The organism is Prevotella sp. MA2016, from assembly GCF_000619825.1.
Taxonomy (GTDB): Bacteria; Bacteroidota; Bacteroidia; order Bacteroidales; family Bacteroidaceae; genus Prevotella.
In genome coordinates, this window is sequence record NZ_JHUW01000008.1 from 1 (window position 1) to 57671 (window position 57671).

49 protein-coding genes and 2 tRNA genes (1 of these 51 running past the window's edge) are annotated in these 57671 nt (G+C 49.9%); 22 read left to right on the forward strand and 29 right to left on the reverse strand.

The window, feature by feature from the left end; genetic code table 11:
* On the forward strand, positions 1-288 hold a 288-nt coding region (locus T360_RS0104300; RefSeq protein WP_028911395.1), incomplete at its 5' end, for an IS3 family transposase.
* 83 nt (positions 289-371) lie between these two features.
* On the opposite strand, the gene T360_RS0104305 is transcribed toward T360_RS0104300, so the two are convergent.
* From T360_RS0104305 to T360_RS0104320, 4 genes are read right to left on the reverse strand one after another with little or no spacing between them, the layout of a single operon-like run.
* Positions 372-1523 carry an SGNH/GDSL hydrolase family protein gene (locus T360_RS0104305; protein WP_028911686.1) on the reverse strand — a complete coding sequence of 384 codons (1152 nt, stop codon included), beginning with the start codon at positions 1521-1523 and terminating at the stop codon, positions 372-374.
* Entirely contained in the window at positions 1516-3174 is a 1659-nt protein-coding gene (locus tag T360_RS14640) for a Na+/H+ antiporter NhaC family protein (RefSeq protein ID WP_081772689.1), read from the reverse strand. Before T360_RS14640 ends, T360_RS0104305 begins: the two co-directional genes overlap by 8 nt.
* Positions 3175-3210: 36 nt before the next feature.
* Positions 3211-4941: a hypothetical protein gene (locus T360_RS0104315; protein WP_155949379.1), complete on the reverse strand. Its 1731-nt coding sequence runs from the start codon at positions 4939-4941 to the stop codon at positions 3211-3213.
* Positions 4942-4959: 18 nt separating this feature from the next.
* Positions 4960-5331: a thioesterase family protein gene (locus tag T360_RS0104320; protein WP_028911688.1), complete on the reverse strand. Its 372-nt coding sequence runs from the start codon at positions 5329-5331 to the stop codon at positions 4960-4962.
* A 71-nt stretch (positions 5332-5402) separates the two neighbouring features.
* On the opposite strand from T360_RS0104320, the gene T360_RS0104325 reads away from it, so the two are divergent.
* Positions 5403-6245, forward strand: a complete 843-nt coding sequence (locus T360_RS0104325) for a hypothetical protein (RefSeq protein WP_155949380.1) — start codon at positions 5403-5405, stop codon at positions 6243-6245.
* A complete protein-coding gene (locus T360_RS0104330) occupies positions 6242-6910 on the forward strand; it encodes an ATP-binding cassette domain-containing protein (protein ID WP_051523361.1) in 669 nt (222 codons plus the stop codon). The genes T360_RS0104325 and T360_RS0104330 overlap by 4 nt, the downstream gene beginning before the upstream one ends.
* On the opposite strand, the gene T360_RS0104335 is transcribed toward T360_RS0104330, so the two are convergent.
* Positions 6893-7819: a response regulator transcription factor gene (locus T360_RS0104335; protein WP_028911691.1), complete on the reverse strand. Its 927-nt coding sequence runs from the start codon at positions 7817-7819 to the stop codon at positions 6893-6895. The genes T360_RS0104330 and T360_RS0104335 overlap by 18 nt on opposite strands.
* 157 nt (positions 7820-7976) lie before the next feature.
* On the opposite strand from T360_RS0104335, the gene T360_RS0104340 reads away from it, so the two are divergent.
* From T360_RS0104340 to T360_RS0104360, 5 genes are all read left to right on the forward strand, one after another.
* Entirely contained in the window at positions 7977-9143 is a 1167-nt protein-coding gene (locus T360_RS0104340) for an iron-containing alcohol dehydrogenase (protein ID WP_028911692.1), read from the forward strand.
* Positions 9144-9150: 7 nt separating this feature from the next.
* A complete protein-coding gene (locus T360_RS0104345; protein ID WP_028911693.1) occupies positions 9151-10086 on the forward strand; it encodes an EFR1 family ferrodoxin in 936 nt (311 codons plus the stop codon).
* A gap of 137 nt (positions 10087-10223) precedes the next feature.
* A complete protein-coding gene (locus T360_RS15690; protein WP_155949381.1) occupies positions 10224-10718 on the forward strand; it encodes a cyclophilin-like fold protein in 495 nt (164 codons plus the stop codon).
* On the forward strand, positions 10715-11251 hold the full coding sequence (locus T360_RS0104355; protein WP_028911694.1) for a flavodoxin family protein: 537 nt from the start codon (positions 10715-10717) through the stop codon (positions 11249-11251). Before T360_RS15690 ends, T360_RS0104355 begins: the two co-directional genes overlap by 4 nt.
* A gap of 18 nt (positions 11252-11269) precedes the next feature.
* Entirely contained in the window at positions 11270-12394 is a 1125-nt protein-coding gene (locus T360_RS0104360; RefSeq protein ID WP_197019266.1) for an alpha/beta hydrolase, read from the forward strand.
* A 117-nt stretch (positions 12395-12511) separates the two neighbouring features.
* Here the strand turns inward: T360_RS0104360 and ppdK are convergent, their stop codons facing one another.
* The gene (gene ppdK, locus T360_RS0104365; RefSeq protein WP_028911696.1) at positions 12512-15232 is read right to left on the reverse strand and encodes a pyruvate, phosphate dikinase; all 2721 of its coding nucleotides are present in this window, start codon (positions 15230-15232) and stop codon (positions 12512-12514) included.
* A gap of 201 nt (positions 15233-15433) precedes the next feature.
* Here ppdK and rlmD point away from each other — a divergent pair, with 201 nt between their 5' ends.
* Together rlmD and T360_RS0104375 are read left to right on the forward strand one after the other, a co-directional pair.
* On the forward strand, positions 15434-16885 hold the full coding sequence (rlmD, locus tag T360_RS0104370; RefSeq protein ID WP_028911697.1) for a 23S rRNA (uracil(1939)-C(5))-methyltransferase RlmD: 1452 nt from the start codon (positions 15434-15436) through the stop codon (positions 16883-16885).
* A gap of 25 nt (positions 16886-16910) precedes the next feature.
* Entirely contained in the window at positions 16911-18041 is a 1131-nt protein-coding gene (locus tag T360_RS0104375; protein WP_028911698.1) for a porin, read from the forward strand.
* Here T360_RS0104375 and T360_RS0104380 read toward each other — a convergent pair.
* Positions 18002-19459, reverse strand: coding sequence for an oligosaccharide flippase family protein (locus tag T360_RS0104380; protein ID WP_028911699.1), 1458 nt, complete (start codon positions 19457-19459; stop codon positions 18002-18004). The two genes, T360_RS0104375 and T360_RS0104380, sit on opposite strands and share 40 nt — an antisense overlap.
* A 72-nt stretch (positions 19460-19531) precedes the next feature.
* Between T360_RS0104380 and T360_RS0104385 the strand changes: the two genes are divergently transcribed.
* From T360_RS0104385 to T360_RS0104395, 3 genes are read left to right on the forward strand one after another with little or no spacing between them, the layout of a single operon-like run.
* Positions 19532-20407 (forward strand): glycosyltransferase family 2 protein, encoded by an 876-nt coding sequence (locus tag T360_RS0104385; protein WP_028907984.1) that lies wholly within the window; start codon positions 19532-19534, stop codon positions 20405-20407.
* Positions 20356-21357, forward strand: a complete 1002-nt coding sequence (locus tag T360_RS0104390; RefSeq protein WP_051523363.1) for a glycosyltransferase family 2 protein — start codon at positions 20356-20358, stop codon at positions 21355-21357. Before T360_RS0104385 ends, T360_RS0104390 begins: the two co-directional genes overlap by 52 nt.
* A complete protein-coding gene (locus T360_RS0104395; protein WP_028911701.1) occupies positions 21354-22445 on the forward strand; it encodes a glycosyl transferase in 1092 nt (363 codons plus the stop codon). Before T360_RS0104390 ends, T360_RS0104395 begins: the two co-directional genes overlap by 4 nt.
* Positions 22446-22498: 53 nt before the next feature.
* On the opposite strand, the gene T360_RS0104400 is transcribed toward T360_RS0104395, so the two are convergent.
* Complete coding sequence (locus tag T360_RS0104400; RefSeq protein ID WP_028911702.1) at positions 22499-23047, reverse strand: 30S ribosomal protein S16; 549 nt, start codon at positions 23045-23047, stop codon at positions 22499-22501.
* Positions 23048-23234: 187 nt separating this feature from the next.
* Between T360_RS0104400 and T360_RS0104405 the strand changes: the two genes are divergently transcribed.
* Positions 23235-24131: a glycosyltransferase family 2 protein gene (locus tag T360_RS0104405; RefSeq protein WP_028911703.1), complete on the forward strand. Its 897-nt coding sequence runs from the start codon at positions 23235-23237 to the stop codon at positions 24129-24131.
* Here T360_RS0104405 and T360_RS0104410 read toward each other — a convergent pair.
* The 4 genes from T360_RS0104410 to rsmA all read right to left on the reverse strand — a co-directional run bounded on the left by T360_RS0104410 (position 24117) and on the right by rsmA (position 29481).
* Entirely contained in the window at positions 24117-24575 is a 459-nt protein-coding gene (locus T360_RS0104410; RefSeq protein WP_155949382.1) for a hypothetical protein, read from the reverse strand. The two genes, T360_RS0104405 and T360_RS0104410, sit on opposite strands and share 15 nt — an antisense overlap.
* 172 nt (positions 24576-24747) lie before the next feature.
* Positions 24748-27846 (reverse strand): glycoside hydrolase family 2 TIM barrel-domain containing protein, encoded by a 3099-nt coding sequence (locus tag T360_RS0104415; RefSeq protein WP_028911705.1) that lies wholly within the window; start codon positions 27844-27846, stop codon positions 24748-24750.
* A 98-nt stretch (positions 27847-27944) separates the two neighbouring features.
* Positions 27945-28139, reverse strand: a complete 195-nt coding sequence (locus T360_RS0104420) for a hypothetical protein (RefSeq protein WP_036928866.1) — start codon at positions 28137-28139, stop codon at positions 27945-27947.
* A gap of 550 nt (positions 28140-28689) precedes the next feature.
* Positions 28690-29481 carry a 16S rRNA (adenine(1518)-N(6)/adenine(1519)-N(6))-dimethyltransferase RsmA gene (rsmA, locus tag T360_RS0104425; protein WP_028911707.1) on the reverse strand — a complete coding sequence of 264 codons (792 nt, stop codon included), beginning with the start codon at positions 29479-29481 and terminating at the stop codon, positions 28690-28692.
* A gap of 330 nt (positions 29482-29811) precedes the next feature.
* Here rsmA and T360_RS0104430 point away from each other — a divergent pair, with 330 nt between their 5' ends.
* From T360_RS0104430 to T360_RS0104455, 6 genes are all read left to right on the forward strand, one after another.
* Positions 29812-30852, forward strand: coding sequence for a lysylphosphatidylglycerol synthase transmembrane domain-containing protein (locus tag T360_RS0104430; RefSeq protein ID WP_028911708.1), 1041 nt, complete (start codon positions 29812-29814; stop codon positions 30850-30852).
* Positions 30849-32306: an aminoacyl-histidine dipeptidase gene (locus tag T360_RS0104435; RefSeq protein WP_028911709.1), complete on the forward strand. Its 1458-nt coding sequence runs from the start codon at positions 30849-30851 to the stop codon at positions 32304-32306. The genes T360_RS0104430 and T360_RS0104435 overlap by 4 nt, the downstream gene beginning before the upstream one ends.
* A 285-nt stretch (positions 32307-32591) precedes the next feature.
* Positions 32592-33518, forward strand: coding sequence for a magnesium transporter CorA family protein (locus T360_RS0104440; RefSeq protein WP_028911710.1), 927 nt, complete (start codon positions 32592-32594; stop codon positions 33516-33518).
* A gap of 118 nt (positions 33519-33636) precedes the next feature.
* Positions 33637-35469 (forward strand): DUF349 domain-containing protein, encoded by a 1833-nt coding sequence (locus T360_RS0104445; RefSeq protein ID WP_369793496.1) that lies wholly within the window; start codon positions 33637-33639, stop codon positions 35467-35469.
* Between the two features lie 6 nt (positions 35470-35475).
* Positions 35476-35952, forward strand: coding sequence for a nucleoside deaminase (locus tag T360_RS0104450; protein ID WP_028911712.1), 477 nt, complete (start codon positions 35476-35478; stop codon positions 35950-35952).
* Positions 35953-36024: 72 nt separating this feature from the next.
* Positions 36025-36107: transfer RNA gene (locus T360_RS0104455), tRNA-Tyr, on the forward strand.
* Between the two features lie 65 nt (positions 36108-36172).
* On the opposite strand, the gene secG is transcribed toward T360_RS0104455, so the two are convergent.
* The 7 genes from secG to rlmN all read right to left on the reverse strand — a co-directional run bounded on the left by secG (position 36173) and on the right by rlmN (position 42306).
* Positions 36173-36556: a preprotein translocase subunit SecG gene (gene secG, locus T360_RS0104460; protein ID WP_028911713.1), complete on the reverse strand. Its 384-nt coding sequence runs from the start codon at positions 36554-36556 to the stop codon at positions 36173-36175.
* Positions 36557-36560: 4 nt separating this feature from the next.
* The gene (locus T360_RS0104465; protein ID WP_028911714.1) at positions 36561-37334 is read right to left on the reverse strand and encodes a tetratricopeptide repeat protein; all 774 of its coding nucleotides are present in this window, start codon (positions 37332-37334) and stop codon (positions 36561-36563) included.
* Positions 37335-37351: 17 nt separating this feature from the next.
* Positions 37352-37873, reverse strand: coding sequence for an LptE family protein (gene lptE / locus T360_RS0104470; RefSeq protein WP_028911715.1), 522 nt, complete (start codon positions 37871-37873; stop codon positions 37352-37354).
* Entirely contained in the window at positions 37857-39107 is a 1251-nt protein-coding gene (locus tag T360_RS0104475) for a sigma-54 dependent transcriptional regulator (protein WP_028911716.1), read from the reverse strand. Before T360_RS0104475 ends, lptE begins: the two co-directional genes overlap by 17 nt.
* 64 nt (positions 39108-39171) lie before the next feature.
* Positions 39172-40176, reverse strand: coding sequence for a lysylphosphatidylglycerol synthase transmembrane domain-containing protein (locus T360_RS0104480; RefSeq protein ID WP_028911717.1), 1005 nt, complete (start codon positions 40174-40176; stop codon positions 39172-39174).
* A gap of 9 nt (positions 40177-40185) precedes the next feature.
* Positions 40186-41223: a PdxA family protein gene (locus T360_RS0104485; protein WP_028911718.1), complete on the reverse strand. Its 1038-nt coding sequence runs from the start codon at positions 41221-41223 to the stop codon at positions 40186-40188.
* Between the two features lie 27 nt (positions 41224-41250).
* Positions 41251-42306 (reverse strand): 23S rRNA (adenine(2503)-C(2))-methyltransferase RlmN, encoded by a 1056-nt coding sequence (gene rlmN / locus T360_RS0104490; RefSeq protein ID WP_028911719.1) that lies wholly within the window; start codon positions 42304-42306, stop codon positions 41251-41253.
* A gap of 103 nt (positions 42307-42409) precedes the next feature.
* Here rlmN and T360_RS15945 point away from each other — a divergent pair, with 103 nt between their 5' ends.
* Both T360_RS15945 and T360_RS0104500 read left to right on the forward strand, forming a co-directional pair.
* A complete protein-coding gene (locus tag T360_RS15945; protein WP_081772690.1) occupies positions 42410-46087 on the forward strand; it encodes a DUF4922 domain-containing protein in 3678 nt (1225 codons plus the stop codon).
* Positions 46088-46120: 33 nt separating this feature from the next.
* Positions 46121-47398: an MFS transporter gene (locus T360_RS0104500; RefSeq protein WP_028911720.1), complete on the forward strand. Its 1278-nt coding sequence runs from the start codon at positions 46121-46123 to the stop codon at positions 47396-47398.
* A 128-nt stretch (positions 47399-47526) separates the two neighbouring features.
* Here the strand turns inward: T360_RS0104500 and T360_RS0104505 are convergent, their stop codons facing one another.
* From T360_RS0104505 to glmM, 10 genes are all read right to left on the reverse strand, one after another.
* Positions 47527-48447, reverse strand: a complete 921-nt coding sequence (locus T360_RS0104505; protein ID WP_028911721.1) for a serine O-acetyltransferase — start codon at positions 48445-48447, stop codon at positions 47527-47529.
* Positions 48448-48871: 424 nt separating this feature from the next.
* Positions 48872-49702, reverse strand: coding sequence for a type II pantothenate kinase (gene coaW, locus T360_RS0104510; RefSeq protein WP_028911722.1), 831 nt, complete (start codon positions 49700-49702; stop codon positions 48872-48874).
* 107 nt (positions 49703-49809) lie between these two features.
* Positions 49810-49882, reverse strand: a tRNA-Phe gene (locus T360_RS0104515).
* Positions 49883-49992: 110 nt separating this feature from the next.
* The gene (gene thiL / locus T360_RS0104520; RefSeq protein WP_028911723.1) at positions 49993-51093 is read right to left on the reverse strand and encodes a thiamine-phosphate kinase; all 1101 of its coding nucleotides are present in this window, start codon (positions 51091-51093) and stop codon (positions 49993-49995) included.
* A complete protein-coding gene (locus tag T360_RS14655) occupies positions 51084-51956 on the reverse strand; it encodes a purine-nucleoside phosphorylase (RefSeq protein ID WP_051523365.1) in 873 nt (290 codons plus the stop codon). Before T360_RS14655 ends, thiL begins: the two co-directional genes overlap by 10 nt.
* Positions 51841-53025, reverse strand: a complete 1185-nt coding sequence (gene lpxK, locus T360_RS15950) for a tetraacyldisaccharide 4'-kinase (protein WP_028911724.1) — start codon at positions 53023-53025, stop codon at positions 51841-51843. The genes T360_RS14655 and lpxK overlap by 116 nt, the downstream gene beginning before the upstream one ends.
* Positions 53026-53049: 24 nt before the next feature.
* Positions 53050-54846, reverse strand: coding sequence for a signal peptide peptidase SppA (gene sppA, locus T360_RS0104535; RefSeq protein WP_028911725.1), 1797 nt, complete (start codon positions 54844-54846; stop codon positions 53050-53052).
* A 312-nt stretch (positions 54847-55158) separates the two neighbouring features.
* Positions 55159-56790: a chaperonin GroEL gene (gene groL, locus T360_RS0104540; protein WP_028911726.1), complete on the reverse strand. Its 1632-nt coding sequence runs from the start codon at positions 56788-56790 to the stop codon at positions 55159-55161.
* Between the two features lie 37 nt (positions 56791-56827).
* The gene (locus tag T360_RS0104545; RefSeq protein WP_028911727.1) at positions 56828-57100 is read right to left on the reverse strand and encodes a co-chaperone GroES; all 273 of its coding nucleotides are present in this window, start codon (positions 57098-57100) and stop codon (positions 56828-56830) included.
* A 168-nt stretch (positions 57101-57268) separates the two neighbouring features.
* Positions 57269-57671: the end of a phosphoglucosamine mutase gene (gene glmM / locus T360_RS0104555; RefSeq protein WP_028911728.1), read on the reverse strand. The gene runs 992 nt beyond the window's last position; only the last 403 of its 1395 coding nucleotides appear in the window; its start codon lies beyond the right edge, outside the window — the gene reads right to left on this strand; the stop codon is at positions 57269-57271.

Below are 57671 nucleotides of genomic sequence, written 5' to 3' on the forward strand. Positions count from 1 at the left end.
GGTTGGCATTATCAGCATATGATGTATCAGAAGATACTCAAAGACCATGGAATCGTACAAAGCATGTCAAGGAAAGGCAACTGTCTGGACAATGCCATGATGGAAAACTTCTTCGGACTTATGAAGAACGAATTACTATACGTGAATCATTTTGAATCTGTCGAAGAGTTTGAACGAGAACTGAAGAAATATATCTGGTGGTATAACAATAAAAGAATAAAACTGAGATTAAAAGGAATGAGCCCGGCTATATACCGAGCTCACTACTATAGAGAGATAAATAATTAACGTTTAATTTAATGTCCAACTTTTCGGGGTCACATCATTTTACTGAAGCGGGGTGCTTTTTTTATCACTCATGCTTAAACAAATCAGTACTGCTCTTCGTGATCGTAGTTAGATGGGATGTGGCGGATGAGCTTGTGGGCGGCAGCCTGGGCCATGGCCTCGTAGGCACGCTCGCTGGGGTGCAGATGGTCGCCACTGTCGAAACCATCGGCAAAGGCCTTTGGATTGGTGGCGCTACGCACGGCGGCATCGAAATCGATACATCCATCGAAGATGGGTGAGGTGCGCAACCACTCATTAAAGCCTTGGCGCATCGCATCGCGCTTCTCATTGTAGGTGCGCCAACCATAGATGGGCAGCAGGGTGCCACTCCACACCTTCAGTCCCATGGCCTTAGCGGGCTTCACGTAGATATCCTCTACCCCACGCTCCATCTCCTCTACAGTGGGCAGATCGCTCCACGGGCGGAAGGGGTTTACATCCTCACCCACTGGGTGGATGATATCATTGATGCCGTGCTGGATAATCACATCGCTGGCTCCGGCCACACGCATCTCGATGGGGAAACGGGTGGCGCCTTTTAAACCATAAGCCTGATAGGTAATACAATCGTACTGGCGCAGGATACGGGTTCCGCTAACGGCGCGGCGGATGATCGACACATTGGTGCCAAAGGCCAACTGAGCCAGATAATCGGGCCACGACTGGGCGGTGATAGAATCGCCATAGCACACCACGGCATGATTATCAGCCGAAGTGAGCACATCGATGGTGTTGAGGAAGTAAAACCAGTTGGTGTGGCGCGTCAGGTCGAGGGGCAGCTCGTCGGCCTCGGCAAAGTCGCCATAGGCATAGAAACCCTTCGACAGCGGACCGGTAATCAGCGTACCGCTGTTCATCTGGGTGTAATCGGCCAGATACATGCTCACGTTGATGGTATCGCCACGATGCACCGTATAGCTGATGGCATCACTCTCGGTCTCTGTGCCAGGCTGCAGCACCACCTTCTGCTTGCCTCCAAAAGTAATGGGCGTATGATCCACAAACACCTTGGTGAGCTCTACAGGCTCAGTGCCTGTAAGATTGGAGAAACGGAAACGCAGCATGGTGCCAGCAAAGCACATACGAACGGGATAGCGCAGCGTGAGATTCTTGGAATACACAGCCTCGCGCCTATCGGTGATAGAGGTGGCATTGCCCCAGCAGGCCACCCATTTCGAATCGGTATTATTCATTGTTACTATTATTTTCTGTATAATTATCTTTATTTATGAAGGACATTCGATGACGAATCAGCAGAAGCAAGAAGAACAGGGCCACGATGCCGAATACGAGGGATATCCAGGCACTCTTTGTGAAGCCTGCCACAAGGAATGTGAAGAACGCCACAAGAGCCACTAGCAGCGCATAAGGCATCTGGGTGGTAACGTGGTTCAGATGGTTGCACTGTGCACCTGCCGACGACATGATGGTGGTGTCGGAGATAGGCGAGCAATGGTCGCCACACACAGCTCCAGCCATACAGGCTGAGATAGAGATAATCATGAGTTGCATGTCGATATCCTGCAAACTCGACACTACGATGGGTATCAGGATGCCGAATGTACCCCACGACGTGCCCGAGGCAAAAGCCAACCCAATGGCAACGACAAAAATGATGGCAGGCAGGAATGCCATGAGCCCACCGGCAGAACCAGCCATCAGACTGCCCACATAAGTGGACGCACCAAGACTATCGGTCATACTCTTCAGTGTCCATGCGAATGCCAGAATCAGCATAGCAGGAACCATCTGCTTAAAACCTTCGGGCAGGCAATCCATACACTCGCTAAACGATAACGACTGGTGCATCAGATAATAGACTATCGTCATCACGAGTGCCACAGATGAGCCCATCACCAAGCCCACAGAGGCATCGCTGGCTGCAAAGGCCTCAACAAAACTCTTACCATCAAAAAATCCGCCGGTGTATATCATACCTATCACACACCCGATAATGAGAAATACAACGGGCACTATCAGATCAGAAACTCTACCTGCTTTTGCTGTATTCTGATTTCCCCCGTCAGACAGCTTACTCGTGCCGGCAGTCATCAAGTCGCCATGCAGGGCATTCTGCTCATGCTTCAGCATCGGTCCGAAATCAATCTTCATAAAGATGATGAATACCATCATCAGCAAGGTGAGCAGGGCATAGAAGTTGAATGGTATCGACTGCACAAAGATGCTCATGCCATTCTCGCCCTTTACGAATCCTGACACTGCTGCCGCCCACGATGAGATAGGAGCAATGATACAGATGGGGGCTGCCGTAGAATCTATCAGGTAAGCCAGCTTGGCCCTGCTTATCTTATGTTTGTCTGTGACAGGGCGCATGACAGAGCCTACGGTGAGACAGTTGAAATAGTCGTCAATGAAAATAAGACAACCCAGCAGCATCGTTGACAGTTGAGCTCCGGCACGCCCTTTGATACGATTAGCAGCCCACGCGCCAAAAGCGGTTGAGCCCCCAGCACGGTTCATCAGTTGCACCATGGCACCCAGTACGACCAGGAATACGAGAATGCCTACGTTCCACTTGTCAGACAGTACCGCCATGATACCATTCGGGAAAAGCTGGTTGAGTCCGCCCACAGGATGGAAGTCGGCATTGAGCAGAGCCCCCGTCAGCACACCAAGAAACAGCGAGCTATACACCTCCTTAGTCATCAGTGCCAGCGAGATGGCAATGATGGGCGGTGTGAGCGCCCAAATCGTGTTTTTCACGGGCATATGATTGATGCCCACGGCATAACCCAACCATACTAGGAATATCACAACAGCTATCTGAGCCAGGAATGTCAATCGCTTAGGCGATCCTGGTTTAATGCATTCTAATATTTTCATCTTTCAATCATCTAGTTATATATTCATTTTTGAGTTTTATTGTCGGAAAGGATAGAGAGTAGCCCCCACTGTCAGCGCCCGGTTCTGATAGAGTCCAGAAAGCGCTTGCCAGTCGCCAGTGGCATATCCACCCAGATCGTGGAATTCGGCAAAGATATTGCACTTCTTACCCACCTGCTTGTTGGCCTTCACCGTAGCAAAGAGATGGGCCGACTTGCCTGCTAAAGCGCGACGGCTACTGTAGAGCAGCGTAGAAGAGAGGCGGAAGCCATGTGGCAGATTGAGCACCGGCGCCAGCTTGAGTGTCACAAAATTGTCGGTTTTTGAAGGCACCCCGGCGCCAGCCTTCTGATGCTGATGGTAATAGTTGGCTCCCATGGTCAGCTCCCAACGTTCTGTTTGCCAGAAGAGCGAGTTTCTGAAACCCAGCAGCATATAGTTGGGAGTGGGCAGATTGCTGTAGCTGTTACTCTCCAGACTTGTATGCCAAAAGAAATTCTTCTGCTGATAAGCATAGCGCAGCACCATCTGACGTGCCAGGTTGGTGCTGTAGCTGCCTGCCACATATCTCTGCGAGATGGTTGGTGCAGCCTCATCAATCAGGAAGTCGCTGATGCCTGGCATAAAGAACCTTCGGGCTGCCAACACCTGGAAGAAATGCCGTCCTGCAGTGTAGCCCACACTGGCCAGATAAGAGTGGTTGTGGCGTGTATGGGTCCACATACTCTGGTCGGCAGCATCATACTGGCGGTTCCAGAAGTTCATCTTACGGAAGCGGTCGCCAAGCGTCAGCATCCAAGGGCCATGTGTATAGTCCAACTGGACGTAAAGATCAGACTTCAAATACTGTTCGCGGTTGCGATTGATGTTCCAGGTATTCTCGTAATCCATCTCTGCACCTATCATCAGCCAAAGGTCAGGCGTAGCCACAGGGGTATTGAATTCGGCAAAGCCATAGGTATAGTTATCCCCCATCCTACCATCAAGACCGGAAGTTCTGGTATAGTCGGAGCCCGTCTCTGCAAAGAGGATGGCATCGTTATTGAAGGTGTGCGCATAAGAGAGCACCAGCCCCAGGTAGCGACTATAGGCCGGGATATCAGCCACCTGCTGAGGATAAGACAGTTTCTGTTTCTGATTGTCAAACTTCTGGAAGGCTTTGATGATAAGCCGGTCTTGCCCGCTCATCTTCCAATTCAGGTTGAGATGCATATTCTCTGCCAATGCCCTGTCGGTCATGCGCCAGGCATCCGTAGGATAAGCCTTTCCAAAGGAAGTATGCGCCATGGTATATGCCTGCATGGTGAGCTTCTCCGAACGGTTGGTCACATCGGCGTAGAGCATGCCATTACCATAGGTACTACCCTGCAAGGCCACCTTGCCGTCAGTCTTGGCATCTTCACGATAATAGATATCTATCACGCCACTAGTACCGCTCACCGCCTTGGCCACAGAGGTATTACTGCATATCTGGATACGCGCTATCTCGCAAGCCTTCACGTTAGCTAAGAAGGTTTCGTTATCCATAACGATACCCACATTATCAATACGCAAGATATAATTCTTATCAATTGTTTTGCCGTTGACAGACAAGAACTCAGGACAGGTATTCAGCACGTCCAACAACGTCATCTCGCTATCAGGCGCCATTCTATCCACATGGATAACATAGCGATCGCCCCGAAACTCGATGACATCATCGTCAGTAGCATGAGCTGTCAGGCAACTCATAAACAGGACACACATCAGGATGTGAGCATACCTCATACAAATGTAAAAATCAGTCTATAATCTCGACATAAATTTCTCGCAATCCACGATGAAACGCAGGTGAGTTCCCTCACCCAGAAGCGTTTCGCCACAATAGGCAGCCACCTTAAACTCTATTTTCTTACCATACACTTTGGTCACCTCAGCCTCGGCTCTGACTTCATCGCCAATCTTTGAGGGTTTCAGATGAGAAGAAGCAATATGTCCGCCAACGGTGGTACAGCCCTCGGGCAGTTCATCCTTAACGGCCAGCATAGCCGCATTTTCCATCAGCGCCATCATAGCTGGCGTGGCCAAAACAGGCATATCGCCTGAACCTATTTGAATAGCAGTTACAGCATCGGTTACCACCATGCTGCTTGTATGTTTCGATCCTACTTCAATCATAACAAATCTGAATATTTGGTACAAAGATACGGATATTTCGTCAATTAGGACTCTTTTGTGCCAATATTTAAATGTATTTAGCAACAATGACGGCTCCCGTCTATTATAGCGTGCTGGTTGATGTAACCCTGCTATTGGCCTGGCACCTCACGCGCAGCGATAGCGTGTTTCTCAGCTCCATCTTTTGCGAAAGACGCACGAAGATGTTGTTCTTCGCGGAATACACGCTTCTGTCCGCCCCATTCCTGTGTTTCTTCCTCTATCGTAGCGCACCTTGGGCTGTAGCCATCGTTCTACTGGCATTGGTGATCGTGTGCTTCTTGCCTTGCGGAGGCATCTCCTTGCGCCTGCCCACATGCCCGTGTCTGGCCTCCGGCAGTTACGAATATCATCGGGCAGCGCGCCTCACGCTCCCCCTACTCTTGCCACTCATGGCGGCAGGAGCCATTGGTGCCTACATCGGCAACCGCCATCTGGTCATCGGTGTCAGTATGATAGCCGTTTCTGTCTTCAGCCTGTTGATGATGCGCGAGTGGCATATGGAGTATCTGTTTCATTACAAGAGTGCTGCGAGGTTTCTACGGCTGAAATTGCTGTTTGCCCTGAGAAATGCGTGCATCATCTTTCTGCCTTTTATCGTATGTCTGCTACTTGTTGCCCCCAGTTGGTCGCAGTTGCTTTTAGGCGAATCCTACTGCCTTGGTGCAAGTCTTCTGCTGTTTCAAGTAGAGATGCTTTGCTTCGTAAGCGGCGGAACCAACAGTGGCAACGACCTCATATCAGCCCTTGTGTATGTGGCCTTGAATGTCATTTTCTGCGTGTCGGCACTGGTGCCACAGGCCTTAGTGCTCTCCGTCATCGTGTCCGTCATACTGGCTTATCATGCCTATTTAGTAATAAAGAAATATAAATGATGATTGAAATCAGGAACTTAACAAAGAAATATCGTGAGCTCACGGTCATCGACAACTTCTGCCACTCGTTTGATGGCGGCAAGGTGTATGGCATCATGGGCGAGAACGGCGCAGGCAAGAGCACGCTGTTCAGATGTATTGCCGGAATCGAGTCGTACGACGGTTCAGTCGTCGTCAACGAGAACAAGCAGATTGGTTACATGAACGATACGCCCTTCTACTACTCTTACGTCACAGGCATGGAACACATCGAGTTCTGTCTGCGTGCCAAGGGTAAGGCCATCAGCCGAGACGAGATTGAGCAGTTGAATGAGAAGTTCGCCCTGCCGCTCCAGAGATACGCCAGCAGATACTCCTTAGGCATGAAAAAGCGCCTGATGCTGCTGACGCTGATGCTGCAGGACAACGACATCGTCATCATGGACGAACCCTTCAACGGCATCGATCTTGCCGGAACAATCATCCTAAGACAGTGGCTCAAGGACCTAAAGGCCCAGGGCCGTTGCGTCATCCTTTCCTCACATATCGTTGCTGCCATCGCTGACATCTGCGACGAGATGACCTACATCCACCAGGGAAAGGCCGTCTGCAACTTCTCAGGTATGTCAGCAGCATCTATCGAGCAATATATCATGGAAGAATTCATGTCACGATGCAATGTCTGACTTTGAGCCAGCATCGGATTTCCCTAAGAACTCGCTGGGCGTAAGTCCCGTGATGCGCTTGAAGAGACGAGTAAAATGGTGGGGAAAGTCAAAGCCGAGGAGGCGAGAGGTCTCGCTGATGTTGTGGCCGTTCATCAGCAGGCTCTTGGCCTGGTTGATGACGTAATGGTGGATGTAACCAATGGCTGTGCCACCAGTTGCCTTGTGGACAAGATCGCCAAAATAACGAGGCGAATAAGCCAGTTCGGAAGCGCACCAAGCGACGGTAGGCAAACCCTGCATCAGCTGACGGTTCTCACGAAAATAGGTTTGAAGCAAGTTGTGAAAGCGTTTCAGGAGATCGGTCTCTCCCTTGTCCTTTTCGAACAGCTGGCGCTGATAGATACGATTACAGTATTCCAGTATCAGGTGCAGATAGCCAAGCAGCACATTTCTCAAAGACGGGGAGTCCTCGTGTGTCTGCAACTCTTGTCGCATCTGGGTCACCAGTTGCGTGATACAGAGCCATTCATCGGGCTCCATGCGCAGCGAACCATCAAAGAAATACGAGAAGAACTGATAGCGGTCTATCTGGCGTTCCAGTTCAGTGCCGTTCAACAGTTCGGGCGACCACAGCAGCACCCAACCACATAACGAGATACGTTCGCCGTTGTCCTCCAGTCCACCGATCTGTCCTGGTTCTACAGCTATGATGGAGGCATCGCTTACCTGCAGCGTCTTCATACCGTAAGAGAGCGTATTGGGAAACTGTCGCTGGATAAACAGTCCATACACGCCATAGTTGTTCAGGCTATGACGGAAGGGTGCCAGCTCGTCGTAATGGATGATGCTAATTAATGGGTGCAACACCGGAGCATCCACAAAACGAGCATAGTCGTTGGGGCTGTCTACCTTCAAAATATTCCTCATATCGGTTGCAAAGATACAAAAATAGTCTAATAATGGTAGAAATTTAATGGTTTTTTAGCACTTTCTGCGAAATTGGTATATAATCAGCCAATTTGTGTAATAGCTATATAATATATAATGTGTACCTTTGCACCCAGAAACTTAAAACAGAATAATTATGTTAGGCAATTTTACATTCCACAATCCTACGAAGTTGCACTTTGGTGAAGATTCTTTAAGCAAACTGAGTGAAGAACTGAAAAACTATGGCAAGAAGGTGATGCTCTGCTATGGTGGTGGTAGTATTAAGCGCAATGGCATCTACGATCAGGTGATGGACGAGCTGAAGAAGGCTGGCTGCGAGGTGGTAGAGATGGCGGGTGTGATGCCCAATCCTACTATAGAGAAGGTATTAGAGGGAGCCCACATGGCTCGCCAGGAGAATGTGGATTTCATCCTTGGCGTGGGCGGTGGCTCTACCGTTGACTACTGCAAGGCCGTAGCCGGAAGTGCTTGGTACGATGGTGACCCTTGGGAGTATTACTTCAAGAACTGGCAACCGATGACCTGCCGTTGGATTCCTGTTGGTTGTGTGCTGACAATGGCTGGCACAGGCTCTGAGATGGACAGCTGTTCGGTTATCTCCAGTCACACGGAAAACCGCAAGTTGTTCTATAACTTCCGCAACCCAGATTTCTCCATTCTCAACCCTCGCTTCACCTTCACCGTTCCCAAGTATCAGATGGTGGCTGGTATCTACGACATCATGAGTCATATTCTGGAGCAGTATCTCTCGGGCACAGACGACAACACCAGCGACTATATCGCCGAAGGTCTGATGCGCTCACTTATCGTCAGCAGCCGCAAGGCTAACGTGAATCCTGAGGACTACGAGGCTCGCTCGAACATCATGTGGACAGCCACTTGGGCACTCAACACACTCATCGACCGCGCTAAGGCCACCGACTGGATGGTGCACATGCTGGGTCAGGCTGTGGCTGCCTATACCGATGCCACTCACGGTCACACCCTCGCTGCCGTCAGCGGTGCCTACTACCGTCTGCTCATCAGCAAGTCGCCCGATGCCGTGCAGAAGTTCAAGCGTCTGGCCATGAACGTATGGGGCGTTTCTGCCGAGGTTAAGACCGACGAGCAGGTTGCGATGGAAGGTCTGGAGACGATGGAGCAGTGGATGCGCGAATTGGGACTGGCAATGAACATCACCGACTGTGGTGCCAAGCCCGAACAGATTGAGGGAATGGCCGATGCATGCCCGATTTGCCAAGGTGGCTACTACATTCTGAATCGTGACGAGGTTGTACAAGTTTTGAAAGATAGTCTTTAGAATACCTATGAACGTCAACAAACCTATCAGTCGAAGAAAAGCACTCAAGGTCATGGGCCTTGGAATGCTTGCAGCCTGCGTTCCGACGCTTCCGTCGTTTGGAAAGTCCCCAAAGGAAAATGAGAAGAAGACCAAACGTCTGATCTTCTATTTCTCTGCAACCGGCAATAGCCTTTATATAGCCAGGCAGTTGGGCGGAGATGAAGCGACCTTGCTGAGCATCTCACAGGAAATTCACAACGAGCATCCTGATTATGAGGCAGAAGAAATAGGATTCGTGTGTCCCGTCTACTGCTTCATTCCTCCTGCCATTGTCCAGGATTTCATTGCTCGTTCATCTTTCAAGGCCGATTATTTCTTTACAGTGGGCACTTATGGAGCCCATAGCACGATATTCCCAGAGTTCGTTGATGACCTTGCCAAGAAGCACGGTTTTCAGATGAATTATATCTCCACCATCCAGATGGTCGATACTTACCTGCCGTATTTCAACATGGAAAGGGAATTGGCCGACCCCAAGCTTCAGCGTATTCCCGAAAGAGTTGCCACAGTTCTTGCTTCTATCAACAATCGCGAAAACTATATTCAGGAGGTTACAGAGCAGGACAGGATGATATGTGACGGATATTACCGCATGTCGGGACGCGACCGCCAGCGCCCGACTGTGACAAGATCGGAGAAGATTGTCTTTGCCACGGATGACTGCATCGGATGTGGAGTTTGTACTTCGGTTTGTCCGCATGGCTCCTGGAAAGTGATTGATGGTCATTCGGTTGCCAATGGGGAATGCGAAAATTGTCTGGCATGTGTTCACAACTGCCCGAAGAAAGCAATTTCAATCATTCCCACGCCTCCTGAACCCGAAGAGGCAAACAGAAATGCACGATATCGTAATCCAAATGTCAGCTTAGCTGATCTCATCAAAGCCAATAGTCAAAAATAATATGAAAGTAATTTCTTTAAAGAGAATCTGAAATGAAGAGATTGAAGATAACGATGCATAAGTATTTATTATTTTTAGCCGCCATGCTGTTCTGCAGCTGTTCTGCAGACAACGAAGCGAAAGCAGAAACACCTACTATGAATAAAATTTATATCACTATCGATGGACAAACGCAAAGCGCGACACTTGTGGACAATGATGCCACACGCGAGTTGGTTGCTGCACTTCAGAACGCACCCATAACAGTGACTCTCAACGACAACGATTTTGAGATATGGGGTTCTTTAGGCAAATCGCTGACAACGAAAAACGAGCAGATGACAGCCCTACCCGGAGACATCGTTCTTTATAACGGCAGCAACATATGCATCTTCTACGAGTCAAACTCTTGGAGCTATACTCGTTTAGGACATATCGACGGACTGTCAGAAAGTGAACTTCGCACATTCCTGAAGGCTGGCCAAAACAACATCAGTGTGACACTTTCGCTTGCACAGTCCACAGACATCAATACTGTTAAGAGTGACAAGTTAAAAGATAAAAGTTGCTATACTCTGCAAGGCACATTAGCTCAGGCTGGACATAAAGGAATCATCATTCAAAACGGTAAAAAGATAATTAGAAAACAATGAAAAAAGTTATAGTTATTTCCACAAGTCTGCGTCACGGCTCAAACAGCGACATGTTAGCAGACAAGTTCGTTGAAGGAGCAAAGGCTGCCGGAAACAAAGTAGAGAAGATTTCTCTTGTAGGTAAGAATATACAGTTTTGCAAAGGCTGCTTCGGTTGCCAAAAGCTGGGGCGCTGTGTCATCAACGACGATGTGAACGACATCATGGCAAAGGTACTGGAGGCCGATGTAGTATGTTGGGCTACACCTATTTACTATTATGAGATGAGCGGTCAGATGAAGACCCTCATAGACCGCATGAACGGTATGTACGAACAGGATTATCAGTTCCGAGATGTCTATATGCTGTCAACGGCAGCAGAAGACGAGGACGATACTTCGACGAGAGCAGAAGCAGGCCTGAAAGGATGGGTGGATTGCTATCCTAAGTCACGCATGGCTGGCACACTATTCTGTGGAGGCGTGAACGAAGCTCGTGAGATAATGGGTAATCCCAAACTCCAAGAGGCATTTGAATTAGGAGAAAAGGTATAACATAGAAAGTAGAGAAAAATGAAAAGGTCTTTTTTCGCCACGATACTGATATGCAGTATCCTCGTAGCATGTAACAACAAACAAACTGTTAATAACGATATGGAACAGAAGTTAGAATTGACGCAGGAGTGGGATAAGGTGTTCCCGCTGAGCGAGAAAGTGAACCACAAGAAGGTGACGTTTGAAACACAGTACGGCTTGACGCTGGCAGCTGACCTCTATACGCCAAAGGATGCCAAGGGCAAGATGGCCGCCATTGCGGTCTCTGGTCCTTTCGGAGCCGTGAAGGAACAGTGCAGCGGACTCTATGCCATGAAGATGGCAGAGCGTGGTTTCGTGGCGCTGGCTTTCGACCCTTCCTATACAGGTGAGAGCAGCGGTGAACCGCGTCGTACAGCTTCGCCCGACATCAATACCGAGGACTTTATGGCTGCTGTCGATTTTCTGTCGAAACAGGACAATGTGGATGCCGAACGTATTGGCATTATCGGTATCTGCGGTTGGGGTGGCATCGCACTGAATGCTGCCGCTACCGATACTCGCATCAAGGCTACCGTAGCCTCTACGATGTATGATATGACGCGTGTCAGTGGCAACGACTATAACGATGCTTTCGACAACGAGCAGTGGCGTCATAGAAACCGCGAGAATCTTTCGAAGCAGCGTCTCTCCGACCCCAACGCGATGGCTGGAGGTGTGCTGGACACCGTGCCCCCACAGGCACCCAACTTCGTGCACGACTACTACGACTATTACAAGACCCCACGCGGCTATCACAAGCGTTCCGGCAACTCTAACGACGGCTGGCGCGTCATCGGTACACAGGCCTACGCCAACAGCCGTTTCCTCTACTACATCAACGAGATCCGCTCTGCTGTTCTCGTGATGCATGGTGCTGATGCCCATTCACGCTACTTTGGCGAGGCTGCTTATCACTATATGGTGGATGGCAAAGCTGAAGGTTATAAGTTTGTTGGCGAGCCAAATCCCACCCCCGAGAACAAGCAGTTGCTCATCATACCAGATGCCTCTCACTGCGACCTCTACGATGGCGGCTACGAGGAAAAGTCAGGAAAGGGTCAGCCTAAGAACATGATTCCGTGGGATAAGCTGGCAGAGTTTTTCAAAACGAATTTGAAATAGGCCTAGGTACATTGTGTGACGTTTTCACTCGAAAAACGTCAGATAGTCTCATATAAGCACAAAAAAGGGACCTGTCCGTTTGGGCAGGTCCTTTTACTATTTATGTCAGAGTTAACTTTACTCCTCTACGGCAGCCTGGGCGGCGGCGAGGCGGGCGATGGGCACGCGGAATGGAGAGCAAGATGCGTAGTTCATGCCAATCTTAGCACAGAACTTCACAGAGCTAGGCTCACCACCATGCTCACCACAGATACCGCAACGCAGGTCAGGACGTACTTCGCGTCCTTCCTTCACAGCAAACTTGATGAGACGGCCTACACCCTCCTGGTCGAGTACCTGGAATGGGTCAACCTTCAGGATCTTCTTGTCGAGATATACAGGCAGGAACGATGCGATATCGTCGCGGCTGTAACCGAAGGTCATCTGAGTCAGGTCGTTAGTACCGAATGAGAAGTACTGAGCCTCTGTAGCAATCAGATCAGCTGTCAGGGCAGCACGTGGAATCTCAATCATTGTACCAATTTCGAACTCAACCTCAGTGCCATACTCAGCGAATACCTCCTTAGCGGCATACTGGATAACCTCCTTCTGTTGCTTCAGCTCGTTCATTGTACCAATCAGAGGTACCATGATCTCTGGCATTGGGTTCTTACCCTCTTTCTTCAGCTCACAGGCAGCACCCAGAATAGCCTTGGTCTGCATTGCGGTGATCTCAGGGAATGTGATACCCAAACGGCAACCACGGTGACCCAGCATTGGGTTGTTCTCAGCGAGAGAGTCAACACGACGCTTGATATCCTCAACGCTTACACCCATCTCCTTAGCCATAGTCTCCTGACCAGCGATATCGTGTGGTACGAACTCGTGGAGAGGTGGATCAAGCAGACGGATGTTTACTGGCAGTCCGTCCATAGCCTCAAGGATACCCTTGAAGTCGGCCTTCTGATAAGGCAGCAACTTAGCCAGCGCCTTCTCACGTCCGGCAACGCTGTCGGCCAGAATCATCTCACGCATAGCGATGATCTTCTTATCCTCGAAGAACATGTGCTCTGTACGTGTCAGACCGATACCCTTAGCACCGAAATCACGAGCCAACTGAGCGTCGCGTGGTGTATCAGCATTGGTACGAACCTGCAGTTTGGTGTACTTGTCGCAGAGGTCCATCAGCTCCTTGAAGTCGCCAGAGAGTTCTGCAGCCTTTGTGGGCACCTCGCCAGCATAAACCTGACCTGTGGTACCATTCAGAGAGATATAATCTCCCTCCTTATATACAACACCGTCGATCTCGACAGTCTTATCCTTATAGCTTACATTGAGTGAACCAACACCCGATACGCAGCACTTACCCATACCACGAGCCACAACGGCAGCGTGAGAGGTCATACCACCACGAGCAGTCAGGATACCCTCGGCAGAAGCCATACCAGCCAGGTCCTCAGGAGAAGTCTCGATACGAACGAGCACTACCTTATGACCATCGTTGTGCCAAGCCTCTGCATCGTCGGCGTGGAATACGATCTGACCGCAGGCAGCACCTGGAGATGCAGGCAGACCCTGAGCGATAACCTTGGCCTGTGAGAGAGCCTTCTTATCAAATACAGGGTGCAGCAGCTCGTCGAGCTTCTGAGGCTCGCAGCGCATGATGGCAGTCTTCTCGTCGATCATACCCTCGTGCAACAGGTCGATGGCAATCTTCACCATAGCGGCACCTGTGCGCTTACCGTTACGGGTCTGCAGGAACCACAGTTTACCTTCCTGAACGGTGAACTCCATATCCTGCATATCGTGATAGTGGTGCTCCAGCTTGTCCTGAATACTGTTCAGCTCAGCATAGATCTCAGGCATAGCCTCCTCCATAGAAGGATACTTAGCCACGCGCTCCTCCTCAGAGATGCCAGCGCGCTCAGCCCAGCGCTGAGAACCAATCTTGGTAATCTGCTGTGGGGTACGGATACCAGCCACAACGTCCTCACCCTGAGCATTTACAAGATACTCACCGTTGAACAGGTTCTCACCATTAGCAGCATCACGGCTGAAGCATACACCAGTAGCAGAGGTATCACCCATGTTACCGAATACCATAGCCATTACAGATACGGCTGTACCCCACTCATCGGGGATTCCCTCCATCTTACGATACAGGATGGCGCGCTCGTTCATCCAACTGCGGAACACAGCGCAGATGGCACCCCAGAGCTGCTCGATAGGATCATTAGGGAAGTCCTTACCGGTACGCTCCTTGATGGCAGCCTTGAACAGCTTCACCAGTTTCTTCAGGTCATCAACACTGAGGTCTTTATCCAATACAACACCACTCTCCTTCTTCACCTTTTCGATGATTTCCTCGAATGGGTCGATATCTGTCTTGTTCACAGGCTTCATCTCGAGCACAACATCGCCATACATCTGTACGAAGCGACGATAAGAGTCGTAAACGAAGTGTGGGTTATTGGTTTTCTTGGCCATACCTTCAGCTACCTCATCATTCAGACCGAGGTTGAGGATGGTATCCATCATACCTGGCATAGAGGCGCGGGCACCTGAACGTACAGAAACCAGCAGTGGGTTCTGGGCATCGCCAAACTTACAGTTCATCAAATCCTCAATGTGTTTCACGGCAGCCATCACGTCATTGTTCAGCAGCTCCATAATCTTCTGCTGACCAACCTGATAGTACTCATTACAACAATCTGTGGTGATTGTAAAACCTGGAGGAACGGGCACACCAATGTGGTTCATCTCAGCAAGGTTGGCACCCTTACCGCCAAGTTCCTCACGCATCTTTGCGTTTCCTTCGGCCTTTCCATTTCCGAAGAGGTAAACTCTTTTCTGACTCATACGTAATATTTATTATTTGTTGATGATAAATTATTTTTGATTAGATTCTGCAAAGATAATAGAATTCTATCAATTACACAAAAAAAAATGGTAAAATTTGCAAACTCTACCTTACATTTTTACTTTTTTGACACGGATTAAGCGGATAAACACCTATTTTTAATAAATATTTCGTAACTTTGCACCCGAAAAAGTATTATTATGGCAAGAAACAAGAAACCATTACCACTCCTTGAGGGTGTAGTGATTGAGGCTGTGGCAGCTGAAGGCAAGTGCCTGTTCCACTGGAACGACATGGTGGTATTTGTGCCTTTCTGCGTGCCAGGCGATGTGTGCGACGTGCAGATCCGCCGCAAGAAGCACTCCTTTGCTGAAGGCGAAGTAGTAAGATTCATAGAATTAAGTAAGGTACGCGCGACCCCATTCTGCGCTCACTTTGGTGTGTGTGGTGGTTGCAAATGGCAGAATCTGCCATACGAAGAGCAGCTCAAGTTCAAGCAGCAGCAGGTGTACGACCAGCTGCACCGCATCGGAAAGATAGCACTACCTGAGTTCCGTCCCATCATGGGGTCTGTTCACACGCAGGCTTATCGCAACAAGCTCGACTTTGGTTGTGCTAACAAGCGCTACCTCACCAAGGAGCAGATACAGACGCTGCCCAATGATGAGAGTCAGAGCCTGAAGGATGTGCCAGCCATCGGCTTCCACATCACAGGCGCATTCGATAAGATTCTGCCTATCGAGAAATGCTGGCTCATGGACGACCTGAACAATCAGATACGCAATGAGGTGCGCGACTATGCGATGGCTAATGGTCTGAGTTTCTTCGATCTGCGCGCCCAGGTAGGATTGCTACGCGACGTTATCATCCGCAATTCGGCCAGCGGCGAGTGGATGGTTATCTTCCAGTTCCACTACGATCGCACCTCGGACGAGGCACTGTCACAGAGCGAAGCCCAGGCTCAGGGACTGTTGCAGCATATCGCAGACAAGTTCCCACAGATCACCTCGCTGATGTATCTCGACAATCAGAAATGCAACGACACCATTGGCGACCAGGACATTCTGGTTTTCAAGGGCAACGACCATATCTACGAACTGATGGAAGACCTGAAGTTCAAGGTTGGTCCAAAGAGTTTCTATCAGACCAACACCGAGCAGGCCTATCACCTGTACTCGGTAGCCCGCAATTTTGCCGGTCTGACTGGTAACGAGTTGGTCTATGACCTCTATACCGGCACAGGTACCATTGCCAACTTTGTGGCACGCCAGGCTCGCCAGGTGATTGGTATCGAATATGTGCCCGAGGCTATCGAAGATGCCAAGATCAACTCTGAAGTAAACCACATCGACAACACCCTGTTCTATGCAGGCGACATGAAGGATATCCTCACCGACGAGTTCATTGCCGAGCATGGTCGCCCCGACGTGATCATCACCGACCCTCCACGTGCCGGCATGCATCCCGACGTGGTGAAAACCATCCTGAATGCAGCTCCCGGTCGTATCGTCTATGTATCATGCAACCCAGCCACACAGGCTCGCGACTTGCAGGCTATGGACGAGGCCTACGAGGTGGTAGCTGTACAGCCAGTAGATATGTTCCCTCACACACCACATGTTGAGAATGTGGTACTTTTGAAAAAACGATAATACTCACTTTTTAGACTAAAAAATTATGAAGAAGTTAACTTGGTTATTCGCAATGCTTATCGCATCGGTTGGCACTGCAAATGCAGAGACACTTACAGAGGTCGAAGCAACAGAAGCAGCTCAGGAGAAGGCCACTATCGAGGTTCCTGCTTGGGTTAAGAACATCAAGTTCAGCGGCTACGGCATGCTGCAATATCAGGGCGAAGATACAGAAGGTGCTCACACAAACACTTTCAATCTGCGCCTGGCTCGTTTTATCTTAGATGGTAAGATTGGTGATTTCGACTGGCGTGCTCAGATTCAGGGCACTAACGCCACAGGTCCTGGTCAGCCCACCGTACAGTTGGTCGACCTTTATGCTGAATGGCGCAAGTATCCTGAGTTTAAGATCCGTGCTGGTCAGTTCAAGCGTGCTTTCACCTTCGAGAACCCCACCAACCCCATCACTCAGGGCTGGTATTCCTATGCCATGGTAGTCAACAACCTGTCGGCTTTCGGCGATCGTACTGGTGAGAAGTCATCAGGTGGTCGTGATGTTGGTATTCAGTTCTCTGGTGACCTGTTTCCCAATGCCAACGGCCGTCGCCTGTTCCACTACCAGATTGGTGTTTACAATGGTGAAGGAATCAATGCCAAGGATGTAGATAACCGCAAGGATATCATTGGTGGTGTTTGGGTAATGCCTATCAAGGGTGTACGTATTGGTGCCTTCGGATGGACTGGCTCACGTGGTGGTATGCTCGACAAAACTACTGGCCAGACTATCAGCATCGAAAAGAACCGTTATGCCCTCTCAGCCGAGTATGATAAGGATGAATACACCTTCCGTGCTGAGTATATCCACAGTCAGGGTTGGGGTGCTGCAAAGGCTGGCAACAACATCCGCGAGATTGACTACAGCAAGGGCGACAAAGCCGACGGTTGGTATGCCTTCGGTATCGTACCTGTAGTAAAGGGCAAATTGCATGCTAAGGCTCGTTACCAGACCTACCGTTCACAGAAGGAGTGGACCACATCAAAGAGCATGTACGAAGTTGGTTTGAACTATTATTTCACCAAGAATCTGCAGCTGAATGCAGAATATGGCTTGGTAAACGAGCGTTCTGCTCACAAGAATCACAACTTTGTTGACGTAGAACTCGACTTCAGATTCTGAAGCGCATACAAGGCACTCGCCACGACAACTGCCGATTCTACCGCCCAATAAGCGATGCCATCAAGCCAGATGGTGCAGGCATAGGCGAGCAATCCTAACGACAACATTACAATTGCATATCGAGATACAGCTGCCGACATCCGGTAGCTGTATTTTTTATAGGCATAGATGTTTATCAACAGATAGTCGAACAGATGGGCCACGGTGATGGAAACACCAGTACCAAGCAGTCCCCACTGCTGATAGCCTACCACCACCAGCAGCACAAATACCACGAAGTAGATAGTCTCTAGCGCCAGATAAGTCATTGCCAGTCCACGGGCCAGAGTGATATAGGCCACAGGCATGGTGAGCACCTTGAAGAACATGGCCAGTACAGCCACCTGAGCCATTGGTACCACAGGCACGAACTCGCGGGTAAAGAGTTGTGGGATGAGCAGCGGCAACAAGGCAATCAGTGCTGTGAGCATCGGCGCCACAATGAGCAGCGACACCTCCATCTGGCGGTTCACAGTTTGGTTGGTGGCAACCACATCCTGATTCACAGCCGAGAGGCGTGGATAATAATCACTATCCATAGCAGAGAACACCATTCCGGCATAGGTGATGGTGAGCATATAACCAGCATTATAAAGACCAAGCACATCCAGACTGGCCACTACATTGAGATACGATCTGATAAACATCTCTGCTGCACTGCCCACAATACCAGCCAACGTGAAAGCTACACCCAGCCGCACCATCTCCATACCCTCACCTAAGATGCCCCTAGCACCACGCAACTGCCAGGGAAACACGCGATGCGAGAACCACAGCGTGGCACACATAGTGACGAAGGCCATCAGCACGATGACTGGCACGATACCTGCCTCCTTGAATACATAATAGATAGGTATGGCAATGGCTAGCGATGCCAAAGCTGCCGTTATCTGCACCAGTGCCAGCGCACCCAATTTACGGGCACCTTTCAATATGGCAGTCTCGCCCCCTGTGATGGCCAGCATGCCAATGGCAGGCGCCAGCAGCACGAAGTGCAACGTGTGATTACCCCATGAAAAAGTGACATTATTCAAGAATGGTCCTAACACCACACATACCAGCATACCCAACAGCGCCGTGAGCAGGCACCAGCCACGCACCACTCTTACATAGTGGGCAGCTTCATTCTTATCTCCAGCATCATAGTATTCTGAGATATGGCGTACAGCACTTGTAGCAATACCCAAGTTTGTGGCTTGTGAGAGTAGCTGCACGGTGGTATTGAAGAGCGACACCAAGCCCATGCCACCAGGTCCTAACAGCAATGCGACAAACTTATTGCGCACAAGACCCACCAATATATTTAGGCCCTGCACACCTCCAAAAATACCTGTGTACTTCAGTATGTGGCTATAGCTATCGTCGCGCTCCTTATTCATAATTGCACAAAATCAAGCGCAAAAGTAAACAAATTATTACGATTATCCAAATAAATTTGTAACTTTGTGCCCATGAAACTGAGTATCATCATCCCTGTTTATCGCACAGAAGCCACGCTCCACAGATGTGTTGAGAGCGTGCTCAACCAGAATCTCGACGATTTTGAGGTGATACTCGTTGACGACGGATCGCCCGACAACAGCCCGCAGATATGCGACGACTGGGCAGCGAAAGATGCACATATCCGGGTTATCCACAAGCCGAACGGAGGCTTGAGCAATGCACGTAATGCAGGGTTGGATAAGGCCCAGGGTGATTATATCACCTTTGTAGATTCTGATGATTACATCGCAGCCAACACCTATGCCCCTTTACTTCAGTGTATGGAGGATGCCGACCTGTTGGAATACTCTATTGCCAACCGCCTGTCGCTCCCCGACTGCATTTATACAGATGCTCAGAAATACTGGCTCCAAGGTCAAGCCTATCGTCACACCTACGCTTGTAACAAAATCTATAAGAAATCGCTTTTCTGCAATATAAGATATCCTGAAGATAAGGTATTCGAGGATGTTTACACGCTCCCCCATCTGCTCGAAGCTGCAAAGACAATCAGGACCTGCAGCCAAGGATACTATCACTATTGTTATAATCCGCAGAGCATTACAGCAAATGCCAATGGCAAACAATTGGAGATGCTATTGGATGCACACTTGAATAGCGGAATGCCAATAGACGACAGCTACTACCTATACCTGCTGAATATCCAGATCGACGTATGGGAACGACTTGGAGGCGACATCAAACTACCTTTCAGGAACGTCCATCACCAAGCATTCAGAGGTACCCAAAAGCTAAAAGCGATAACTAACAATATTTTGGGAATAAAAATAATATGCATCATCAGCAAATTCCTACACCAGTTCAGGCAGCCCAGCCGTTGGTAACCTTCATTGTTACCTATTACAATCTGCCAGCTCAGATGTTGTGCGAGTGTGTCGACAGCATCTTGGCATTATCGTTGTCTGAAAGCGAACGTGAGATCATCATCATCGACGACGGCTCAGAAGTCAGTCCTATGAATGCACTGATGAAGTATGGCGACGATATCGTCTATATCCGCCAGCATCATCAAGGTGTAAGTGTGGCCCGTAACACAGCCCTGCATATGGCTAAAGGAGCGTTTATCCAGATTGTTGATGGCGACGATGTTCTGATAAAAGAGCCCTATGAGCAATGTTTAGATATTGCCAGGAGCCATCCCGACGCAGAAATCATCGTGTTCGACTTCAGCACCACGCCCACTATGGCCACTGTTTCCAAAGATGATGTCAAGCAGCTTTCGGGAGTCGCCTATCTTAGCAACCACAACATTCAAGGTTCCATCTGGTGTAAGCTTTTCCGGCAATCGGTACGAAGTCAGTTAGAGTTTACGCCTGGCATCTGTTATGGCGAAGACGAGGAATTCACTCCCCAGTTGATATTAAGGGCCGAGGTGGTTTATCTCACACCTTACAAGGCTTACTACTACCGCCAGCATAAGGATTCTGCCATCCAGCAACACGACGAGAGCAGCAAGGAAAAGCGTCTGAACGATAATCTTCAAGTAATACGTCATCTGCAGTTGCTGGCCGACCGCATGCCTTACAACGATCGTCTTGCCATGAATCGCCGTGTGGCCCAACTCACGATGGATTATATCTATAACGTCATCATGTTATACCATTCACCAAAGGTACTCAACACTACTGTCAATACCCTGCACCAATACGGGCTCTTCCCCTTACCCGATCACGACTACACCACCAAATACACTTGGTTCCGCAGGATCGCCAGCACCAGTATTGGGCGCACTTTGCTATTGCACACCCTGCCTTTAATCAATAAAGAACGATGAAGATACTACTGGTTGGCGAATATAGCAATGTTCACGCCACGCTGGCCGAAGCACTGCGGCAGTTGGGGCATCAGGTCACCGTTATATCCAATGGCGACTTCTTCAAGGATTACCCACGCGATATAGATGTGGCACGCAAACCTGGCAAACTCGGAGGCATTCAGTTGATGCTAAAACTCTACGCCCTGCTCCCCCAATTGCAAGGTTACGATGTGGTGCAGCTCATCAACCCGATGTTCTTCGAACTGAAGGCCGAACGCCTCTTCTGGTTCTACCGCTATCTGCGCAAGCACAACAAGCGTCTGTTCCTTGGTGCCTTTGGTATGGATTATTATTGGGTTCACACATGTACATACGAAAAGCCGCTACGCTATAGTGACTTCAATATCGGCGACAAGGTGCGTACCGATGCCGAGGCCACTTACTATCAGCACGATTGGCTTGGCACAACCAAAGAGCGGCTCAACAAGATGATAGCCCAAGATTGCGACGGCATCATTGCCGGTCTCTACGAATATTGGGCCTGCTACCAGCCCCAGTTTGCCCATAAAACATGCTTTATCCCCTTCCCTATCCGCATGCCTGCGGAGAGTTGCACGGTCAGATGTGATACATCAAAAACCATCATCTTTATCGGCATTAATCGCCAGCGCTCCGCCTATAAGGGCACCGACATCATGCTCCAGGCAGCTATCGATGTCGCAACGAAACATCCCGATAAGATGCAGTTGGTAAAGGTAGAATCGGTTCCATTTGCACAATACCAGAAACTGATGGAAGGCAGCGATGCCATACTCGACCAGCTCTATGCTTACACCCCATCCATGAACCCCTTATTGGCCATGTCGAAGGGCATTATCTGCATTGGTGGTGGTGAGCCCGAGAACTACGGGATTATCCACGAAAACGAACTACGTCCTATCATCAACGTAGCCCCTACTTACGATAGTGTTTTTCACGAGCTTGAACAATTGGTACTTAACCCCGATCGCATTCCCGAACTGAAACGCCAAAGCGTGGAATACGTGCGTAAGCACCACGATTATCTGAAAGTAGCCCGCCAATACCTTGATTTCTGGACAAAATAAAAAAGCTCCACATTTCTGTGGAGCTCATTTTTTGTCTTCTGCTATTATCAAGCTTATGCCTCAGCAGGAGCCTCCTCAGCAGGAGTCTCAGCAGCAGCCTCAGCAGCGGCAGCAGCCTCAGCCTCTGCCTTAGCAGCAGCCTCTGCAGCCTTCTTGTCAGCTACCTTCTTAGCGATGGCCTCGTTAACAGCCTTCTCAGCCTTGAGTGCCTCAGCAGCAGCCTCCTTCTTTGCCTTAGCCTCAGCCTCAGCAATCTTGTTCAGACCGTTCTGCTTGTCAGCCTTCCAAGCATCAAACTTCTTCTGGCATGTAGCCTCGTCGAAAGCGCCCTTCTTTACGCCACCACGCAGGTGCTTCATCAGGTAAACGCCCTCACGGCTCAGGATGTTACGTACTGTGTCAGTGGGCTGAGCACCAGTCTCTACCCAATACAGTGCACGCTCGAAATTCAAGTCTACTGTGGCAGGATTGGTGTTAGGGTTGTAAGTACCAATCTTCTCAGTAAATTTACCATCACGTGGTGCACGAACGTCAGCGATTACGATGCTGTAGAAAGCATAGCCTTTACGACCGCCGCGCTGCAATCTGATTTTTGTTGCCATTTTTTTAAATCTTTAATTTGTTGTTAATAATTTGAATTTCATGCTCTTATCTCGTAAAAGCGGGTGCAAAGGTACGATTAATAATTGACAATTGAAAATTGATAATTGATAATTATCGTTTTTTTAACTATTTTTGGGTAGAAAAGCATATATAGCTGACCGAAAATGCTTAATTTTGCACACTGAAATGAGCAAACAATCACTATCGATATTAATTCCAACCTATAATACGGTTTGCGTTAAGCTGGTTCAGGTTCTGTCGCAACAGGCTGAGGCACTTAACGTTGACTACGAGATTATTGTGTCTGACGATGCCTCGCCTCGCAGCGACACTGTGGCAGCCAATCAGGCCATCAACAGTGTGCCTCTGTCGCGTTTTATAGCGCGATCCACCAACATTGGTAGTGCAGCCAATCGCAACTATCTGGCTTCCGTGAGTCAATACCCGTGGTTGTTGTTTATCGATTGCGATGTTACCATTCTCAATCCCCAATTCCTATATACCTATTATACATATATGGAGCAGCATGCAGGGGTTGTGAATGGTGGTATAGCTGTAGCCGATATGCCAGAGATGAAGAGTAATCTGCGCTATCGCTACGAAAAGGCAGCCGAAGCGGCTCATACGGCAGCCAACAGGCAGCACAATAAATATCAGGAGTTTCGTTCCACCAATTTTATGATTCGCCGCGAAGCTTTTGCCCAGTGCCCTTTCGACGAACGATTCACCAAGAGTGGTTATGAAGACGTGCTGTTTGGCAAACATCTCAAACAACACCACATAGCCGTGCTACATATCGACAACCCTGTGGTAATGACCGAGTTTGAGCAGAATCCAGATTACATTGCCAAGACCGAACAAAACCTGCGCACCCTCTATCAGTTCCGTGATGACCTCAGAGGCTATTCGCGCTTACTCACTCTGGTTCAAGGCATTCATATCCCAGCCATTCTGTGGCTCATCCGCCTTTGGCACCTGATGTTTGGTGCAACAGAAAAGCGGAACCTTTGTGGATTCCGCCCTCTTCTCTCTCTCTTCAGACTATACCGTTTAGGGTATTTTCTTTCATTATTCAAGCACTGAGAAGGTAAGCTTCTCGTAACCTTCGAAATCATCAAACTGGATCTGGAAGTTAGCATACTGATAGTTGTTACCGCCAGTGTTATGCGTATCCTTCACTGAGTTGCTCTTAGCCAGAGTATTCAGGATCTGATTGTAAACCACCTTATCGTTGTTGTCATCAGCAATCTGAATAGCCATAGAAGTAACGATTCCACCTACTACCTTATAGGTGTAATCACCAGCAGCATAGAGCTGAAACTCATCAGTCTCCAGAATAGTCTCCAGCTCACCAACTTTCTCTACGAGCTCATCGTATGTCAGGTTTACATGGGTTATAGGCACACGGTTCTCATCGAGTTTGATATAAGTGGTGTCACACTCATTGGTGACTTGAGCTTCCTCTGCATAGCTAACGACGGGCCCCATCATCAGAGCCATCATCAAAATAGTAATTTTTTCTCTCATCTTCATATCAATCCGTCATTTTTTCACGCTGCAAAGGTAACAATTTATAAGATACTCACCAAGCGTTTTTGGCTAAAAATTCATAAAATAACCGTCTGCGCCCTACTTTTTGACCGAAATCAAGGCACAGACGGTTACACTTTGTTCCAAAAACGCTTAAAAAGCGCTCATTTTATTTTTTCACGGGTCGGATAGCGAATGTAAAGTCGTAATCCTGATACTCCATCATATACTCCTTACGAGGCCATGCGCCCCATGAGTTCACGCATCCCAGGCCCATCTGACGCTGCTGGATGTGCACCTGAGTCAGAGGGCGCTCAATCAAGTCGCCAGAGTGGCGTCCGATCTTCTTATCCTTAACAGGACCGTCGTCCAGATCCTCTGTCAGGAACTTCAGCGCACTAGCTTCGATAGGTGCATTGCCGTAGAACTCCAGTCCGTTGCCCTCAGCATTCACTACGCGGAACCAGCGCACATCCGTGTGGTTGCCCGACTCCTGTGGACGAACGTATGGGAAATATTCAGCCTCAGCCTTATTCTCATATACACCCAGGAACTCGCTCGAGTTGCGGTCGATATAGTTCTCTACAGGACCACGACCGTAGTAGCACACAGCGTCGTACTCCTTAGGCATCTGCAGCTGTACACCATAGCGGAACATAGGAGCCACCTTAGCCTCCTTGTCGGCACTGAGCTGCTGGCGAACAATCACCTCACCCTCGGCAGTCAGTGTGTAAGTCATGGTGAGTGTAGCCTTCACCTCAGGCATGTCGAAGGTAGAAATCACGGTGTTACCCTCCACCTTGCAGTCCTTCAGTTTCATCTCAGGATTCTTCCATACACCAAATCGGTTCTGCAGTCCAGCACCATAGTCGTTATCCGTAGGTGCGCGCCAGAACTCGGGCACGATGCTCTCGCGATCCACGAGCATAGGCTTGCCATCCACATCCAGATAGTCAATCCAGCCAGTCCACTTTCCAACGGTCAGCGTAGTGCCGGCAGCCTCCATCTTTACATAGCTCTCAGCCTCCTCAGTTGTAACGCTGGCTTTCTCGGCTTTCAGTTCTGGGAACTGATAGTTGCTCAGTACAAACTGCTGACGCGCCATCACCTGTCCCTTCTCTACCAGTGGCTCAGCCTCCTTGGTCTTGAACTGGAAGATCACGAAAATCTCTTGATCGCCATGGTGACCCAGCACACGCTCGATGGTCTTTTTCAGTGTCTCATCAGTAATCACCTTACGCTGCTGTGGAGCAATACCGCTCACATCAATCTTACCACCGTGTCCGAAGGTCATACCCTCAGGACGGTTACCATTGTGATGATGTGCGCCTGCACCACCAACAAACCACTCCAGCTCCAGGTCGTCGAGTGTCTTAAAGAAGTTCTCGTTGTAAACCTCAAAGCGTCCTTCTTTCAATCCCTTATCAGCAATCCAGGCGTTCTGATAGTAGTAGCGCACCTCATAGGCATGAGGATTCAGTCGGCGGTCGGGTGCGATGATACCATTGCAGTTAAAGTTGTAGTCGCTGGCAGGATAGCGGCCATAGTCGCCACCGTAAGTAAATATCTCCTTACCAGTAATCTTACTCTTATCGCGCATACCCTGGTCCACGAAGTCCCAGATATAACCACCCTGGTAGTGAGGCTCCTTGCGAATCAGGTCCCAGTACTCTTTGAATCCACCCATCGAGTTACCCATGGCATGAGCATACTCACACTGAATCAGTGGCTTCTCAACCTTACCGCCAGTCACTTCACCCTTCGAGTATTTCTCGCTCCAGTTATAGTCGGCATACATGGGGCAGTAGATATCTGTAGCACCCTCGATGCCTGCACGCTCATACTGGCATGGACGCGTCTTATCGTATGCCTTCACCCAAGCGTAAGCCTTCTCAAAGTTGGCACCGTAGCCAGCCTCGTTACCCAAGCTCCACACAATAATGCTGGGATGGTTCTTATAAGTAATCATGTTGCCCTGCTGGCGCTCAATATGAGCTAGTTCAAAGTCAGGACGTATGGCCAGCGTCTCTTTGCCATACCCCATACCATGACTCTCCAGATTGCTCTCGGCAGTGAGGTAGATACCATATTCATCACATAGGTCGTACCAACGAGGATCGTCAGGATAGTGACAAGTGCGCACAGCGTTGATATTGAGCTGCTTCATGATCTTAATATCCTGAATCATGCGCTCTACACTAACGATATAGCCTCCGTCAGGATCCAGCTCATGGCGGTCGGCACCCTTAATCAAGATAGCCTTGCCGTTCACCAGCAACTGTCCGCCCTTAATCTCGATATGACGGAAACCAATCTTCTTCTTGATAACCTCGAGCGTCTTGTTACCCTGCTTTACATATAGAAACAATGTATAAAGGTTAGGTGTCTCAGCAGTCCATGCCTTGGCGTTCTTCACAGTAGCCTGCAGACCCTCAGCCACCTGGTTGCCGGCAGCGTCGAAGAGCTTAGCCTCAACAGTGGCCTTACCAGCCAGTTTCACATCTACGTTAAGCACGCCATTGCCCTCCTGATAGTCCTGGCCGATGGTGATATCCTTCACGTGCACCTTTGGAGTAGCATAGAGATACACCTCGCGGGCAATACCTGTAAAGCGCCAGAAATCCTGGTCCTCCAGATAGCTACCGTCGCACCAGCGCATCACCTGCATAGCGATGAGGTTCTTGCCAGGCTTCAGATATTTGGTGATGTTAAACTCGGCAGCCACTTTCGAATCCTCCGAGTAGCCCACGTACTTACCGTTCACCCACAGTGTAAGGTTGCTGGTGGCTGAACCTACGTGGAAATAGACCTCCTGTCCCTTCCAGTTCTTGGGCAGGTCGAAGGTGCGGCGATATGAACCTGTGTAGTTGTTGGTTTCGCCGATGTAAGGAGGATTATTCTTGAATGTGGTGCACCAGGCATAACCCATGTTCTTATAGGTCTTGTCGCCATAGCCCTCAATCTCAAACAGTCCTGGAACGGGGAAGTCCACCCATTTAGAGTCGTCGAACTTCACGCCATAAAATCCCTTAGGAGCATTCTGATGATCTTTTACGAAATTAAACTTCCACTTACCTTCCATCGAGAGGTAGCGGTCTGACAGCTGCTTGTCGCCCTTGGCTTTATCTTCGTTCTCAAAGCCAAAGAAGTGTGCCCTACGCGCTTCGCGGTTTTGTTGGTTCACACTGGCGTCTCTCCACACGGGTGTTTTCTGTGCACTCGCAACTGTGAATGCACCACACACACATAATAATACAAGTTTCCTAATCATATTGGTAGTTCATTAATGAATTTTTTAATAATCCGTGCAAAGATAGCAAGAATTCATCAAAACACCAAGCAAACTCCCGATTTTTTAACATCCTCTTACAGGTTCTGTATCACGCCCCTGCCTATCCCCGTTAGTTTCTCAAGTTGTCGTATCGATGCCCCTTTCTTTCTCAAGTCCGCCAGCGCCTTCAGTTGCTCTGCCCTTGTCAGTCCTAAAAACTCCATCATACTGGCGGTTTTAGTCATGTCGTAGAGTATCGCCAACACCTGGTCGTCCTTGGGGCGTCGCATCTCCTCCGTCCGCGGTCCCAGACAGGCCGCCTGCCGGGGCACCAAATCGAGTTTTCTTCGACAAACGAAGCGATAAATAGATGATTTGTGTCCCCATGGGGACAGATATTTTGTTAGTTCATTACTTTTTCGTACCTTTGCAAGGTTGATATAAACAATAACGATTAATCACAAAATTAACACCCAAAAGATATGACAAATTTTGATTTTATCAAGAAAACTTTAATTCGTGCTATCGAATCAACCTCGGCATCGGGCCTTTATGGACAATATCCTCATCCCTTCTTAACCCCCTCTCTATATAGTCCCCACCCTCTCTCTAAAGAGAGGTGGGGCTATAGTAAGAGGGGTGTAAGGGATAGGGATATTTTCCTTATTGGTTTTCATCGAAAAACAAGTTGATTATTACTCAAAATCAAGTTACTTTTGCTCCAAAATCAATTTGATTTTTCATCGTAATCGAGAGGCCTCGAAGTGCGGTGAATTAATTCAAAAGGGGCAATGAATTAACTCATTAGACGTTTTGAATTAACTCACGGTATTTTGGGGGTTATAATGCTGATGCGACTTTGTTGGTGAGTTCGATGAACTGGGGGATGGAGAGCTGTTCGGGGCGGCGGGTCATCATCTCGTCGTCGAAGAAACCTGCGGGGGCAGGATGATTGGCATCGAAAATCTGACGAAGAGAAACACGCAGCATCTTGCGACGCTGGTTGAAAGTGGTTTTTACCACGCGACGGAACAACTGTTCGTCGCAACCCAGATCAGTCACTTCGTTACGCGTCATGCGGATAACAGCACTCTGTACCTTGGGAGGCGGATTGAACACGCCTGGCTCGACGGTGAAGAGATACTCCACATTATACCAAGCCTGAATAAGTACCGACAAGATGCCATACTGTTTGTTGCCGGGCTGTGAGGCCATGCGAACTGCCACCTCGTGCTGAATCATACCGGTACAACAGGGAATCAGATCCTTATTGTCGAGCATCTTGAAGAAAATCTGCGATGAGATATCATAAGGATAGTTGCCGGTGAGCACAAACTGCTGACCATCAAACACCTCACGAAGGTCCATACGTAGAAAATCGCCACCAATGATATTATCATTGAGACGTGGAAAATTCTCCTGAAGATAGGCTACACTCTCGCGGTCGATTTCGACGACCTTGAAGGGACGGGGCTTCTCTACGAGATATTGAGTCATCACACCCATGCCAGGACCAACCTCCAGTACAGGAATGTCGGGACAGGCATCTACGGTATCGGCAATACGCTTGGCGATATTCAGGTCGGTCAGAAAGTGCTGACCGAGATTTTTCTTGGGTCGAACTTGTTTCATGGGTGCAAATTTACAAAAAAAATCGCAGATTAGAAAATCTGCGACCCCATTTTTCAATTTTTGTTTAATTACTTATTGTTGTCTACATTAACAGCAACGGTTACTACAAGTGATACTGCCAATGCAAAAGCAGCCATGGTCATCAATAAAAAACTTGTCTCTAATGTTACCATAATAAATTCCTTTCTCTAATCTTTTTATTTATTTGTTATCCTAAAACCGCTGCAAAGGTACGACTGTTTGCGCACACAGCAAAGAAAATAGTAGAAAAACATCAAAAAAGAGGGCTTTCGTTGACACGTATCAATTATTATTCGTACCTTTGTCGGCATGGAAATAAAAAACATCATCAGTAGCATAGCTAAAGTGGTGCTGCCCTTTGTACTGGGTGGCGCTATTTTGTGGTGGATGTATCGTGGTGAGGATTTCTCTACCATCAGCCACGTGCTGACCGACGAGATGAACTGGACGTGGATGTTGCTATCCTTTCCCTTTGGCATATTGGCACAGATGTTTCGTGGCTGGCGCTGGAAGCAGACGCTGGAGCCGATGGTTCGGGGGGACGACAAACCGGAGTACGAGGGTACGGAAATAAGAACAAGCATCTGCACCTATGCGATATTCATCAGTTATGCGGCCAGTCTGGTTATTCCTCGTATCGGTGAGTTTTCGCGATGCGCCATTTTAAAGCGCTACGACGGTATATCATTCTCGAAGGCTCTGGGCACCGTGGTGACTGAGCGTGCTGTAGATACGCTGATAGTGATGCTCTATTCAGGCATCATCCTACTGCTGGAGATGAGCGTCTTTGGCACCTTCTTCCGCAAGACAGGCACATCGCTCGACAGAATCTTAGGTAGTTTTTCTGTGATGGGTTGGGTGGTAACAGCCATCTGTGCTGTGGCCGTACTGATACTTCTCCATCTACTGCTGAAGAATTTCTCTATATATAATAAGGTAAAGATGACGCTAAGCGGCATCTGGGAAGGTGTGCTCTCGCTCAAGGATGTGCGAAACCTACCTCTCTACCTCTTTTTCTCGATAGGCATTTGGGTGATGTATTTTCTGCATTACTACCTCACCTTCTTCTGCTTCGACTTTACAGAGCATTTAGGTCTGGGCTGTGCGCTGGTATCATTTGTTGTAGCCAACTTTGCCGTCATCGTGCCCACACCTAATGGTGCCGGCCCCTGGCATTTTGCCATCAAGACCATGCTGATACTCTATGGCGTAGCTGATGAGCATGCCTTGTGGTTCGTGCTCATCGTGCATACCGTACAGACCATGCTGGTGATTTTCCTGGGCATCTATGCCTGGGCTGCGCTGATGTTCTCGAAACGTTTTAACCCAAATAAACAAAAAAAACTATGAGTGAAATTAAGAATCTGAACCCAGTGTGCATTTGGAAGAATTTCTATGCATTGACACAGGTTCCACGTCCTTCAGGACATTTGGAGAAAGTACAACAGTTCCTGCTCGACTTTGCCAAGCAGGCAGGTGTAGAGGTCTTTAAGGACCCCGCAGACAATATTGTGATGCGCAAACCAGCCTCGCCAGGCATGGAGCACAAAAAAGGTGTTATCCTGCAGGCCCACATGGATATGGTTCCACAGAAGACACCTGAGAGCACTCATAACTTTGAGACCGACCCCATCGAGCCTTGGATAGACGGCGAATGGGTAAAGGCCAAGGGCACCACTTTAGGTGCCGACAACGGACTGGGCGTAGCAGCCATCATGGCCGTGATGGAGGATAAAACACTGAAGCACGGTCCTATCGAGGCCCTGATTACAGCCGACGAAGAGACTGGTATGTTTGGTGCCAATGCCCTGCCTGCAGGCGAGCTGAATGGCGACATTCTGCTGAACCTCGACTCAGAATGCTGGGGTAAGTTTGTGATTGGTAGTGCTGGTGGTATCGACGTAACTGCCACTCTTGACTATAAAGAGGTGGAGACCGAAGCCGACGATGCAGCCGTGAAGGTGACTGTAAAAGGACTGCGTGGCGGACACTCAGGACTTGAGATTCACGAGGGTCGTGGTAACGCCAACAAACTGTTGGTTCGCTTGGTGCGCGAAGCTATCGAGGAATGCGACGCCCGACTGGCCTGCTGGCAGGGTGGCAACATGCGCAACGCCATCCCATTCAAGGCCGAGGCTGTGCTCACACTGCCTAAGGAGAACGTGGCTGCACTGAAGGAGTTGGCTGCCGACTGGCAGGACGACTTCCAGGATGAATACAAAGGCATCGAGAGTGGCATCGAGGTGATCTGCGAGGAAGTGGAGACACCAAAAATGGAGGTGCCTGTAGAGATTCAGGACAACCTGATCAATGCCATCTACGGCTGTCACGATGGTGTGATCCGCATGATCCCCAGCTATCCTAACGTGGTAGAGACATCGAGCAACCTGGCCATCATCAACATTGCCGACGGCAAAGCTTCGCTGAAGATTCTGGCTCGCTCAAGTCGAGAGGACATGAAGGACTACGTGGTAAAGACACTGGAAAGCTGCTTCAGCATGGCTGGCATGAAGGTGGAGACAGCAGGCAGCTACGGTGGTTGGGACCCTAACCCCGAGAGCGAGATTCTGAACCTGCTCTGCCGCGAGTATAAAGCGCTGTTCGGACAGGACGGCATTATCCAGGTGGACCACGCCGGACTGGAGTGCTCTATCATCCTGGGCAAGTATCCCCATCTGGATGTGGTAAGCTTCGGCCCAACCATGAAGTCGCCTCACACCACCACCGAGCGCGCCCTCATTGCTACCGTAGAGCCCTTCTGGACACTGCTGAAACGTACACTTGAGGTAATACCTGAGAAGTGATTGTTTGGGCACGAATTGCACGAATTAACACGAATTACTATTATGTCGAAAAAAAATCGTGTAATTCGTGTATTTCGTGCCTTAAAAATTTGTTTTTTCAATTTTTCTTTTTTATCTTTGCACACGATATTATTCATTAAATAACAAAAATATGGACGATTACCCGGCGGACAATTACAATTCGTAATGGCGGGGGATGGCGAGCAAAGCTGCTAATCCCTTTGCCGCTAGAACAATTATCGATTGTCAATTATCGATTGTCAATTAAATGTGAGGATTAGCACAATGAAGACATTCTGGAACACCCAAGGCGGACTGACCCAGATTAATGACTGGCAGCCCAATTGCTGGATACAGGTGACATGCCCCACCGAAGAAGACCAGCGCGAACTTGAAGAGAAATTCAACATTCCCGACTATTTCATGTCGGACATCAGCGATACCGATGAGCGCGCTCGTTATGAGTACGACGACGGATGGATGCTCATCATCCTTCGTATTCCCTATGTCAAGGAAATACGTAGCCGCACGCCCTACACCACCGTGCCTCTTGGTATCATACACAAACGCGACGTAACCATTACCGTTTGTTTTTACGAAACCAACATGATGATAGACTTCGTGAGTTTCCAGCAGAAACGTGGCGAAGGCTTTACCGACCATGTTGACATGATTTTCCGCCTGTTCCTATCCAGCGCCGTATGGTATCTGAAGCGCCTGAAACAGATCTCGATGCTGGTTGACAAAGCCAAGCGCAACCTGGATAAAGAAGTGAACAATGAGAGCCTGATTGGTCTGAGCCGCCTGCAGGATTCGCTCACCTACTTCCAGACCTCTATCCGTGGCAACGAGACGCTGCTGTCGAAACTAAAGTTCAAACTGCAGATTGATGAGCTGGATGCCGACCTGATTGAGGACGTGACCATCGAGATGACACAGGCACGAGAAACTACCATGATTTACTCTAACATTCTGGAGTCGACCATGGACACTTATCAGAGTATTATTAATAACAACATGAACACCGTGATGCGTACGCTCACCACAGTAACCATCCTGATGATGATACCTACGCTCGTCACGTCGATGTTTGGTATGAACCTGATAAACGGCATGGAAGAGAAGCCATGGGGATTCATCCTGGCTGTCATCATTTCTGTAGCTGTTTCGGCCATCGCTTGGGGCATTTTCCGCCACAAACGACTGGTTTAAGCCTCAAAAGTGAAAAAAAATGCCAAAAAATTAGGATATTTAAATAATAATGCTTAATTTTGACCCCAAATGTTGATGATGCTAAGCATCATTTAGTAATAATTAAAAACGTTAAATGATGGACTCTCAAGAGAAGACCCTCGAATTGGGTAAGAATGAAGAAGTAGTTAACGAAGAGGTAACCTCTCAAGTTGAAACAAACGAAAACTCGGAGCCAATAGCTGAACAGGCCGAGGAGCAGACACGCGTAGTTTACGAAAACAAAGCCGATGTTCTTCGCCGTGTGCAGGACATTGCCCATGGTGACGAGACACCACAAAAAGACGAAGTAGAGTATCTGAAAGCTTCGTTCTACAAGCTGCACATCGCCGAGCGCGAGGCCAAGCTCAAGGCTTATCTCGATGCCGGTGGCGACCCAGAGCAGTACCAGTACACACCCGACGAGCAGGAAGAGGCCTTCAAAGCCGAAATGGGCATCATCAAGGAAAAACGCGCCAAGATCTTCAAGGAGCAGGAAGCTGAGAAGCAGGAGAACCTGACCAAGAAGCTGGCTATCATCGACCGTATCAAGGCCATGATAACCACACCTGACGAGGCTAACAAGAACTACAAGGAGTTTAAAGCCCTGCAGGAAGAGTGGCGAGAAATAAAGAACGTACCAGCCGACAAGGCCAACGAGCTGTGGCGCAACTACCAGCTGTATGTAGAGCAGTTCTACGACATGCTGCGACTGAACAGCGAGGCTCGCGAATATGATTTCAAGAAGAACCTGGAGCTGAAGACCGCTCTTTGCGAGGCAGCAGAAAAGCTGGCCGATGAGGAAGACGTGATCAGCGCTTTCCACCAGTTGCAGAAGTTGCATCAGGAGTATCGTGAGATTGGTCCTGTTGCCAAGGAGCAGCGCGAGGATATCTGGGTGCGTTTCAAGGCCGCATCAAGCATTATCAACAAGCGCCACCAGCAGCATTTCGAGGGTGTACGCGCCAAGGAGGAAGACAATCTGGCTCGCAAGACCGCACTCTGCGAAAAGGTAGAGGCTATTGCTGCTGAGGAGAACAAAGGTAGCGGCGACTGGGAGAAGCACACCAAGCAGATTATCGACGTACAGGCTGAGTGGAAGACCATCGGTTTTGCACCTCAGAAGATGAACGTGAAGATATTTGAGCGCTTCCGTGCAGCATGCGACGACTTCTTTGGTCGCAAGGCAGCCTACTTCAAGGGCTTGAAAGAGACCTTCAAGGAGAATGCCGACAAGAAGCGTGCGCTGATAGCAAAAGCCAAGGATCTGCAGAATTCTACCGAATGGAAATCTACCACAGATAAGTTGATTGCTCTGCAGAAGGAGTGGAAGACCATTGGCATGGTTCCTAAGAAAGTGGGCGACCAGCTGTGGGAGGAGTTCCTGACAGCCTGCAACACCTTCTTTGAGGCGCGCAATGCCGCAGGTGCAGGTGCACGCAATGAGGAGCGCGACAATCTGGAGAAGAAGCAAGGTATCATAGAGCAGCTGAAAGCACTAGCCAGCGAAACTAGCGAGGATGTAGCTGAAAAGGTACAGAAGCTGGTAGAAGAGTATAATGCCGTAGGACACGTACCTTATAAAGAAAAGGATAAGCTCTACAAGGAGTTCCACGCCGTGCTCGACAAGCTCTATAAGGACCTGAACATCAGTGTGGCTAAGCGCAAGCTGAACAACTTCAAGCAGAATCTGAAGAACGTGGCTGAGCGTGGCGAGAACGCCCTCGACAATGAGCGCACACGCCTGTTCCGACAGTACGAGAACCTGAAGTCGGAGATTCAGACCTACGAGAACAACCTCGGATTCCTGAATGCCAGCTCGAAGAAAGGCAACAGTCTGATTGACGAGATGAACCGCAAGGTACAGAAACTGAAAGACGACATGCAGCTGATCCGAGAGAAGATCAAGGCCATCGATGCAGAAAACAAATAAAAGCCTATGATTACGGAAAAAGATAAAGAATTTATGAGAGAAGCCATCCGCCTTGCCAACCAGAGTGTTGCGCAAGGCGGTGGTCCTTTTGGAGCCGTCATTGTGAAAGATGGCGAGATCATTGCTGGCAGCAGCAACAGTGTAACAATAGATAATGATCCTACAGCACATGCCGAGGTGAACACCATCCGCAAGGCCTGCCAGAAACTGGGCACCTTCGACCTCTCTGGCTGCACCATCTATACCTCGTGCGAGCCCTGCCCCATGTGCTTAGGCGCCATCTACTGGGCCCGCATCGGCAAGATTTTCTATGGCAACACCCGTAAAGATGCCCGCGATATCGACTTTGCCGACGACTTTATTTACGAAGAGTTAGACCTGCCGATGGAGAAGCGAACTGTGCCTATTTTGCCACTTCTGCGTGACGAAGCGCTGCACACTTTCCGTCTCTGGACAGAAAAAACAGATAAAATAGAGTATTAAATCGAATTTTTCGCCCCTAAAATTTGCACAACTCAAAAAAAAGTCGTACTTTTGCACCCGCATTTAGGCAATGGGTGTTTTCCAGAGTGGCCAAATGGGGCAGACTGTAAATCTGCTGTCTTTCGACTTCGGTGGTTCGAATCCATCAGCACCCACAGAAAAAGAGCTTGCATCAGCAAGCTCTTTTCTTTTTGTTTGTGATATAAGTTTGAAGTATCGATTACTTCTTCTCTGCAGGAGTCTCAGCAGCAGGAGCCTCTGTAGCAGGGGCAGCAGCAGGAGCAGCAGCCTCTTTCTGCTGACTAGCACCGAAACCAGGCAGGTTGTTAGGATTGGTAGCAGGAGCCTGATAGTTCTCCATTACTGAGTTTTCGCCACCAGCCTGAGGAGCAACATAAGCGCAGCATACGCTAACTACAACCATAAAGCAAGCCAGGCACCATGTAGCCTTCTCGATGAAGTCGGTAGTCTTACGAACACCACCAATCTGGTTATAACCTGAGAACTGAGAAGCCAGACCGCCTCCCTTTGACTCCTGAATGAGCACAATGCCAATCATCAGCACGGCTGCAATCACAATAAGAATTACAAATAATGTGTACATTTTTTTATTTATTTTTTTTGTTACTATTTACTATTAATTTCTCTAAGAAACGTATTTGATCTGCAAAGTAAGCATTTTTTTTCGGAATTTGCAAGCTTAATCGCTGAATTATTTCCAAAGCTTTCGAATATCTTCCTTGTTTGATGTAAATTCGTGCCAATGTCTCAGTAAAGTATTCACTTTCAACCCCATTTTCGCCCTCTGCAGGCTCTGGTTGGGGCTCAGGACGATACTCAGGCGTCTCACTGAGCTGGAACTTACCTTTGTCATCATTTATGAATGTATCTATCAAGTCCTGACCAAACATCTTTGGCATCTCGCCTGGCATCTCCTGTCCGCCATCGGGCTCTTCGATATCCATCAGATAAGCCACATAATCCACAGCTGCATCGGCTGGTGTAGGCTTGCGTTTGGGTTTGGTCACATCCACCTTCGACTCCTCTGGTATGCTGTCAAGGAAGTTGTCGATAAGCGAGATGGTGCGGTCGGCAGCAGGTTCTGCTGGCGCCGCGGGCTTGGTAGCAGCGGGTTTTGCCACAGGACGATACTCATAGTGGCGCCCCTCTATCATCTGAAACAGCACGCGCCTATCGGTGATATAAGCCGAAGCGCGGCGCAGCTCCTCATCAAATGTGGGATCGTGGAGCAGATAAAGATTCTGCAACATGAGCAGACGAGCCGTCTGGAAATAGGGATACAGAGCCAGCAGCGAACGCAACTCGTAGAGCGTTTCGCGATCCATCTGTTCTGGATGCTTAATAAGTTCTGTTATCTCCATTATGATCTCTATTTAGGTTACCAGTTAGCCACTGTACGGTTGAAGATCTGGTCGCAGAGGTCCTTCACCATCTGTGTCACAAGTTCCTCCTGCACGGCGTTAAGCGACTGTGTAGTTTCATAACTCTGTGTAGCAGTAAACTGCTGCTCGAAATCCTCTTTATGGTTCTTATTATTCGTAAACCTTACATTCACTGTCATCGAAAGCTCGGTCATAGCCGAATAGCCCTCGGCACTCACAGCCTTATTGCGCTGCTCATATCGTGTAATCTCACCCTCAATTTTCAGGTCGCCATTACGCTTCACCTGCTCCAGGCGCGTGTGATTGGCAAACTGATCCTTCAGCTGATTATTGAACATGGGGCCCATAGGTCCCCACACATAGCTACTGCGGATAGGGAAATCAGCAATCGTGATGGTCTTAGTCTGCGAGTAGTCGATACTGGCACCATTAAACTTATAGCTAACGGTGCAGGCGCTGATGATGGTTGCTGCCAGAGCAACAACAGCTGTTTTGATATACTTACTGGTCCAAGCCATACTGCTTCAATCTACGATAAAGGGTTCGGTCACTAATGCCCAGTTCCTGAGCTGCCTTCTTGCGGTTGCCATGATTGCGCTCCAGGGCTTTCTCTAACATCTGTCGCCCCAGGTCGTTCAGATTCAGGCTCTCCAGTTCCTTCTCAGGCTCAATATACTCCTCGGCGATGGCATCCTCTACTGTTGAGGGTTGAGTGTTGAGTGTTGAGAGTGGAGAAGCCACTGTGGGCAGGGGTGATGCCACAGCGGGCAGGGGGTCGATGGCGGCAGGCTTGGTGGTCTGCACGTCGGCCAGCTGCTTCTTGAGAGCACTCATCTCGCGGCGCATGTCGTTCACATTGCCACGCAACTCAAACAGAATCTTATACAGTATTTCGCGCTCGTTCTCGAAACTGTGGTCGCCACTACCCTCGCGATGGATGGTAGCCAACTGTGTGGTTTCGTGATCCTGGGGGATAAACTGGCTGAGCACCTGCGCTGTGATGGTACGCTCAGGCGAGAGCACACTGATCTGCTCAGTGATATTCTTCAGCTGTCGCACGTTGCCTGGCCACTTATAGTGCATCAGCAACTGCTTGGCGCCCTCATCGAGCACCACGCGGTCCATCTTATATTTCTCGGCCATCTGCAGGGCAAACAATCGAAACAACAGGATAATATCCTCGCCACGCTCGCGCAGAGGGGGCATCTGGATGGGTATCGAGTTGAGTCGGTAGTAGAGGTCTTCGCGGAAGCGCCCCTCGCTGATGGCCAGACGTATATTCACATTAGTAGCAGCCACAATACGCACATCGGTTTTGCGAATCTCAGTGCCTCCCACAGGTATATACTCACCCGTTTCAAGCACACGCAGCAAGCGGGCCTGAGTGGCCAGAGGTAGCTCGCCCACCTCGTCGAGGAAGAGCGTTCCCTTGTTAGCCACACCAAAATATCCAGGCGAGTCGTTGATGGCACCCGTATATGAACCCTTCACATGTCCGAAGAGTTCTGAGTCGATGGTGCCCTCGGGGATAGAACCACAGTTAATGGCAAAGTACTTCTCTCGGCGTCGTGGCGAGTTGTCGTGAATCACCCTTGGGATGATCTCCTTACCCACACCACTCTCGCCCACAATGAGCACACTGAGGTCGGTAGGCGCAACCTGCAAGGCTACGTCGAGCACGTGGTTCAAAGCGTCGCAATTGCCGACGATATTGTACCGCTGTTTGATGTTTTGAAGTTCTGTTGTCTTCATTGAGCTGACAAAATTACATATTTTTTCTGAAACATCTGCAATTTTGGCAGATTTTTAACGCTTATTACTTTTCTTTCTTGTCCAACTTAATCAACAGCAATCCGATAGCCGTCCAAATAAGCTCGCGCAGGCGCACCAGCAGTGCCACAAAGATACCGGCATTGGCTGTCATGCTCAAGCCCTCGGTGCTCATCAGGAAACCGCCCTCGCGGCCACCTAACTGCAGCGGCATAAAGAACAGCATATTAGCAAACAGCGTGGTAAAAGCGTATATCAGTATGCACTGCGGTATAGTCACCCCAGGCATGATGACAAGCAGGATGAAGTAGATCTCTAAAGTAGAGAACAAGCGGCACAACAGCTCCAGAACCACAGCCAATTTAAATGTGAGCGGGTTCAGATTGTGCAGGGCAGCTATCTGCTCGTCAACCTCCGACAGTTTTTCACGGTTGCGCTCAATGAAGGGGCCTGCCCACTTCTTCACCATGGGGAAGTGGCTCAGGATGGTCATACCCGTCATGGCGATGCCCCGCTTATAGCCACGCAAAAAGAACCAGATGGCCAGCGATGCCAAACCAGCGATGACAGGCAGCAGCACGTAGGTGAGCGGCGTCATCTTCTGCGTGATAATATAAAGAGGTACGCTGAGCAGCCAGAACCAGAAGTGGCTATAGATATGCGTCATCACATAGAGGATGACCGACGATGAAGCACGCTGCGTGCCCACCTTAGGCGAGAGCGACATGATGCGATAAGGCTCGCCTCCCATCAGTCCGCCCGGCGTGGCATAGTTGAGTGCAAAAGCCGAGATGGTGATCTTATAGAGCCACCAGAAGTTCACCTTGCACTTGCGGCACACGTTCTGCTCGTTGCCGATGGTATTGATAATCAGATACCACGAAGCGGTGTTCATCATATAGAGGAACGCCCACAGCATGAGCACAGCCACGAACCAGTAGCCCGCATGCTGTATGCCCTGCCAAGCCTGACCGAAGTCAAGCTGCGAGGCCATGATGATAAGCACCAGAATGCCGAACAGGAAGAAACCGTTCTGGTATTTTTTATTCATTATTAAAGTTTACTTAAAGATATCTTTGGCACGAGGCATCTGGAAGCGAGCCTTGTCGCCATCCTCACGCTTCTCGTGATAGAGTTTTGGCAGTGGGTTAGCCAATGGTTCATCATACTCCTGACGATGGCGACACATATCCACGGCTGTATAGATGGCATGGCGCAACGAGGCAGCATCGGCCACACCCTTGCCTGCAATCTCGAACTCAGGACCATGAACGGTAGTGGTGCAGACGGCTGAGATGCCAGCCTTCAGACGCACGCCATAATCGGCAGAGAGGGCGTTGAATGGCTTCGTGCCCTGCTCGTCGTACATGGCCAGCACACCATCAAACTGCTCATACTGGTTGTTGGCAAAGAATTCCTCGGCAGCATAAGGCCCGAAGGCCTGCACGTTCTGCTTCTCCAGCTCTTCGATGGCAGGCACTATCACCTGTTCCTCCTCTGCGCCTGCCTGCGCATTGAGTGCCAGCACGGCGATGCGCGGATTGTTCACACGGAAATCGCGCTTCAGGCTCTTAAAGAATATCACGCCTTTCTCTACGATTTTTTCTGTGGTAATGGTCTTGGCAGCCTCACTGGCAGGCAGATGGGTGGTGAGAAGCGCGATACGCACGCGGTCGCCCAGCATGATGGTGAGCGACTTGTCTTCACGATTCGGGTTGGCGTTCGACACTACGGGGCCTAACACCAGCACATCGTAGAGATGCTTCTGCATATCCTCCTTGGCGCGCTGCATGGCTGCACGGGCAGCATTGGCCGACTCATCAGTGGACTGTCCGAACTCCACCTTCACATCGTCGTCAGTCACTGCCAGCAGGTTCACACGTCCATCCCTGGCTTCAGCAGCATCATTGATGATGTTATACTGAATTTCTATCTCCATAGCCTTACGATGCACAGCAGCTACTTTTGATGAACCATAGATGATAGGTGTACACATATCCAGCATCATGGGGTCTTCGAAAGCACGAAGAATCACCTCATAACCAATGCCATTGGTATCGCCATGCGTAATGGCCACACGTATTTTCTTATTGTCCATATTTCATTTCTTCAATTCTTCAACTCTTCAATTTTTCAACTCTTCAATTTTTGCGGTGGATAACAGTCCGCAAGCGGCAAAGATATCCTGTCCGCGACTGGCCCGGATGGTGGTAAACACCCCATGCGCCGTCAGATAGTCGCGTAAGGCTTCCATGCGCTTCTCGTCGGCACCAGGCAGGTCCACATCAGGAATCTCGTGGAATCGTATCAGGTTCACACGGCAGTCCAGTCCCTTCACCAGCTTCACTATTTCGCGGGCATGCATAGTGGTATCGTTCAGACCTGCAAAGCAGATATACTCGAACGAGCAACGGCGCTGGTGCGAGAAGTCGTACTGCTTCAGCAGCTCCACCACCTCTACGATCGACATCTGCTTCTCGGCAGGCATCAGCATCTTGCGCTGTTCGGGCAGCGGCGAGTGCATAGAGATGGCCACATGGCACTCACTCTCATCCAGGAATCGCTTCAGCTTATTCTTCACACCTACACTCGACACCGTGATGCGGCGCGGACTCCAGGCATAGCCCCAGTCGGCAGTAAGCACCTGGGTGGCCTGCAGGATTGCGTCCAGATTGTCCATCGGCTCGCCCTGACCCATAAACACGATATTGGTCAGTGTGTCGCGCTCGGGCAGCGAATATATCTGATTCAATATGTCGGCAGCCGTCAGGCTTCCCTCAAAACCCTGTTTTCCTGTCTGACAGAACAGGCAGTTCATCTTGCATCCCACCTGGCACGATACACACAGCGTGGCACGGTCGCCATCTGGTATATACACCGTTTCAACAAAATGGGTGATGGATGATGGGTTTTGAGTGCGCACGGGGAAGAGATACTTGATGGTTCCATCCACCGAACGCTGGCAATCAATAGGCGCCATGGCCCCAACCTCATACCGCTCGGCCAACTTTTCACGGTTGGCCTTCGAGAGATTGGTCATATCGGCTATGCTACCAGCATGCTGCTGATAGAGCCACTTGGCTATCTGCGAGGCTGTAAACTTGGGCATCCCCAGTTCGGCCACCACTTGCTGCAATTCGCCAGGTTGCATACCTAACAACACCTTTTTTTCGTCGTACATATTTACTTTTTGGGTGCAAAGTTAGAAAAATTTCCCCAAATTATTTGGTTTTCTCGGAAAATATTACGAATTTTGCGCTTGATTAAATCACTAATTACACATAATGAGAGAAAAAATTGACTGCTTTCTGCCTTGCAGCGACCTTGAAACAGCACACGATGTAGTAGCGCAAATCAAGGGGAGCAAGACTATTCAACATATTTGTTTGCTGGTGAACCAGCCTCTTGAAACCAACGACGAGACGCTGAGTGATTGTGAACAGATTGTGGTTTCCGATTTAACAAGTAGTAAAACGCTGACGGCTATTGCCCAGCATGCCAAAGCCGATTATGCCCTGTTGCAGATCCGTCCACGACAGATACAGATGCCCAAGGGCACACTCGACCGCATGCTGCGCATCGCTTCCGACTCAGATGCCGGCATGATCTATGCCGACCACTACGACCTGATCGACGGAAAACTGCAGCCCCACCCCGTGATCGACCACCAGATAGGTAGCATCCGCGACGACTTTGATCTGGGTTCGCTCATCCTGGTAAAGACGCATCTGCTTCACCGCTTTGCGCAGCAGGCCTGCGAGCCTTCATATCAATATGCAGCCGTTTACGCCCTGCGCTTATATTTGAGCCGCCAAGGCAACATCTTCCATATCAACGAGAAGCTTTATACTGAGCAGGAAACGGACACGCGCGCCTCGGGCGAGAAGCAGTTCGACTATGTCAACCCGCGCAACCGCGATGTACAGATAGAGATGGAGCACGCCGCCACAGCCCACCTGGCTGCCATCGGTGCCAAAATCGACCCCACCTTCTATCGCCTTCCTGACTTCAACGAACAGGAGTTCGACGTCGAGGCATCGGTCATCATACCTGTATATAATCGCGAAAAAACCATCTGCGATGCTGTGAACAGCGCACTCAGTCAGAAAACGAAATTCAAATATAACGTCATCGTGGTGGACAACCACTCAACCGACAAGACTACAGAGCTGCTGAACGGTTTCCACGACGAGCGACTGATACATATCATACCCGAGCGCTACGACCTGGGCATAGGCGGATGCTGGAATGTGGCTATCCACGACGACCGCTGCGGCCGATTTGCCGTACAACTGGACAGCGACGACCTCTATTCGTCGCCCAAGACGCTGCAACAGATTGTAGATACCTTCTACAAGCAGAATGCAGCCATGGTGATTGGCTCATACCGCATGTGCGACTTTGATCTGAACACCCTGCCACCAGGACTCATCGACCATGCAGAATGGACCGACGAGAACGGACCTAACAATGCCCTGCGCATCAATGGTCTGGGCGCACCACGCGCCTTCTTCACGCCCCTGCTGCGCCAGGTGGGATTCCCCAACACCTCTTACGGCGAGGACTATGCCCTAGGACTCATCTTTTCGCGTCACTACCGCATAGGCCGTATCTTCAGCGAGCTCTATCTGTGCCGCCGCTGGGGTGGCAACAGCGATGCTGCCCTGTCTATCGAGAAGGTGAATGCCAACAACCTGTATAAAGACCAGTTGCGCTCGCTTGAGATCATGGCGCGCCAGCAACTGCTGCAAGGCAAGCAGACCCTCATCAATGATTCGCCACTGATGCGCTTCTTCAACCGCCAGCTGGAGAAATGGGACGATGCCCGCCGCCGCTATCAGGACCTGCGCAACGTGAAGACGCGCGAACTGTCGGTTGGCACTTCCACCATGCAGGTGCAGTGGAACCCAGCCCGCATCGTATCTACTGGTGCTAAAATCGACAAGCAGACACTGGCCGAGCGCCCCTGTTTTCTCTGCGAGCAGAATCGTCCGAAGGAACAAGTCAAGAAGTCGATCGACGGGCAGTACGACCTGCTGGTCAACCCCTATCCTATCCTGCCCATCCACTTCACCATCCCCTCGGTCAAGCATGAGCCGCAACTTATTCGCGATGCTTACAGCGAGATACATAAGCTGCTCGCAGAATATCCGCAGATGATGGTGTTCTATAACGGTCCGAAGTGTGGCGCCTCGGCTCCTGACCATGCCCACTTCCAGGGAGGCACATCAGGCATATTGCCCCTACAGAGATCATGGGGCCGTCTGTCGCGCAACCTGAAGCCTATCGTCAGTCTGAACAGTGAAGAGAGCATCTCGCTCATCGAGGAATATCCCTGCCCCGCCCTGCTCATCCATAGCAAGTCGGAGTATGGCGACGAACAGCTGTTCCGCCGCCTGTATGAGGCCCTGCCCATCAAGGAGGGCGAGCCCGAGCCCATGCTCAACATCGTGAGCTGGCGACACGATACCGACTATTATTCAGTAGTGTTCCCGCGCGAAAAGCATCGCCCCGACTGCTATTACAAGGATGACTGCCAGCAGTTTATCATCTCGCCAGGCGCTCTGGACATGGCAGGCTTCATCATCACCCCACGCAAAGAGGATTTCGAGCGCATCACACCAGAGATAGCGTTAGGCATCCTGAACGAGGTGTCAATGAGCCCCGCCGACCTGCAGCAGGTCATCGACAAACTGCAAGTAAAAGAGCAAAGTTCAATGCTCAATGCTCAAAGTTCAATGAAAAAAGAGCCCAACGTCACCGTAGGTATCGTGAGCGGCAAGAAGATCTCATTCAGTCTCAACAAGCCCTATGTGGCCAAAGGCGAGGTGATCACAGGTCAGCAGGTGGTAGAGTTCAGCGAGGGTGGCATCCTGTGGCGCGGCACCCAGTATCGTAATCTCACCTTCACGCCGCATGCCGAGGGCGCCTCGTTCTCACTCAACGATGTTACTATCGGCGTGAACTTCCACTGGGAGCGCAAGGAGACGCAGACCTTCGAGGGCACGCTGCGCATTGTGGTAGAGGCCGACAAGATAGTGGCCATCAACGAGCTGCCTGTAGAGAAATACCTCACCAGCGTTATCTCGAGCGAGATGAGCTCAACCTCTAGCTTAGAGTTTCTGAAGGCTCATGCCGTCATCTCGCGTTCATGGCTGCTGGCACAGATAGAGAAGCGCAAACAGCACGAGAGCGGTGGCGACAACTTCTTCTCGTTCACCAAGAGCGACCATGAGTTTATCCGCTGGTACGACCGCGAAGACCACACCATCTTTGATGTGTGTGCCGACGACCACTGCCAGCGCTATCAGGGCATCACCCGCGCCAACAACACCCATGTGGAAGAGGCCATCAGCGAAACACGCGGCCAGGTGCTGATGTACGACGATGAGATTTGCGACGCCCGCTTCTCGAAATGCTGTGGCGGACAGACTGAGGAGTTCCAGTACTGTTGGGAAGACATGCCGAAGCCCTATCTCGTGTCGTTCCACGACCCATACTGCAACACCAGCGACAAGCATATCCTGTCGCAGGTGCTCAACGACTTCGACCAGGAGACCCCCGACTTCTATCATTGGGAGGTTACCTATACCCAGAGCGAGCTGTCGGAGCTGGTGAACCGCAAGCTGAAGGACGACTTCGGCACCATCACCGACCTGATTCCCGTGGAGCGCGGCAAGAGCGGACGCATCTGGAAACTGAAGATAGTAGGCACCAAGAAGACGTTCACCATCGGCAAGGAACTTGAGATTCGCCGCGCCCTGAGCGAGAGCCATCTCTACTCTTCGGCATTCGAAGTGGAGAAGACAGCTGACGGTTTCACCCTGAAGGGAAAAGGCTGGGGCCATGGCGTAGGTCTGTGCCAGATAGGCGCTGCCGTGATGGGCGAACAAGGCCATACTTACGATGATATACTGCTATTCTATTATCGTGGCGCCAACATCAAGCAACTTTATGATTAATTAAATTATCAATTGTCAATTATCAATTTAAATATGAATAACCGCCGTTCCCCGTGGGCTTGGGTGCCCACACTCTATTTTGCCGAGGGCGTGCCCTATGTAGCCGTGATGACCATCTCAGTCATTATCTACAAGCGCCTTGGCTTGTCGAATACCGACATCACCCTCTACACCTCATGGCTCTATCTGCCTTGGGTCATCAAGCCCCTGTGGAGCCCGTTTGTTGATATGCTGCGCACCAAGCGCTGGTGGATTCTCACCATGCAGATACTCATCGCTGCAGCGTTGGCAGGTGTGGCGTTCACCATTCCCGGTCCGCTGTGGCTGCAAGGGTCGCTGGCATTCTTCTGGCTGCTGGCATTCTCCAGCGCCACACACGACATCGCTGCCGACGGATTCTACATGCTCGGACTCGACCAGCACGAGCAGGCCTACTTTGTGGGCATCCGCTCCACCTTCTATCGCATAGCCACCATCTTCTCATCCGGACTGCTGGTGGGCTTGGCGGGCGTCCTGCAGGTGCTCACGCGCAGCATCGCCTATGCCTGGAGCCTGGTGTTCTATCTCATAGCCGGACTGTTCATCGCCCTGTGGCTCTACCATAGCTGGGCCCTGCCCCGCCCTAGCGAAGACACCCATCGCATACAGAAAACGGCCAAGGATATCGTTGGCGAGTTCTGGAACACGCTGGTCACCTTCTTCCACAAACCCCAAGTGTGGGTGGGCATCTGCTTCATGCTGTTCTATCGCATGCCAGAGGGCCTACTGGCCAAGGTGTCGGCACTGTTCCTTGTGGATAGCGTGAAGAACGGCGGACTGGGTCTGAGCGATGTTGAGTTTGGTATGGTTCAGGGCACCGTGGGTGTCATCGGCCTCACGCTAGGCGGCATTCTAGGCGGTATCGCTGCCAGTCGCGACGGACTGAAGCGCTGGCTCTGGCCCATGGTGATGGCTATCACCATCCCCGATCTGGTTTATGTCTATCTCTCATGCAGTTTACCTTCCAGCCTGTTGATCATCAACATCTGCATTTTCCTTGAGCAGTTTGGTTATGGCTTCGGATTCTCAGCCTATATGCTCTACCTTATATATTATAGCCAGGGCGAGCACAAGACGGCGCACTATGCGCTGTGCACTGCTTTCATGGCCCTGTCGATGATGATTCCAGGCCTCTTCGCCGGTGCCCTGCAAGAGGCAGTAGGCTATCGTGTGTTCTTCATCATAGTAGTAGTGTGCTGCGCGATGACCTACATCGTCTCCCACCTACTCAAGATTGACCCCGAATTCGGAAAGAAGAAAGCAGACGAGTGATTGTTTTTGGGGCACGGATTAACGCGGCTTTAACAAATTAAAAACACGGCTTTAGCATTACAACTAAGGCCGTGTTCCTTTTTATAAAAAGAGCCGTGTTAATCCGTGCCTAAAAAAGAGAAAAAAAATTAAATCCCCGCTCCGTCTTGGAACGCCACGTCCACCGCTTTGCTCTGCTGGATGCGCGAATGCGGCGGCACACTGTGCGTCACCCAGATGTTACCACCAATCACCGAGTCGTGCCCGATGGTGATACGTCCCAGTATCGAAGCATTCGAATATACCGTCACGTGGTCCTCCAGTATGGGGTGTCGCGGTATGTTCAGCATGTTGCCATTCTCATCATACTTAAAACTCTTGGCACCCAGCGTCACACCCTGATACAGCGTCACATGGTTGCCGATGATAGCCGTCTCACCAATCACCACACCCGTACCGTGGTCGATGGCAAAATACTCGCCGATGCTGGCACCCGGGTGGATGTCGATACCCGTCTTAGAGTGCGCCTGCTCCGTGATGATACGTGGTATCACAGGCACCTGCAACTGGTGCAGCTTATGCGCTATGCGGTAGTGCGTCATCGTGTTCATCGATGGGTAGCAGAATATCACCTCACCAAAGTTTGGTGCCGCAGGGTCGTTATCAAACATCGCCTGTATGTCCGTATAGAGCAGTCGCTTTATCTCGGGCAGCGCATCTATGAAAGCCAGTGCTTTTTCCTCAGCTACAGCATACACCTGCGCCTTGGTGCTGTTGGCCTCGCAGTCCTCGCAAAACTGCAGTCCGTGCGCTATCTGTTTCGTCAGCAGTGTGGTCAGCTCCTCCATCCACACACCTATATGGTAGGCGCGTATAGCCTCGTCGGGCTGTCGTTTTTCAAAATAATCAGGAAAGATAATGCTCTTCACCAGCGTCACGATGCGCTTCACGCACTCTACCGATGGCAGCGGGGCTATTGTAGCAGGCATCATGCCCAATTCCCTATCTGATTGTTTTGAGAGCAGCGCCACATTCCTGCGCAGTGTCTCGTTAATTTTCGTCTTGTCCATACTATAAAACATTAAAGTTTGGGGGCAAAGGTACGAAAGTTTTGTCATATTTCAGAATTTCATTTGTTAATGAATTGTTAAAAGTCTTACGAGGGGTTGTCATGATTGTCATTGTCATGATTGTCATTAAGGGTTTGAAGTTGAGATGGGTAGATAGTAATATAAAATTAATATATTATATATAATATATTAATTCTATTACTAAATTGCGTGGTGAAACTGCTTAATGACAATTGACAATCGTGACAATCATGACAATCTCTACATTTTTGCCATGACTTTCCGTACGAATTCAGTTGACTTTCTCATTATTGACAAGTTGACTGCCCCGGGCGCAAGTACTGATTGATGATTAGTTATGGATACTCAGCAAGATGTTCCAGCGACGTGTGCGCAAAATGAAATAGGTTAGCGAACGGCTAACCTATTTCTTTTTATTGGTGGTATAATCGAGGGCGGCACCAATGGCGGTGCAGTACTGCGAATACTTGGGGATGTGAAAACGGATGTTATAGAGCGTTTCCAGGGCCGGGAACACCTCCTTACACTGGGGAAGCAGCGAGAGGTTGCCTATGAGCACGAAATCGCGTATATCGCTGCCTAACGAGGCGAGCCACGCGGCTGAGCCTATAGACTGCAGCACCATGTGAATGAGTCCGGCTGCAATATCCTCCTTTGAGGCGTCGCTCTGGGCATTGGCAAAGTTGCTGGCAGTGGTGTCCATGGTGAGTCCTGGCACTGGAACGGCACTGATATCGCCAATGGTAAGGTCGATATTGCGGATATTGCCGTGCTTGGCCATCGTGGCCACCTGCTTGATATCGCTGGTGTTGAGCATGATGCGGGCCAAGCCTGCCAGCGTGCCGCCACCAACTCCGATACCGCCGATATGACGCATCTCATCGCCATCGCACTTGACAAAGGAGGTACCTGTGCCCATCGACACCACAATGGTGTGGTCGAGCTTTGACTCGAAACGAGCTCCCAAACCATCGGCCACAAACTCCTGACTTTTGGCTGTGGGCAGACCATAGATGGGCTGATCGATATAGGCTGAGCCTACGCCCGTAAGCATCACCTGCTCTACATCCTGCAGATCGATGTCGTTGTCGTGCAAATACTTGCCAAAGGCACCAAACAATGAAGTGATAGGGTCGGCAGCGGTGATACTAATAGGGGCCGACACCTTGCCATTCTTGATTCCAACAATCTTTGTTGTCGAAATACCTACATCGATACCAATTACTATTGCCATGCTACATTAAATATTGAATATTAAACATTAAACATTGAACATTATAATGTATAAATACGAAAAAACCCGGCTGCATTACTGCAAGACCGGGCTAATGAAAGGAGGAGTGGTACCTCCAGGAATCGAACCGGGGACACACGGATTTTCAGTCCGATGCTCTACCAACTGAGCTAAGGCACCAACATTTCAATTTCGTTTTGCAAACATCCTTTCGTTGTTTTGCGGGTGCAAAGGTACGACTATTTTCCGAACCCGCCAAACTTTTAAACACCTTTTAACATATTATTTTTCTATGCCAAAGGGTTCCATCCCTGGGCTTTGAGCGTAAACTCCTGATTATCACGAGTTACGAGCACCTGACCGAATTTTGCATCAGTGATATGACCTATGAGCTTTACGCCCTCGATCTGCTCAATCTTCTCGTGATCGCCGATGGGAACGGTGAAAAGCAATTCGTAATCTTCGCCGCCATTCAGGGCGCAAGTGGTGACATTCATGTTCATCTCTTCGGCCATCACTGCGGTCTGGTAGTCGATAGGAATATTCTTCTCATAGATGCGGCAGCCTACCCCACTCTGCTTGCAGATATGCATGAGCTCGCTAGAGAGACCGTCGCTGACGTCCATCATGGCTGTGGGACGGATGCCTGCCTCGCGCAACTTCTGAATGATGTCGCCACGGGCCTCGGTTTGCAACTGACGCTGCAGGAGATACTCCTTGCCACTGAAGTCGGGCTGAGCGATGGTAGAGAGTTGAGCGTTGAGTGTTGAGATCTGAGCGTTGTCGCCTGCGGCCTTGGCCTGGGCTATCTTCTGCTGGATATCGTTGACCTGCTGGTAATAGACGCTCTTTTCGCGCTCAAGGAGCTGCAATCCCATATAGGCTGCACCCAAGTCGCCACTGACGCACACCAGGTCGGTATCCTTGGCACCACTGCGGTAAACAATATCTTCCTTGCGGGCCTCGCCAATACAGGTGATGCTGATGGCCAAGCCGGTGTAAGACGAGGTGGTGTCGCCACCAATCACATCTACACCCCACTTCTCGCATGCCAGGCGCAATCCGCTGTAGAAGGTCTCGATATCCTCGACGGTGAAGCGCTTGCTGATGGCCAGCGAAACGGTCATCTGGCGGGGCGTGCCGTTCATGGCAAACACATCGCTGATATTCACCATGGCCGACTTATAGCCGAGGTGCTTGAGGTCTATATAAGTAAGGTCGAAATGTACGCCCTCCATCAGCATATCGGTGGTGACAAGCACTTCCTTGTCAGGATAGCTCAGCACGGCGCAATCGTCGCCAACACCTTTCTTGGTGCTGGCATTCTTCATCTCTATATCTTTTGTAAGACGGTCGATAAGACCAAATTCTCCTAATTTTGCTATTTCCATCCTTCTGTGGGGTGATCGGTATTAAACTTGTCTTCATTATGTGCCTTGATGCGCTCGGCACGGATAATCATCTCGCGCATGATGGCGGTCATCTTGGGCTGTGCTGAGTTGGCTGCCTCCTGAACTTCCTCATGGCTCACCTCTACTGGGACATCGAAACCTCCCAGATCGGTGATGACTGAGATGCCGAATGTCTTGATGCCGCAATGGTGGGCTACGATCACCTCAGGCACTGTTGACATGCCTACTGCATCTCCACCAAATACGCGATACATACGATACTCAGCTGGGGTCTCGAAGGTGGGGCCCTGCACACCTACATACACACCATGCTGAACGGGGATATCAAAATCCTTGGCTATGCTGTCGGCCTCAGCGATGAGATTGTGGTCGTAGGTCTCGTGCATATCTGGGAAGCGTGGACCTGTGGGGAAGTTCTTGCCGCGCAACGGATGCTCAGGGAAGAAGTTGATATGATCGGTGATAATCATCAGGTCGCCAATCTTGAAATCGGGGTTCATACCGCCTGCTGCATTCGACACGAAAAGGGTTTTGATGCCCAGCTCGTACATCACGCGAACAGGAAAGGTGACGTCCTTCATGGAATAGCCCTCGTAGAAGTGGAAACGGCCCTGCATGGCCATGATATCTACGCCACCCAACTTACCAAAGATAAGCTTACCCTTGTGGCCCTCAACGGTTGACACAGGGAAATTAGGTATCTCTTGATAGGGGAACTCGAGTATATCAGTGATTTCGGAAGCTAATTGTCCGAGGCCTGTCCCCAGCACTATTGCCGTCTGCGGACTGGTGGTCATTCTTTCCTTTAACCAGGATGCTGTTTCTTGAATTTTTGTGTACATATCCTCTTATTTTTTGATTAAATTCTTCTTGTTGGTCTTGCATGATGGCAATACGCAGCGGAAGCGCATAGAGATGGTGCTTCACCTCGTCGCTCAGCCCCTCGACAACCATCAGGCGGGTAGCATCTTTCTCGGTGGTGAGTATCAGCTTGGGCTCAGGCATTTGTGCAAAGGTGTCGTTGATGGTCTCTACATCCTTACGCTTGAAATTGTGATGATCGCCAAAGGTGAGCGGCGTAATCTGCGAGTTGTACTCCTGCAGATCGTGCATGAGTTGCTGGGGCGAGGCAATACCCGTGAGAACCAGGATGTTCTTGCCCGCAAGGGCATCAAGGCTCTGGATATTCTCCATATTCTCCAAATCCTTGAATACGGCCTCGGGCTTATTATACTCTAAGGTAGAGAAGAACAGCTGCTGATAGGGGAAGAGCTTCATGGCCTTGGTGACAACACGAAACTCCATAGGCTTGAGATCCCTTGGGCACTTGGTGATAATCACAATGTCGGCCCGGTCTTTGGCTCTGACTGGCTCGCGCAAACGGCCTGCGGGCAACAGGCGATCATAGATGACCAGGCGATGATAGTCGACCAGCAGGATATTGATGCCAGGCTTGACGTAACGGTGCTGGAAGGCATCGTCGAGCAGTATCACATCTACGTCCAAACCATTATCGGCAGCTATCAGATTGCTAATGCCACGGGTACGCTTCCTATCCACAGCCACAGCCACATCAGGAAACTTCTGCTTCATCTGATAAGGCTCATCGCCAATCATGGGCATCGGGGTGTCTTTATCGGAGAGTACAAACCCACTGCTCTTGCGCTTATAGCCGCGACTGAGCACTGCCACATTAAACTGATCTTTCAGCAGGCGAATCAAATACTCTACATGGGGCGTCTTGCCCGTACCACCTACGGTGATATTGCCCACAGATATGACAGGGACAGAGAAGGAGCGGCTCTTCAAGATACCCATCTCGAAGAGCATGTTCCTAATGCCAACACCCAAGCCGTAGAACCAGCTCAGGGCCAACAGTTTCTTATTGATTGTGATGAAATCGCCTTCCAAAACCTATCGCATTTTGATGGATTACTACTTCACTCTGATGTCGTCGAGCATGCGAGCCTGGATGCGGCTGTTATTCTTGATATCGGCACGAATCTGCATGAGGGGCTGATAGGCATCGCCTAGCAAGTCGCGAATCTGAGCATCGAGGTATGAACCCTTGCTGTCATTCGACATCAGCTTCTCAAGCCAGCCTGGCTCAGTGGGATAAGTGGCTGTATGATACTCCTTGACCTTAGCCAACTCGGCTGCCTTCTTCACGGCATCGTCTAAGCTACCCAGCTTGTCAACCAGTTTGATTCCGATAGCATCGCTGGCCAGCCATACACGGCCCTGAGCAATCTCGTTGACCTGCTCGGGCTTGATGCCGCGACCCTGAGCTACGACGTTCAGGAAGTCCTGATAGCCGCGATTGATGTAGTTCTGCAGATGGTGCATGATATCCTCAGGATTCTTGCCGAGCACGAGGTCGTACTCATAACCAGAATAGGTGTTGGTCTTCACGCCATCCATGGTGACACCCAGCTTATCGGTAACCAGACCGCTGTAGTTTGGAATCAGACCGAAGATGCCGATACTACCTGTGATGGTAGTGGGCTCGGCAAAGATATAGTTGGCAGATGAGCTGATCCAGTAGCCACCAGAGGCAGCAGCACCACCCATCGACACTACTACAGGCTTCTTGGCCTTGACAAGATTGATGGCATGGCGAATCTGCTCGGAAGCCACAGCGCTACCACCACCAGAGTTGACACGGAACACAACGGCCTTCACATCATCATCGTCGGCCAGCTTGCGCAGATCGTCGGCCACGGTCTTACCAACGATAGCATGACCACCGCCGTTGAGCAAGTTCTCGGCTGGGTTATCCACAATGCTGCCATAGGCATAATACACGGCAATCTTTTCGCCAGTCTCTTTTTTCTCCGACTTGACGTTGATCATATCTGAGAGGGTGAGCTGGGGCACCTCGTCGTTCTTGCCCAGCTTCAGGCGGCTCTTGATCTCGGCCTTAATCTCCTCAGGGAAGAGCACCTTATCGATCAGTTTGGCCTTCAACAGGTCGTCGGTAGCGGCGAATGCCAGCAGACTGTCGTTCACCAGCTGATTCAGGTCGTCGGCTTTTATCTTGCGGCTCTCGGCCATCTCCTTGAGCCAGTACTTCCAGATGCCGCCCAGGTAAACCTGGCGCTGCTCGCGGTCATATTCGCTCATACCTGTCTGCGTGTCGCTCTCCACATAACTCTTATATTTACCAACCTTGGCCGCCATATACTTGATGCCAAGCTTGTCGTACAGTCCCTTGTAATACAATCCGTTGCCACCCAAACCACGCAGGTCGAGCGCACCCTGACCATTCAGGTAAACCTTATCAGCAACGGTAGCCACGTAATATGAAGCCTGAGAATACTGGCTGGCATAGGCCACAATCCACTTACCACTGGTCTTGAAGTCCTTCAGGGCATCGCGCAACTGCTGGGCAGTGGCTGGACTGTCGAAACCGGCTGTACCACCCTCGATATAGATACCCTTGATATCGGCATTCTCCTTGGCCTTACGGATGCTGGAAACAAGCGCGTCGAGGCCCATAGAGCCCGTATCACCCAAACCAAGCATGTCGTCGAACGGTGTTCCCTCTTCTGAACGCTCATCGATAGAACCATCGAGCTTAAGCACGAAAACTGAGTTTTCTTTCACCTTGGTTGGAGCCGAATCGCTGGCTACCATTCCTACCAAAGAAATAACGAAGAACAGTCCGGAAATCAGACTGAGGATAACAATACCACAGATAGTGGCCAATGTCATTTTCAGAAATTGCTTCATAAACAGTATTTATTGGTTACGTAACTGACTGCAAAGATAGCAACTTTTTTTCTTACCGCCAACAAATAAACGAAAAATAACAAAAAAAACCGGCTGTCATCACGACACCCGGTCTCTTAAAAACAAACTACTTAAAAACTAATCTACTAAAACAAATCAAAAAAATTATTATTTGCGTTTGCAAAATTAGCGTGTTTTTATGTAACCCCAAAAAGTTTTGGGCCCTAAAACGCTATTTTTTGGATAAAATAACAAAAAAAGGGGACGGACTGCAGAATCCATCCCCTAATTTGTTATGCTAAGTTTACAAAATTACATCATGCCACCCATGCCTGGTGCGCCGCCCATTGGCATAGCGGGCTCCTTCTCGGGCTTGTCGCAGATGATGCACTCGGTGGTGAGGAACATGCCTGCGATAGAGGCTGCATTCTCCAGAGCTACACGAGCCACCTTGGCTGGGTCGATAACACCTGCCTCGCGCAGATCCTCGTACTTGTCGAGACGGGCATTGTAACCGAAGTCGCCCTTACCCTCGCGAACCTTCTGAACCACTACAGCGCCCTCGCCACCAGCATTGGTAACGATCTGGCGAAGTGGCTCCTCAATGGCACGGCAGATGATGTTGATACCTGTCTGCTCGTCGGCATTGTCGCCCTTCACATCCTTCAGGGCCTCCTGAGCGCGGATGTAGGTAGTACCACCACCTGCTACAACACCTTCCTCGATGGCAGCACGGGTAGCGCAGAGAGCGTCGTCAACACGATCCTTCTTCTCCTTCATCTCTACCTCTGAGTTAGCACCTACGTAGAGCACTGCGACGCCACCAGCCAACTTGGCCAGACGCTCCTGCAACTTCTCCTTATCGTATGAACTTGTGGTATTCTCGATCTCCTTCTTGATCTGAGCGATACGATCCTGGATGGCCTGCTTCTCGCCAGCACCATTCACGATAGTAGTGTTGTCCTTTGATACGGTTACCTTATCGCAAGTACCCAGCATCTCCAGTGTAGCCTGCTCAAGCTTCAAGCCCTTCTCCTCGCTGATAACTACGCCACCAGTAAGTGTAGCGATATCCTCGAGCATAGCCTTACGACGATCGCCGAAGCCAGGAGCCTTGACAGCGCAGATCTTCAAACCACCACGCAGACGGTTTACTACCAGTGTGGTAAGTGCCTCAGAGTCAACATCCTCAGCAATAATCATGATGGGGCGTCCGCTCTCGGCTGCTGGCTGCAGGATAGGCAGCAGGTCCTTGATATTAGAAATCTTCTTGTCGTAAATCAGGATGTATGGATTCTCCATCACACACTCCAGCTTCTCTGAGTCGGTGATGAAGTAGGCCGACAGGTAACCACGGTCGAACTGCATACCCTCTACCACACCGATATGAGTATCGCGGCTCTTGCTCTCCTCGATGGTGATTACACCGTCCTTGCTAACCTTGCGCATGGCCTCGGCCAGCAGTTCACCAATCTCCTTATCGTTGTTGGCAGATACAGTAGCTACCTGCTCAATCTTATCGTAGTTGTCGCCAACCAGCTCAGCGCTCTTAGCGATGTGCTCTGTTACGGCCTTCACAGCCTTGTCGATACCACGCTTCAGGTCCATTGGGTTGGCACCTGCGGTAACGTTCTTCAAGCCCTCTGATACGATGGCCTGTGCCAGAATAGTAGCTGTGGTTGTACCATCACCAGCATCGTCGCCAGTCTTAGAGGCTACGCTCTTAACAAGCTGAGCACCTGTGTTCTCGAACTTATCCTCGAGTTCAATCTCCTTAGCTACAGACACACCGTCCTTAGTGATCTGAGGTGCACCAAACTTCTTCTCAATAACCACGTTGCGGCCCTTAGGACCAAGTGTTACCTTTACTGCATTTGCCAACTGGTCAACGCCCTGCTTCATAGCATCGCGAGCGTCAATATTGAATTTAATATCTTTTGCCATAATTATTCAATTCTTCAATTTTTTTAATTCTTCAATTCTATTTCTCGATCACTGCGAGTACGTCACTCTGACGCATCATCAGATATTTGGTTCCTTCAAACTCGAGCTCGGTGCCGCTGTATTTACCATAGAGCACTTCGTCGCCCTCTTTCAGGATCATTGTTTCATCCTTGGTTCCCTGACCTACGGCTTTGATAGTTCCGTGGAGTGGCTTTTCCTTTGCGGTGTCAGGAATGATAATACCGCCGATCTTCTCTTCTGCAGGTGCTGGCAATACCAACACACGGTCTGCTAATGGTTTGATGTTCATAATACTTCTATTTTTTAATTTTAAACTTTAATTTCTTCTGCCAAACGATCTGCCAAAACCGTGCCACAACCTCAAAGTGTGACACATTGTCAGAGTTCATCCAAAAAAAGATGCGTATGTTCACACACACGCACCTTCATTATGAATGAAAAAAAACTTTAAAAAAATCTATTGCATATCATAAACCACCTGCATGAGCTGCTTGCCGAGGTCGTCGGCCTGCTCCATGGTCTGGGCTTCGCTATACACACGAATGATTGGTTCGGTGTTAGACTTGCGCAGGTGAACCCAACGGTCGGGGAAGTCGATCTTCACACCGTCGATATCATTAACCACAGCACTATTGTCCTGGGCAAACATTTCCTTCACTTTTACCAAAATGGCGTCGACATCTGTTTCAGGCGTAAGGTCGATGCGATTCTTAGCTATCTGATAGTCGGGGAAGCTGGCACGAAGCTCGCTCACCTTGCAACCCTTCTGCGCCAGACTGCTCAGGAACAGGGCAATGCCTACGAGTGCATCACGACCATAGTGGCTCTCAGGATAGATAACGCCACCATTGCCTTCGCCA

What these genes read in the sequence shown, in the direction of transcription:
- T360_RS0104305 (WP_028911686.1), bottom strand. Translation starts at nt 1,523, where the DNA reads ATGAATAATACCGATTCGAAATGGGTGGCCTGCTGGGGCAATGCCACC.
- T360_RS14640 (WP_081772689.1), bottom strand. Translation starts at nt 3,174, where the DNA reads ATGAAAATATTAGAATGCATTAAACCAGGATCGCCTAAGCGATTGACA.
- T360_RS0104315 (WP_155949379.1), bottom strand. Translation starts at nt 4,941, where the DNA reads ATGAGGTATGCTCACATCCTGATGTGTGTCCTGTTTATGAGTTGCCTG.
- T360_RS0104320 (WP_028911688.1), bottom strand. Translation starts at nt 5,331, where the DNA reads ATGATTGAAGTAGGATCGAAACATACAAGCAGCATGGTGGTAACCGAT.
- T360_RS0104325 (WP_155949380.1), top strand. Translation starts at nt 5,403, where the DNA reads ATGTATTTAGCAACAATGACGGCTCCCGTCTATTATAGCGTGCTGGTT.
- T360_RS0104330 (WP_051523361.1), top strand. Translation starts at nt 6,242, where the DNA reads ATGATGATTGAAATCAGGAACTTAACAAAGAAATATCGTGAGCTCACG.
- T360_RS0104335 (WP_028911691.1), bottom strand. Translation starts at nt 7,819, where the DNA reads ATGAGGAATATTTTGAAGGTAGACAGCCCCAACGACTATGCTCGTTTT.
- T360_RS0104340 (WP_028911692.1), top strand. Translation starts at nt 7,977, where the DNA reads ATGTTAGGCAATTTTACATTCCACAATCCTACGAAGTTGCACTTTGGT.
- T360_RS0104345 (WP_028911693.1), top strand. Translation starts at nt 9,151, where the DNA reads ATGAACGTCAACAAACCTATCAGTCGAAGAAAAGCACTCAAGGTCATG.
- T360_RS15690 (WP_155949381.1), top strand. Translation starts at nt 10,224, where the DNA reads ATGAATAAAATTTATATCACTATCGATGGACAAACGCAAAGCGCGACA.
- T360_RS0104355 (WP_028911694.1), top strand. Translation starts at nt 10,715, where the DNA reads ATGAAAAAAGTTATAGTTATTTCCACAAGTCTGCGTCACGGCTCAAAC.
- T360_RS0104360 (WP_197019266.1), top strand. Translation starts at nt 11,270, where the DNA reads ATGAAAAGGTCTTTTTTCGCCACGATACTGATATGCAGTATCCTCGTA.
- ppdK (WP_028911696.1), bottom strand. Translation starts at nt 15,232, where the DNA reads ATGAGTCAGAAAAGAGTTTACCTCTTCGGAAATGGAAAGGCCGAAGGA.
- rlmD (WP_028911697.1), top strand. Translation starts at nt 15,434, where the DNA reads ATGGCAAGAAACAAGAAACCATTACCACTCCTTGAGGGTGTAGTGATT.
- T360_RS0104375 (WP_028911698.1), top strand. Translation starts at nt 16,911, where the DNA reads ATGAAGAAGTTAACTTGGTTATTCGCAATGCTTATCGCATCGGTTGGC.
- T360_RS0104380 (WP_028911699.1), bottom strand. Translation starts at nt 19,459, where the DNA reads ATGAATAAGGAGCGCGACGATAGCTATAGCCACATACTGAAGTACACA.
- T360_RS0104385 (WP_028907984.1), top strand. Translation starts at nt 19,532, where the DNA reads ATGAAACTGAGTATCATCATCCCTGTTTATCGCACAGAAGCCACGCTC.
- T360_RS0104390 (WP_051523363.1), top strand. Translation starts at nt 20,356, where the DNA reads ATGCATCATCAGCAAATTCCTACACCAGTTCAGGCAGCCCAGCCGTTG.
- T360_RS0104395 (WP_028911701.1), top strand. Translation starts at nt 21,354, where the DNA reads ATGAAGATACTACTGGTTGGCGAATATAGCAATGTTCACGCCACGCTG.
- T360_RS0104400 (WP_028911702.1), bottom strand. Translation starts at nt 23,047, where the DNA reads ATGGCAACAAAAATCAGATTGCAGCGCGGCGGTCGTAAAGGCTATGCT.
- T360_RS0104405 (WP_028911703.1), top strand. Translation starts at nt 23,235, where the DNA reads ATGAGCAAACAATCACTATCGATATTAATTCCAACCTATAATACGGTT.
- T360_RS0104410 (WP_155949382.1), bottom strand. Translation starts at nt 24,575, where the DNA reads ATGAGAGAAAAAATTACTATTTTGATGATGGCTCTGATGATGGGGCCC.
- T360_RS0104420 (WP_036928866.1), bottom strand. Translation starts at nt 28,139, where the DNA reads ATGCGACGCCCCAAGGACGACCAGGTGTTGGCGATACTCTACGACATG.
- rsmA (WP_028911707.1), bottom strand. Translation starts at nt 29,481, where the DNA reads ATGAAACAAGTTCGACCCAAGAAAAATCTCGGTCAGCACTTTCTGACC.
- T360_RS0104430 (WP_028911708.1), top strand. Translation starts at nt 29,812, where the DNA reads ATGGAAATAAAAAACATCATCAGTAGCATAGCTAAAGTGGTGCTGCCC.
- T360_RS0104435 (WP_028911709.1), top strand. Translation starts at nt 30,849, where the DNA reads ATGAGTGAAATTAAGAATCTGAACCCAGTGTGCATTTGGAAGAATTTC.
- T360_RS0104440 (WP_028911710.1), top strand. Translation starts at nt 32,592, where the DNA reads ATGAAGACATTCTGGAACACCCAAGGCGGACTGACCCAGATTAATGAC.
- T360_RS0104445 (WP_369793496.1), top strand. Translation starts at nt 33,637, where the DNA reads ATGGACTCTCAAGAGAAGACCCTCGAATTGGGTAAGAATGAAGAAGTA.
- T360_RS0104450 (WP_028911712.1), top strand. Translation starts at nt 35,476, where the DNA reads ATGATTACGGAAAAAGATAAAGAATTTATGAGAGAAGCCATCCGCCTT.
- secG (WP_028911713.1), bottom strand. Translation starts at nt 36,556, where the DNA reads ATGTACACATTATTTGTAATTCTTATTGTGATTGCAGCCGTGCTGATG.
- T360_RS0104465 (WP_028911714.1), bottom strand. Translation starts at nt 37,334, where the DNA reads ATGGAGATAACAGAACTTATTAAGCATCCAGAACAGATGGATCGCGAA.
- lptE (WP_028911715.1), bottom strand. Translation starts at nt 37,873, where the DNA reads ATGGCTTGGACCAGTAAGTATATCAAAACAGCTGTTGTTGCTCTGGCA.
- T360_RS0104475 (WP_028911716.1), bottom strand. Translation starts at nt 39,107, where the DNA reads ATGAAGACAACAGAACTTCAAAACATCAAACAGCGGTACAATATCGTC.
- T360_RS0104480 (WP_028911717.1), bottom strand. Translation starts at nt 40,176, where the DNA reads ATGAATAAAAAATACCAGAACGGTTTCTTCCTGTTCGGCATTCTGGTG.
- T360_RS0104485 (WP_028911718.1), bottom strand. Translation starts at nt 41,223, where the DNA reads ATGGACAATAAGAAAATACGTGTGGCCATTACGCATGGCGATACCAAT.
- rlmN (WP_028911719.1), bottom strand. Translation starts at nt 42,306, where the DNA reads ATGTACGACGAAAAAAAGGTGTTGTTAGGTATGCAACCTGGCGAATTG.
- T360_RS15945 (WP_081772690.1), top strand. Translation starts at nt 42,410, where the DNA reads ATGAGAGAAAAAATTGACTGCTTTCTGCCTTGCAGCGACCTTGAAACA.
- T360_RS0104500 (WP_028911720.1), top strand. Translation starts at nt 46,121, where the DNA reads ATGAATAACCGCCGTTCCCCGTGGGCTTGGGTGCCCACACTCTATTTT.
- T360_RS0104505 (WP_028911721.1), bottom strand. Translation starts at nt 48,447, where the DNA reads ATGGACAAGACGAAAATTAACGAGACACTGCGCAGGAATGTGGCGCTG.
- coaW (WP_028911722.1), bottom strand. Translation starts at nt 49,702, where the DNA reads ATGGCAATAGTAATTGGTATCGATGTAGGTATTTCGACAACAAAGATT.
- thiL (WP_028911723.1), bottom strand. Translation starts at nt 51,093, where the DNA reads ATGGAAATAGCAAAATTAGGAGAATTTGGTCTTATCGACCGTCTTACA.
- T360_RS14655 (WP_051523365.1), bottom strand. Translation starts at nt 51,956, where the DNA reads ATGTACACAAAAATTCAAGAAACAGCATCCTGGTTAAAGGAAAGAATG.
- sppA (WP_028911725.1), bottom strand. Translation starts at nt 54,846, where the DNA reads ATGAAGCAATTTCTGAAAATGACATTGGCCACTATCTGTGGTATTGTT.
- groL (WP_028911726.1), bottom strand. Translation starts at nt 56,790, where the DNA reads ATGGCAAAAGATATTAAATTCAATATTGACGCTCGCGATGCTATGAAG.
- T360_RS0104545 (WP_028911727.1), bottom strand. Translation starts at nt 57,100, where the DNA reads ATGAACATCAAACCATTAGCAGACCGTGTGTTGGTATTGCCAGCACCT.